The sequence below is a fragment of the Curvibacter sp. APW13 genome (assembly GCF_032337135.1).
GTDB lineage: Bacteria > Pseudomonadota > Gammaproteobacteria > Burkholderiales > Burkholderiaceae_C > Allorhodoferax.
The window spans coordinates 171527-227972 of the sequence record NZ_JAVXZZ010000001.1; the positions used below are offsets into that span (position 1 = coordinate 171527).

A 56446-nucleotide genomic window follows, 5' to 3' on the forward strand; every position below is an offset into this window, starting at 1 on the left:
TCGCTACCGAAAGCAGCGAAGCCCTAGATTATTGCACAACCTAGGGTTTTTACCTAATTTTTTCTATTCAGCCGTTTCAGGCCAGGTTCAGGAAGTGGGTGCGGTAGTGCGCCAGTTCGTCGATGGACTCGTGCACATCCGCCAGCGCCGTGTGCCGTTGCTGCTTCTTGAAGCCCGACTTCACCGCAGGCTTCCAGCGCGCTGCCAACTCCTTGAGCGTGCTGACATCGAGATTGCGATAGTGCAGAAATGCCTCCAGCTTGGGCATGTACTTCACCAGAAAGCGTCGATCCTGCGAAATGGTGTTGCCACACAGCGGCGATGCGTTGGCGGGCACGTACTGGGCCAGAAACGCCAGCAGGGCCTCCTCGGCCTGTGCCTCGGTCACGGTCGAGGCCTTCACCTTGTCGATGAGCCCACTCTTGCCATGGGTCCCCTTGTTCCAGGCATCCATGCCATCGAGCAATGCGTCACTCTGGTGGATGGCAAACACCGGCCCTTCCACCCGGGGCTCCAGGTGCGGCCCGGTCACGACCACCGCGATCTCGAGGATCCGGTCATGCTCGGGATTCAAGCCAGTCATCTCGCAGTCGAGCCATACCAGGTTCTGGTCGGATTTGGCCAAGGGGGGAGTTGTAGCGGTCATGGGGATATTGTGACCGATGCCCTACACTCGGCGCCGATGACCGACGCCGACCTCTCCCCTTCCAATCTGCTCTCCATTGCATTCGCCATGCTGCTCATGGCCAGTGTGCTCCTGAAGCTGTGGCTCGCCACGCGCCAAATGCGCCATGTGGCAGCCCATCGGGATACCGTGCCCGCGGCGTTCGCGCCGCAGATCCCCCTGGCTGACCATCAGAAGGCGGCGGACTACACCATTGCCCAAGGACAGTTCGGGCTGCTGGAACTGGCATGGGGCACGGCCCTGTTGCTGGCGTGGACCTTGCTGGGAGGCCTCTCCGCACTCAATGGATGGATCACCGGATGGATTGCGCCGGGGCTGTGGCAGCAGGTCGCACTGGTGGTCGCCTTCGGGGTCATTGGCGGCCTGCTGGACCTGCCTTGGGCAGCCTGGCGAACCTTTGTGCTGGAGCAGCGCTTCGGCTTCAACCGCACTACGCTTCAATTGTGGGTGCAGGATCTGGTGAAGTCGGCCGTCGTTGGCGCGATCATCGGAATTCCCATGGTGACCTTGGTGCTTTGGCTCATGGGGGCCACTGGCCCCCTGTGGTGGCTGTGGACCTGGGGCGTCTGGATGGGGTTCAACCTGCTGATGCTGGTGGTCTACCCCACCTGGATCGCCCCCTTGTTCAACAAGTTCCAACCCCTGGAAGACGCTGCGCTGAAAGAACGTGTCACGGCCCTCATGCAGCGCTGTGGCTTCACGAGCAAGGGCTTCTACGTGATGGACGGCAGCCGCCGCAGTGCCCATGCCAACGCCTACTTTACCGGTTTCGGCAGTGCCAAGCGTGTGGTGTTCTACGACACGCTGCTGGCCCAGCTGACACCCGCGGAAGTGGATGCGGTGCTGGCCCATGAACTGGGGCATTTCAAGCACAGGCACATCACCAAGCGCATCGTCTCCACCTTTGCCTTGAGCCTGTCTGCCTTGGCGCTACTGGGCTGGCTGAGCCAACAGGTCTGGTTCTACACCGGGCTGGGCGTCGTTCCCAACCTGTCGGGGGGCAATGATGCCCTGGCACTGCTGCTGTTCATGATGACGCTACCGGTAGCCACCAGTTTCGTGAGCCCGGTCTTCGCCCAGCTGTCGCGCAAGCACGAGTTCGAGGCGGATGCCTTCGCAGCGCAGAACGCCGGTGCTCAGGACCTGGCCAACGCCCTGCTCAAGCTCTACAAGGACAATGCCTCCACCCTGACCCCAGATCCGGTTTACGTGAAGTTCTACTACTCACACCCTCCCGCGTCGGAACGCATCGCCCGCATGGTGGCCCATGGCTGAAGCCGGCCTGCAGCGCGGACTCGTCGTAGCGGGGCACGGCCGCCACGTGTGGGTGGAGACGCCCGATGGCCAGCGCCGCATCTGCCACCCCCGCGGCAAGAAAAGCGCCACGGTCGTTGGGGACGAGGTGCTATGGAAACCCTCGCAGGACGAAGGCACGATCGAAAAGGTGGAACCTCGGCGCAATCTGCTCTACCGCCAGGACGAGATCCGCACCAAGATGTTCGCGGCCAACCTGGACCTCGTGGTCATCCTGATTGCCGCGGAGCCGGAGTTCTCGGAGCAGCAACTGGCCCGTGCCTTGATCGCCTGCGAAGCCGAGCGCATACCGGTCTTGATCGGCCTCAACAAGGAAGACCTGTCCGAGCCATTCGCCCGCGCGTGGGAAAAGCTCGCTCCCTACCGGGCCATGGGCTACACGGTCCTGCCACTGGCGCTAAACCCGGGCTCACCCGAAGTTGCTGCGCAAAAGGGATTGGCTGAACTGCTGGGCCACATGCAGGGCAAGAAGAGCCTGGTGCTGGGGCCCTCCGGCTCGGGAAAGAGTACCCTCATCAACTGCCTGATTCCGAACGCAGGTGTGTTGACCAACAGCATCTCGACTGCGCTCAATTCCGGCAAGCACACCACCACCAGCACGACCCTGTATTGGCTCGATGCCGAACGGACCACCGGCGTGATGGATTCACCAGGCTTTCAGGAGTTCGGGCTGGCCCATATCGCGCCCCAGGACCTCGCCTCCTGGATGCCAGACATCCGAGCCCACGCCCAGAACTGCAAGTTCTACAACTGCACCCACTTGCACGAACCCGGCTGCGGCGTGATTTCCGCCACCAAATCAGGCGCTAGTCCAGGTGAAATAAGCACTAGCCGCTATTCAATTTATAGCGTTCTGCACGAGGAACTATCGCAGAAGCGTTTTTGATCCCGACAGCTCCAGCTAGCGTCAGCCCAGAACGCGTGCCACCGAGATCAGGGCCAGGAACACCATCCACATCACGACAGTTCGCCATACCAGTCCCACCACCGCACGAAGATGCGAAACCTGCGGCTCGGCACCAGCCCCCGCCGGTTCCAGGCGAACGTTGACAGCACCTGCAGTAGCGGCCAGCACCACGCCATCGTTGTCGTGCGGCCGGCTCTGGGCATGCTGACGCCAAGCGTCCACCGCTTCCTCGAAACTTCCGACGAAGGCGAAGAACAAGGCAGTAAGACGTACCGGCACCCAATCGACGGCATACCACGCATGCCGACTGCGTTCGATGAAGGCTGCGCTCACCGGTTGGCTCGACGGTTTGAGCGGGCGCGAGGCAAACTCCTGGGTGTAGGCCGCCATGCGGTAGAAGACCGCGCCGGCGGGCCCGAACCCGAAGGCCGCGAGCACGGTATACCAAGCCAACACCCCGAACACATGGCGGTGTGCCGACAGCACGGAGTGTGCAATGACCTCGCGCACGATTTCGGTCTTGGGCAGCTCGCTGGCATCTCGGCGCATCCAGCGCGCCAGCGCTGCCCGTGCCTGCTCGACATCCCCGGCATCCAGCGCGTCACGCACCTCCGTGAAATGGAAGCTGAACTGACGGAACCCCAGAGTGGCATAGAGCACCACGACGCTCCACACCACGGCCACCGCCCAACCGAAGGTCCAGAGCAATGCCCAGTGCACAGCCAACGCCACCAGCGCAGGGAACAGTGCGGACAGGCCCCAGGCCAATGCGGTATGCCGGTTAGCGCCGGTATCGAAATTGCGCCCCACCCAGCGCAGCCAATCACGGGCCGCACCGTGTACCGGATTGCCAGGAGAAAGCGGTCGGGCCTGCTCCAGAAGCAGCGCCAGCAAAATGGAGACGAAACTCATGGGGCGATGATAGCGACTCCGCTACGGCGGTCTAAACACCCGCGCGCAGGTATGCGTAAAGATTGCGCAGCATGGCAGCCGTGGCGCCCCAGATGAAGCGCTCCTGAGCACCCTGCTGGTAGGGCATGGACATCCAGTGCCGTGTGCGTCCGGCCCATTCGACGGCATGGTGGCGGTGGTTGGCAGGATTCATCAGGAACGACAGCGGGACTTCAAACACGTCGGCCACCTCCTCCGGGTTCGGCACCAGGGCCGCCTCGGCCGACACAAACGCCAGCACCGGCGTGACGACGAAACCACTACCTGTCGCATATTCGGGCAAGGTGCCAATGACTTCTACATGGGCACTGTCCAAGCCGACTTCCTCCTGCGCCTCTCGCAAGGCCGTGTGGGCGACATCCCTGTCCTGCGGGTCCACCTTGCCACCGGGAAACGCTATTTGCCCCGAGTGGCTGTTGAGATGGGCAGTGCGCTGCGTCAGCAGCACAGTCAGCGAATCGCGCAACACCAGGGGCACCAGTACGGACGCCTGGGTCGGTGGCCGGTCGGAAAAGCGCTCCTCCTTGCGAAACTCGGGCGTCCATGCCAGTTCACGGGAACAACGCTGCCGTATTGCCTCGGCACGCAAATCCTGCTCGCCCAATGGCGGGAGGTGGGTGTCCACACCGGTAATGGGGACCAGGCGAGGATCAAAGGCGGGCAAGGCAGGCAAGACGGTCTTATCCATTCATAACAGGGGGATAGCACATTATCGGGGCGCCGGCGGCGGGCAAAAAAAAACCGCCACGATCGGTGGCGGTTTTCAGTCCAGGAAGACGCTTATTCAGCGGCCTTCTTGGCGGGCAGCTTTTCCTTGATGCGGGCAGACTTGCCGCTGCGGTCACGCAGGTAGTACAGCTTGGCGCGGCGAACGTCACCACGGCGCTTGACTTCGATACCGGCGATCAGGGGGCTGTACAGCTGGAACGTACGTTCCACGCCTTCGCCGCTGGAGATCTTGCGCACGATGAAGCCGCTGTTCAGACCACGGTTGCGCTTGGCAATGACCACGCCTTCGTAGGCCTGGACGCGCTTGCGGTTACCTTCCACCACGTTCACGCTCACGATGACGGTGTCACCGGGGGCGAACTCAGGGATGTTCTTGCCCAGGCGGGCGATTTCTTCTGCCTCGAGGGCTTGGATGATTTTGCTCATGGTTTCCTCAGTGATCATGTACACGACGACACCGGAATTGGTATCAATCCATCACGCCGAATGCGGACGAACCTGCCTGTACAGAGGATCGGTTAGCCTTTCATTATAACCCGAGCCCCAAGCCTGGGGCAAACTGGGCCACTGACACGGTGGGCAGCTCAGTCCTTGAGCAAGTCAGGACGCAGCTTTTTGGTCAGTTCTCGACGCTGCTGCATGCGCCAAGCCTCGATCTTTTCATGGTGCCCGCTCAGCAGCACCTCCGGGACACGTTGGCCTTCCCACTCTTCGGGGCGCGTGTAGTGCGGGCAATCCAGCAGGCCCTGAACCGCCGGGTTGAAACTGTCTTGCACATGGCTGTCCTGGTCACCCAGTACGCCCGGCAGCAGGCGCGCGACGGCATCCAACAGAACCATCGCGGGCAATTCGCCACCCGACAAGACGAAATCGCCCAGACTGATCTGCATGTCCACATAGCGGTCGATGAAACGCTGGTCCAGTCCCTCGTAACGACCGCAAATCAGGATGGCGCCTTGACTTTGCGCCCAGGTTTCGACCCGCGCATGGTTCAGCGAATCTCCGATCGGTGAAAACAGTACAACGGGAGCCCGATCCTGCCGCTGCGCCCGGATATGCTGTACGGCTTGCGCCAGCGGCTCCGCCATCATCACCATGCCTGGGCCTCCACCGAATGGACGGTCGTCGACACGGCGGTAGTTGCCGGGCGCGAAGTCACGCGGGTTGGTCAGATGCAGTTCCAGTGCACCGGACTCAAAGGCCCGCCGATTGATGCCCACCGTGGTCAGTGGCGCAAACATCTCCGGAAACAGGGTGATGACGTCAAAGCGCACGCGACACCATCAGTAATCGGCCTGCCAGTCGACCAGGATCTTCTTCGCCGCCAGGTCCACCTTGTCGACATAGGCCGACACAAAGGGGATCATGCGCTCGGCAGCTTTGCCATCCAGCTCGTATTCAAGCACCAGCACGGTCTGCGGACCGGTTTCCAGCAGGTCGCGCACCACCCCCATGGACTGGCCTTCGCGGTTGTCAACCTGCAGACCGATCAGGTCGACCCAATAGAACTCGCCTTCCTGCGACGGCGGAAAGTCCGTCCGGGACAGGAAGATGCGTGCGCCGCGCAGGGCCTCAGCGCCCGTCCGGTCGGCAATACCCTTGGGACCAGCCACAATGGAATCGGAGTGGTATTTCACCTGGGCCAGCTGCAGGCACCCGACCCCGGAGAATGTCTTGGCACCCTTCTCCGCTGGCAGCAGGAACCATTGCTTGGCAGCAAAAAGGGCCTCGGTGCTGCTGTTGTGTGGCAGCACCCGAAACCATCCCTTGATGCCCCAGGCATCGCCGATGCGCCCCACTTCGACGGCGTCATCAGGCAAGGTGGTTGGTTCAAGGCCGGTCAGCATACGGATTGAGACTCCAGAAACGCAAAAAGCGGGCGCACCCCAAAAGGGTACACCCGCCTTCAGGCAGGAAAATTAGGCAGCCTTCTTGGCGGCTTGGGCGATCAGGCGCTCCACGGTGGGAGAAGCCTGGGCACCGACGCTCTTCCAGTAGGTCAGGCGGTCCTGGGCAATGCGCAGGCCTTCTTCGTTGGCGGCGGCGATGGGGTTGTAGAAACCGATGCGCTCGATGAAACGGCCATCGCGGCGGTTACGCTTGTCGGCAACAACGATGTTGAAAAAGGGGCGGGCTTTGGCTCCACCGCGAGCAAGTCGAATGACGACCATGATTTATCCTTCGGGGGTGTAACAGTTTTCACATGTTTCTCGGAGTTTGAGACACGCAACTACCCACCCGGGAAGTGACACTCCGAAAAGCCGACGATTATAACCCTGCATTTCCCAAATGACCACCCTGCGCCCAGCACACGACAGCGATCTGCCCGCCATCACCGCCATTTATGCCCACCATGTCCTGCATGGAACCGGCACTTTTGAAACCACGCCCCCCACCGAAACCGAGATGGCCGCACGACGCGCCGACGTGCTGGGCAAAGGCCTTCCATACCTGGTGCTGGAAAACAACGGTACGGTGCAAGGATTCGCCTACTGCAACTGGTTCAAGCCGCGCCCCGCCTATCGGTTTTCCGCAGAAGATTCGATCTACCTCGCACCACAGGCTGCTGGCAAAGGCTATGGAAAACTGCTGCTCTCGGAGCTGATGGCACAAGCGGAGCGGGCCGGTGTACGAAAGCTGATCGCCGTGATCGGGGACTCGGCGAACGCCGGCTCGGTCGGCGTACACCGCAGCTGCGGATTCGAACACGCAGGCACCCTCGATGCCTGCGGCTGGAAATTCGGCCGCTGGCTTGACGTAGTCTTGATGCAACGTTTCATCGGCCAGGGCAACACCACGAACCCGGAATGAAAAAGGGAGCCTTGAGGCTCCCTTCCGGTGCATCAGATCATCGTCAGAAAAGCATCAGACTGATCCAATAGGCGATGGCCGCCATGAATGCGGACGCCGGGATCGTGAAGATCCACGCCCAGACAATATTGCCCGCCACACCCCAGCGTACGGCGCTTGCCCGCTGCGTGGAGCCGACACCGACAATTGCACCGGTGATGGTATGTGTGGTCGAGACAGGGATACCCAAGCCGGTAGCGAGGAACAAGGTGATGGCGCCACCGGTCTCTGCGCAGAAGCCCCCTACTGGCTTGAGTTTGGTGATCTTTTGCCCCATGGTCTTGACGATGCGCCAACCGCCGAACATGGTTCCCAGACCGATCGCTGCATAACAGGAAATGATCACCCAATTCGGGGGGTTCTTGTCTTCCGCAGCGCTGTATCCTGTGGCAATCAGGAGCATCCAGATGATTCCCATGGTCTTCTGCGCGTCATTGCCGCCGTGACCGAGGCTGTAGGCACCAGCGGAAAGCAGCTGCAAACGCCTGAACCAGGTATCCACCTTGCTTGGGCGCGTTCGGCGGAATATCCAGGCCACGATCACCATGATGAGGGAACCCAGCACGAAACCAAGGAACGGCGCAACGAAAATGAACGCGACCGTGGTCAGGATCTTTCCAGGAATCAGCGCACCTGCGCCAGCCTTGACGATGACCGCGCCGACAATCCCGCCCAACAGCGCATGCGAAGATGAACTGGGAATGCCGTAGTACCAGGTGATCACGTTCCAGGCAATCGCTCCCGACAGGGCGCCAAAGACCACATGGATATCGATCACTCCCGGCTGGACAATGCCCTTGCCCACCGTGGCCGCAACACTGAGCTTGAAGATCAGGATGGCGATGAAGTTGAAGAACGCCGCGAACAGAATGGCCTGTCCGGGGCGCAAGACGCCTGTTGACACCACTGTCGCGATGGAGTTGGCGGCGTCGTGAAAGCCATTCATGAAGTCGAATGCCAGCGCCAACAGCACCAGCATCACGACCACCCACAATCCGGTTTGTGCGGTATCCATAAGTCAGGTTCTCCGCCCGGAATCAGGAGTTCTCAAGGATGATGCCCTCGATGACGTTGGCAACGTCTTCGCACTTGTCGGTGATGGTTTCCAGCAACTCGTAGATCGCCTTCAGCTTGATCACTTCCCGCACATCGGGCTCCTCGCGGAACAACTTGCTCATCGCGGTGCGCATCACGCGGTCTGCGTCGGACTCGAGGCGGTCAATCTCTTCGCAGGTCTTGAGCGCCGCTTCGGCGGTGGCCTGATCGGCAATGTTTCCCAGAAGCTTCACGGCATCGCGCAGTCGCTCGCAGCACTTCAGACTCAAATCGGTCAGACGCACGATTTCGTCGGTCATGTGCCGTACGTCGTACAGCGCCATGGTCTCCGCAGAATCCTGGATCAGGTCCGCCACATCGTCCATGGTGTTGATCAGCGAGTGGATCTGCTCGCGGTCAATGGGCGTGATGAAAGTCATGTGAATGGCCTTGTTGCAGTCGTGCGTCACGCGATCTGCCGCACGCTCCGCGTCATCCACTGCCTGGTTGTACTTGGCGCGCAAGTCCAAGTCACCATAGTTCGCCACCAACTGGGAGAACGCCTTTGCCGCTTCCACCACACGATCCGCATGCTGGTTGAACATCTCAAAGAAATTGCCTTCGCGGGGCAGCAGCTTTCCGAACATAGGAGGGTCTCCAGGAAAAATTCTGGCAAGAAAATTAGGGTTAAACGAAGGCGGGAGTGTAACCGCTGCCCCCGAAATGCCCCTCAGGCACCCCGAAATACAAAATAGACCGCACCCACCAGGCACAGCCCAGCCCACAGGTAGTCAAGCTTGATGGGCTGATCCAAATACAGCACCGAGAACGGTACAAAGATAGCCAGTGTGATGACCTCCTGAAGGATCTTCAACTGGGCTACAGAGAAACCTGCCTGCTGAAAGCCAATTCGGTTCGCCGGTACCTGAAGCAGGTATTCGAACAGTGCCACACCCCAACTCAGCAACGCAGCAACATACCAGGGGGCCGTGGCCATGTTCTTCAGATGTCCATACCATGCCACTGTCATGAACACATTGCTGGCCACCAACAACAGCACGGTCTGGGCAGGCAACGGAATCGACGTCATGAAACTCATGCCGCCATTATCCAAGCAGTGCAGCCACCACTGCCTGGAACAAGCGCCTCGCCTTTCCCCCCGGACAATCACCCGCAGCTGACTGCGTGTGCCTCGATTACCCAACCAAAGAACTGGCCCGTGCCACCTTTGCCCCCCGGCTTACGCACCACTCTTGGGGGGATACGGCAGCTACCACCGACTATTTGGCAAATATCTTGGCGTATCCGCCCGATGCCTTCAGCTTGGCCAAGCCTGAATCAAACTTGTCCGCATACATCTTCGCCTTGGGATTCTTCTTCGAGAAGAAAATGTAGTATTCCATCTGCTCGGACGCCTTGGGGTGGTGCGTAATGAGCTTTGCCTCTTCGGGCGTCAAGTGCTTGGCAATGAGCGCATATCCCACCTCCTTTGAGGTTTCGTACACATCCAGGCGCCCCGCGGCCAATTTCTTGAAATTCAACTCTTCCTGGGGAACGGACTCGGCGGCAATTCCCTTGTTCTTGTAGACCGTTTCGTTCTTGTACCCAATGGTGACCCCGACCTTGTACTTCTTCAGATCATCGATGGTCTTCCAGTCAAAAGGCACACTTTTCGGGAAGAAATACACCGACTCATCGGTCATGACAGGCGACTTGGCAAACACGAACGTGGCCTCACGCTCGGGAATCTTGCCCCAGGGAAAACTGCCGTCTGACTGGCCCTCCTCGACCATGGTCGAACTGCGCTTCCACGGATAGTAGCTGTACTTCACCTCAATGCCCTCCAGCTTGAAGGCTTCTGTCACGACCGTTTCCAGCAGTTTCCCTTTGGGGTCCTTCTCGGAGGTGAAGGGAGCCCATTCACCGATCGCCAAATTGATTACCTCGGCCGCATGCGCGCCACCCAGGCCAGCAGCAGCCAGCAAGAGAGACAAGAAGAATTTCCTCATGACGCTACTCCTCGAAAAAATGGTCGTTGAATGCCAGGAAAACCTTAGCCCTGACTGTTGCACCTTACGTCTAGCCCACTGTCCTTGTCAATCAACAAAAACAGCGGTCTCCACCAGAGCGAAGCGGTTAGCGAAGCGCAGGCAGGTGCGCCTCATTTCCGAGTTTGAAAACGCTCACCGCCTGGGCGAGGTGTGACGCCTGGGTCTGCATCGACCCGGCGGCAGCAGCAGCCTCCTCCACAAGCGCGGCATTTTGCTGCGTGTTGGTGTCCATATGACGCACTGCTTCGTTGACCTGGCTGATGCCGAGGGTTTGTGCTTCGCTGGCCGACTGGATCTCCGCCATGATGCTGGTGACCTTGCTGACGCTGTCCACAATCTCAGTCATGGTGGTACCGGCCTCATCGACCAGCTTGGTGCCAATCTCAACGTTACCCACCGATTCGTCGATCAGTGATTTGATTTCCTTGGCGGCAGAAGCAGATCGCCCTGCAAGACTGCGGACTTCGCTGGCGACCACCGCGAATCCCCGCCCCTGCTCACCCGCACGCGCTGCCTCCACTGCGGCGTTCAGGGCAAGGATATTGGTTTGGAATGCAATACCATCAATCACGCTGATGATGTCCACGATCTTGCGCGACGACTGATTGATGGCCCCCATGGTCTGCACCACCTGAGCCACCACGGCTCCCCCCTTGGAAGCGACATCGGCTGCAGTACCCACCATGCGGTTGGCGATTTGCGCGTTCTCGGCGTTCTGCTTCACAGTTTGGGTAATCTCCTGCATCGAAGCAGCCGTTTCCTCCAATGCGCTGGCCTGTGACTCGGTGCGATTCGAGAGGTCCATATTGCCGCTGGCAATCTCATTGGCTGCATGCGTGATGGTCACGATGCCGCCACTGACCTGGGAAATGATCTGCTGCAGCCGGTCGATGAAGACGTTGAAGCTGTCAGCAACCCGGTTGAACTCATCGGTCTGAGCGCGAGGAATGCGCTTCGTCAGATCTGCCTCGCCTTCCGCAATGTCATGCAAGGCTGCACCAATCTGCGCCAACGGGTTGAGCACCATGGTGCTGAGAATGCCGGACAGGGCAACCACGATGATGATGTCCAACACCAGTATCTGGACCACGGTCCAAACCAGTTCATCACGCAAGGCCTTGTTGATCTCGGCATAGGAAACGTACACGGTCACCTTGCCCACAGAGTTGGCCTTGCCACCATCCATGTACTCCATGTCAGTGGCCTTGGAGTAATCAAAGGCCGGTGTTTGTGTTCCAGGCTGAGGCTTGCCATCGCTACCCCGAACCGTCCCTCCAACGATTTTTTCACCGTTCTTGATGACTATGCCCGAAATGAAACTGGCCCCCATTTCGGAATTCAGACCCTGGTCGATCTGCGCCTTGTCGAAATTCCAGATCGCCCCCGGCAGGCCGGACGCCAAGCGCCCCAAGGTCGCGTCGACCTGATGCTGCATGGACGCCTCAAGGCTTGCCTTGGCCCGAAAGTAGTTGACCGCTCCGAACACCAACAGCAAGACGGAAACGATTACCACGAACAAGAGATTCAATCGAAACTTGATGCTGGATGTGCTCATCATTCACCTCTTTTAGGAATTGACCAACGTCCTCCAACATCCTAGCCTGATTCGCCGTGAAGCGCTGCAGGTTTCGTCTTGGCGCAACCACGTAGTTACCCTAGCCCCCAGCCGCCCCCTCACGGGATGGACAAACAGCCCCAAGCAGCACGTTCGATAGAGGTTTGGCGACAGGGACTGGGGAATACAAGGGGAAGATTCGGTGCCTCCAGACGTCGCCACACGCCAGCGGCACTCCAGGCGCTCAAGGATTTCCTGGCGAGCGACGCCGTGGCCACTGCGTTTGCGAAGCTGTCGTACCGTCGGTACCGCGTTGACCGGAAAGCAGCCCCGGAAATGAAAACGGCCCCGAAGGGCCGTTTCTCATGCATCGACGGTCGAACGCTCAGGCGACGGTCTTGGCGGTCTCTGCGTACTCTTCGATCTGGTCGAAGTTCATGTACTTGTAGATCTGGTCCGCCTTGGCAGTGATGACGCCGGTGGCCGCCAGGTACTCTTCCTTGGTCGGCAGCTTGCCCAGCTTGGACGCCACGGCAGCCAGTTCGGCCGAGCCCAGGTACACGTTGGTGTTCTTGCCCAGACGGTTGGGAAAGTTGCGGGTCGAGGTGGAGATGACGGTCGCGCCTTCGCGCACCTGGGCCTGGTTGCCCATGCACAACGAGCAGCCGGGCATTTCGGTGCGCGCACCGGCAGCACCGAAGTTGGCGTAATGGCCTTCCTTCATCAGCTCAGACGCATCCATCTTGGTGGGCGGTGCCACCCACAGCTTGACCGGGATGTCACGGGCACCGCCCAACACGGTGGCTGCCGCGCGGAAGTGGCCGATGTTGGTCATGCACGAGCCGATGAAGGCCTCGTCGATCTTGGCACCGGCCACTTCGGACAGGGTCTTGGCATCGTCCGGATCGTTGGGGCAGCAGACGATGGGCTCGACGATCTCGTTCATGTCGATCTCGATCACGGCAGCGTACTCGGCATCCTTGTCGGCCTTAAGCAGGCTGGGGTTGGCCAGCCATTGCTCGACCTTCTCGATACGGCGGGCCAGGGTCTTGGCGTCCTGGTAACCATCGGCAATCATGTTCTTCATCAGAACGATGTTGGAGCGCAGGTACTCGGCGATCGGCTCGGGGTTGAGCTGCACCGTGCAGGCGGCAGCGGAACGCTCGGCGGCGGCGTCGGACAGTTCGAACGCCTGCTCCACCTTCAGGTCGGGCAGACCTTCGATTTCCAGCACGCGGCCGGAGAACACGTTCTTCTTGCCCTGCTTGGCCACGGTCAGCAAACCGGCCTTGATGGCGTACAGGGGGATGGCATGCACCAGGTCACGCAGGGTGACGCCGGGCTGCATCTTGCCCTTGAAGCGCACCAGCACCGACTCGGGCATGTCCAGCGGCATCACGCCGGTGGCGGCGCCGAAGGCCACCAGGCCGGAGCCTGCGGGGAAGGAAATGCCGATGGGGAAGCGGGTGTGGCTGTCGCCACCGGTACCGACGGTATCGGGCAGCAGCAGGCGGTTGAGCCAGCTGTGGATCACGCCGTCACCGGGACGCAGGGCCACGCCACCGCGGTTGGAGATGAAGGCGGGCAGCTCGCGGTGCATCTTGGCATCGACCGGCTTCGGATAGGCAGCGGTGTGGCAGAAGGACTGCATCACCAAGTCGGCGGAGAAGCCCAGGCATGCCAGGTCCTTCAGCTCGTCGCGGGTCATCGGGCCGGTGGTGTCCTGGGAACCCACGGTGGTCATCTTGGGTTCGCAGTAGGTTCCGGGGCGAATGCCCTGGCCTTCGGGCAGACCGCAGGCGCGGCCGACCATCTTCTGCGCCAGGGTGAAGCCCTTGCCGGTGTCCTTGGGCGCCTGGGGCAGGCGGAAGGCCGTGGAAGCGGCCAGACCCAGGAATTCACGGGCCTTGGCCGTCAGGCTGCGGCCGATGATCAGGTTGATGCGGCCGCCGGCACGCACTTCGTCGAGCAGCACCTGGCTCTTGAGCTGGAACTCGGCCACGGTTTCGCCGTTCTTCAGGATCTTGCCATCGTAGGGCAGCACGTCGATCACGTCGCCCATTTCGAGCTTGGTCACGTCCACTTCGATCGGCAACGAGCCGGAGTCTTCCTGAGTGTTGAAGAAGATGGGGGCGATCTTGCCGCCCAGGGTCACGCCGCCAAAACGCTTGTTCGGCACGAAGGGGATGTCCTGACCGGTGGCCCAAACCACGGAGTTGGTGGCCGACTTGCGGGAAGAACCGGTACCGACCACGTCACCCACATAAGCGACCAGGTGACCCTTCTTCTTCAGGTCTTCGATGAACTGCATCGGACCACGCTTGCCGTCTTCCTCGGGCTTGAAGGCCGCGTCGGGACGGGTGTTCTTGAGCATCGCCAGGTAGTGCAAGGGGATGTCGGGGCGGCTCCAGGCGTCGGGCGCGGGCGACAGGTCGTCGGTGTTGGTTTCACCGGGCACCTTGAACACGGTGACGGTGATCTTCTTCTCGACTTCGGGACGGCTGGTGAACCACTCGGCGTCGGCCCAGCTCTGCATCACTTCCTTGGCCTTGGCATTGCCAGCCTTGGCCTTGGCCGCCACATCGTTGAAGAAGTCAAACATCAACAAGGTCTTTTTGAGCGCGTTGGCAGCCACACCGGCCACTTCGGCGTCGTCCAGCAGCTCGATCAGGGGATGCACGTTGTAGCCACCGACCATGGTGCCCAGCAACTCGGTGGCCTTGGCCTTGGAGATCAGGCCAACCTTGATGTCACCGTGCGCGACCGCGGCCAGGAAGCTGGCCTTGACCTTGGCAGCGTCGTCCACACCCGGGGGTACGCGGTGGGTCAGCAAGTCCATCAGGAACGCTTCTTCGCCGGCGGGCGGGTTCTTGATCAGCTCGATCAGCGCTTCGACCTGTTTGGCATCCAACGCCAGTGGCGGGATACCCAGGGCAGCGCGTTCGGCAACGTGGGCGCGGTAGGCTTGCAACATCTCTCTACTCCTCAAAAAAACCATCAAAACCATCAGTTGCCCGCGCAGAATGTGCGCAGACAGCTTCCAAATTCATAGCAACTCGTTCGACGTCCGGTCAAAATACGGCTGCATCTGTGTCGGCATCTCCATGCCAGCCTGGTGGGCGCGCTCCAGCACCTGCCAGAAATAGCGGAAACTGGCGCGGTCGTGCAGCTTGCCATCGACGGACACCGGCCCCCATTCCTTGTCGCGCGCTGCCACCATGATGGCACCAGCCTGCACCACCTCGTCTGCAGTGGGCGACAAAGCAGCAACGATGACAGGGATTTGATCCGGGTGGATGCTCCACATGCGGGTGTAACCGAAAGCCTGGTAGGCCATGCGGGCAGCACGGCCCAGCAAGGCCGTGTCCTTGAACTCGGTGACCACACAATGCGAGGGCACCTTGCCGAAGGCGTGGCAGGCACTCGCAATGGCGAGCTTGGCCCGTACCACCAGCGGGTGGTGAAACTGGTCCAACGCGGCATCTTCCCCCCGTCCGACCGTCATGGCCTGGGAAGGAATGGCTCCACCATGGGCCGAGACGAAGTCCATCAGACCGAAACTCACCGACTGCACCCGCGGATGGGACGCAATGGCAAACGCCTGCTCCACCGCCCCCGGGGACTCGATGAGTACGTGCAGCGGCAATGCATGGCCACCAGCCTGGTTCACGGCCGCCACGGCGATGTCGACATCGTCGCGCGACTCCACCTTCGGGATCATGAGGTAGCGCAACGCACCGCCTGCCTGTCCCACGATGGTCTGCACATCGGCCGCAAACGAGGGGTGATCCACCGGATGCACACGGGCACCGACGCGCCGCACAGATGCTAGCAATTTGCTAGCGGACTGCGCTTGATTGGCGAGGGCTACCACCAGATTGGCATGCTCGACTTCGGCCCCAACCGGGGCGCCGTCCTCGCAGTCCAGGGTGACGTCGAATGCGCACACCCCGTGCTGCTCAATGGAACTGGCCTGCAGCTGCAGGCTCTTGACCATCCGCGCCTCGACACCGCAATAGTGGTCGCACACGGGCAGCATGCCCGTGGCGCCCTGGGCGCCGAGAAGTATGTCGCGCGGATGGGTCACTGCAGTGGCTTACAGCAGGTGCTTGACGCCGTCTTTTTCGCCTTCCAGTTCAGCCAGGGTCTTGTTGATGCACTCTTGGCTGAAGGCGTCGATCGGCAGGCCTTCGACAATCTTGTACTCGCCGCCCTCGCAGGTGACGGGGTAGCCGAACATGACTTCCTTGGGAATGCCGTACTCGCCGTTGGAAGGAATACCCATGGTGACCCACTTGCCGTTGGTGCCCAGGGCCCAGTCGCGCATGTGGTCGATGGCTGCGTTGGCGGCGGAAGCAGCAGACGACAGGCCACGGGCGGCGATGATGGCGGCACCACGCTTGCCCACGGTGGGCAGGAAGGTGTTCGCATTCCAATCGTGGTCATTGATGGTGTCCTTGACGGACTTGCCATTCACCGTGGCGAAGCGGTAGTCGGCGTACATGGTGGGCGAGTGGTTGCCCCACACGGCCAGCTTCTCGATGTCGCCCACGGCGCAACCGATCTTGGTGGCGATTTGCGACGCAGCGCGGTTGTGGTCCAGGCGCAGCATGGCTGTGAAGTTCTTGGCCGGCAGGTCAGGAGCCGACTTCATGGCAATGTAGGCGTTGGTGTTGGCGGGGTTGCCGACCACCAGCACGCGCACGTTGCGCGAAGCCACGGCATTCAGGGCCTTGCCCTGGGCGGTGAAGATCTGGGCGTTGGCGGCCAGCAGGTCGGCGCGCTCCATGCCGGGACCGCGGGGACGGGCACCCACGAGCAAGGCGTAGTCGGTGTCCTTGAAGGCGGTCATGGGGTCGCTGTGGGCTTCGATGCCGGCCAGCAGGGGGAATGCGCAGTCTTCGAGTTCCATGATCACGCCCTTGAGCGCGTTCTGGGCTTTTTCATCCGGAATTTCGAGCAATTGCAGGATGACGGGCTGGTCCTTGCCCAGCATTTCGCCAGAGGCGATGCGGAACAGCAGGGCGTAACCGATTTGGCCAGCAGCGCCGGTAACGGCAACACGTACGGGTTTTTTGCTCATGGTGAGACTCCAGAAAGGTAAAGGAAACTTGGAGGGTGCTCGGTTTGACCTAGCGCAAACCAGCCCCAAGTGCCATGGAGTTTACCCCCGAAAATGCGCGACGGTCAACTTGTCTTATGTCTTATATAAGATATGATTGTGAGAAATTCGCAAGTCTGACTTCGCCCTGACAAAACGACCGTATGAACACCCCCAACACCCCTGCCAACGATGCAGCGGCAGCCAGCGGCGCAGATGCTTTGCCGTCTTCGGGCGGTGTTCCCACGCCATCGTTCAGCCCCCTGTACCAGCAAATCAAGGCACTCATCCTGCAAAGCCTGCAGGCCGGCGAGTGGAAACCCAGCAGCGCCATTCCCAGTGAACTGGAACTGGCGGCACGCTACAAGGTGAGCCAGGGCACGGTGCGCAAAGCCATCGACGAACTGGCCTCGGAAAACCTGCTGGTGCGCAAGCAGGGCAAGGGCACCTTCGTGGCCACCCACGCCGAGCGCCAGGTGCAGTACCGCTTCCTCAAGCTCATGCCCGACTCGGGGGACTTGAACAGCGAAGGCCCGGCACAGCGGCGCATCATCGACTGCAAGCGCGTGCGCGCCTCCACCGAAGTGGCCAAGGCACTCGGACTGAAAGTGGGCGAGCCCGTGCTGCAGGTCCGCCGGGTACTGGCATTTGCCGGCATTCCCACCATTCTTGAAGACCTGTGGCTGCCAGGCACCCCGTTCAAGGGGCTGACCGCGGAGCGGCTGGACGACTACAACGGCCCCATGTACGGCCTGTTCGAAGCCGAGTTCGGCGTACGCATGGTGCGGGCGGACGAAAAGATCCGCGCCGTGCTGCCGACCGAAGACCAGTGTGAATTGCTGCAGATCAAGGCACAAACCCCCTTGCTGCGGGTAGAACGCATCGCCTACACCTACAACGATGTCCCGATGGAGTTGCGCCAGGGCCTGTACCTGACGGACACCCACTACTACCACAATGCGCTGAGTTGAGAATTGATGTTCCCGCAAGTCCCCCGTCAGCCTAGTGCAGTGCAATAAAATCCGGCCTCTCGCTGCAATAATTACATTTCAGTTACCTCCACGAAAGACGTCTATGGCTGAGTCCTCTCCGGCAACGCGCTCCCCCCGCCCTGAATTCCGCAACATCAACGCCTTGAGCGACCTCCCCAGCTACCGCTTGCCGGCAGCGGGTATCGTGTCCATCCTGCACCGTATCAGTGGTGTACTGATGTTCCTGCTGATGCCACTCATCATCTGGATGTTCGACACCTCGGTTTCTTCCGAAATCTCGTTTGCCAAGTTCAGCGCCGCGTTCAATGTCGGCCTGGGTTTTGTTCCCGGTTGGTTCATGAAGCTCGTGGCCCTGGCTCTGATCTGGGCTTACCTGCACCACTTCATTGCCGGCGTTCGCCATATCTACATGGACCTGACCCACTCCGTGACCAAGGAGTTCGGCAAGTCGTCGGCCGTCGTTACCCTGGCCCTGAGCGTGGGCCTGACGCTGATCCTGGGCGCCAAGCTCTTCGGCCTGTACTAAAACAAGAAGGAACCACAAAATGGCAGTTAACTACGGATCCAAGCGCCTGACCGTCGGTGCAGGCTACGGCCTGCGTGACTGGATGGCTCAGCGTGTCACCGGTTTGCTCATGGCCCTGTTCACCCTGGCCGTGCTCGCTCAGGTGCTGTTCACCAAGGGCCCGATTGGCTACGACAAGTGGGCCGGCATCTTCTCCGCCCAATGGATGAAGTTCCTGACCTTCGCCGTCATCATTGCCCTGCTCTACCACGTGTGGGTCGGCGTGCGTGACATCTGGATGGACTACGTCAAGCCCGTCGGTGTGCGTCTGGCCCTGCACGTGTTCTCCATTGTCTGGCTGGTCGGCTGCGCCGGCTGGGCCATCCAGGTCCTGTGGCGTCTGTAATCGCCCCCTGCTGAAAGCGAATTTCCATGTCTTACAAAGTATCCAAGCGCAAATTTGACGTCGTCATCGTGGGTGCAGGCGGCTCCGGCATGCGTGCCTCCCTGCAGCTGGCCCGCGCTGGCCTGAATGTTGCCGTTCTCTCCAAAGTCTTCCCCACCCGTTCCCATACCGTGGCTGCCCAGGGTGGCGTGTCCGCATCGCTGGGCAACATGAGCGAAGACAACTGGGAGTTCCATTTCTACGACACCGTCAAGGGATCCGACTGGCTCGGCGACCAGGACGCCATCGAATTCATGTGCCGCGAAGCCCCCAATGTGGTCTACGAACTCGAACACATGGGCATGCCGTTTGACCGCAATGCCGACGGCACCATCTACCAGCGCCCCTTCGGCGGCCACACCGCCAACTACGGTGAAAAGCCGGTGCAGCGCGCCTGTGCCGCGGCCGACCGTACCGGCCACGCCATGCTGCACACCCTCTACCAGGCCAACGTGGCATCGCGCACCACCTTCTTCGTGGAATGGATGGCTCTGGACCTGATCCGCGACGCCGACGGCGACGTGGTCGGTGTCAACGCCCTGGAAATGGAGACCGGTGAGGTCTACACCCTGCACGCCAAAACCGTGCTGCTGGCCACCGGTGGCGCCGGTCGCATCTTCCAGGCATCCACCAACGCCTTCATCAACACCGGCGACGGGCTGGGTATGGCGGCCCGCGCCGGCATCGCCCTGCAGGACATGGAGTTCTGGCAGTTCCACCCCACCGGCGTGGCCGGTGCCGGTGTGCTGCTGACCGAAGGCTGCCGCGGCGAAGGCGCCATCCTGCTCAACAGCAACGGCGAGCGCTTCATGGAACGCTATGCCCCCACGCTGAAGGACTTGGCACCACGTGACTTCGTGTCCCGCTGCATGGGCCAGGAAATCCTCGAAGGCCGCGGCTGCGGTCCGAACAAGGACTACATCCACATGAAGCTGGACCACCTGGGCGCCGAAACCATCCGCAAGCGCCTGCCCTCCGTGGAAGAGATTGGCCACAACTTCGCCAACGTGGACATCACCCGCGAGCCGATTCCCGTGGTGCCCACCATTCACTACCAGATGGGCGGTATCCCGACCAACATCAACGGCCAGGTGGTCGAGCGTGTGGGCGGTGAAGATCGCGCCATCAACGGCCTCTACGCCGTGGGCGAATGCTCCTGCGTTTCGGTGCACGGCGCCAACCGCCTGGGCACCAACTCCCTGCTGGACCTGCTGGTGTTCGGCAAGGCAGCGGGCAACCACATCATCGCCAACGTCAAGCCCTCGCAGGCCCATAAGGACTTGCCGGCCAACGCTGCCGACCGGTCACTGGCACGCCTGAACCGCCTGGACAACTGCAAGAACGGCGAGTACTCGCAAGACGTGGCCAACGACATGCGCGCCGCCATGCAGACCCACGCCGGTGTGTTCCGCAGCCAGGAGTCCATGGACGAAGGCGTCAAGAAGATCAACGCCCTGCGTGAGCGAGTGGCCAACATTGGCCTCAAGGACAACTCCAAGGTGTTCAACACCGCCCGCATCGAAGCGCTGGAAGTGGAAAACCTCATGGAAGCCGCCCAGGCCACCATGACCAGTGCCGCGGCCCGCCACGAATGCCGTGGCGCCCACCTCGTGCGTGACTACGAGCACGGTGCCGACCACCCGACCGCTCCCCTGGGTCGCGACGACGCGAACTGGATGAAGCACACCCTGTGGTACACCGAAGGCAACCGCCTCGACTACAAGCCCGTACGCATGAAGCCCCTGACGGCCGAAACCGTGCCGCCCAAGGTCCGCACTTTCTGATTGGTCCGCTCGTACCGCATAGGAATTTTCCAAAATGGCAAAACGCACTTTCAAAATCTACCGCTACGACCCGGACAAGAACGACAAGCCGTACATGCAGACCATCGAGCTCGACCTCGACGGCTCCGAGCGCATGCTGCTCGACGCCCTGGTCAAGCTCAAGGCCATCGACCCCACCCTGTCCTTCCGGCGCTCCTGCCGCGAAGGCGTGTGCGGCTCGGACGCCATGAACATCAACGGCAAGAACGGTCTGGCCTGCCTGACCAACCTGAAGACGCTGTCGGGCGACATCGTCCTCAAGCCCCTGCCGGGCCTGCCCGTGGTGCGCGACCTGATCGTGGACATGACCATGTTCTTCAAGCAGTACCACTCGATCAAGCCCTACCTGATCAGCAACACGCCCGCGCCGGAGCGCGAGCGCCTGCAGAGCCCCGAAGAGCGCGAAGAGCTCAACGGCCTGTACGAGTGCATCCTGTGCGCCAGCTGCTCCACGTCCTGCCCGAGCTTCTGGTGGAACCCCGACAAGTTCGTGGGTCCTGCCGGTCTGCTGCAGGCCTACCGCTTCATCGCCGACAGCCGCGACGACGCCACCAATGAGCGACTGGACAACCTGGAAGACCCCTACCGCCTGTTCCGCTGCCACACCATCATGAACTGTGTGGACGTCTGCCCCAAGAGCCTGAACCCGACCAAGGCAATCGGCAAGATCAAGGAACTGATGGTTCGTCGCGCGGTGTAAACCACTGAAGGCATGGACCCAGAACGCTTGATTACCGAGGCCGAACTGAGCAAACTGCGCTGGCGGTGCCGGCGCGGCTTGCTGGAGAACGACCTCTTCATCGAGCGTTTCTTCCAGCGCCATGCCCAGGGAATGACAGCGCGCACGGCTGATGGCATGTCGCGCCTGATGGACTTGAGCGACAACGACCTGCTAGACCTGCATCTGGCACGCAAGTCGCTAGCGGAAGTGGATGCGTCGTTGGACACCGCCGACGTGCGTGAAGTTTTGAGTATGTTGATAGAACCGATCTGAAAGGTGAAAAAATGAAACTGTCTGACAACAAAGCGACCATGTCGTTCGCCAACGGTGCCCCCAGCATCGAATTGCCGATCTACCACGGCAACATCGGCCCGGATGTGATCGACATCCGCAAGCTGTATGCCCAGACCGGCATGTTCACCTACGATCCGGGCTTCCTGTCCACGGCGTCCTGCCAGTCCGCCATCACCTACATCGACGGCGACAAGGGTGAACTGCTGCACCGCGGCTACCCCATCGAGCAGCTCGCCACCCAGTGCGACTACCTCGACACCTGCTACCTGCTGCTCAACGGCGACCTGCCCAACGCAACCGAACGCAACGACTTCCACAAGCTCGTGATCAACCACACCATGGTCAACGAGCAGATGCAGTTCTTCCTGCGTGGCTTCCGCCGCGACGCACACCCCATGGCCGTGCTGACCGGTCTGGTGGGCGCCCTGTCGGCCTTCTACCATGACAGCACCGACATCAACAACCCCGAGCACCGCCGCATCGCCGCGATCCGCCTGATCGCCAAGATGCCCACGCTCGTGGCCATGGCCTACAAGTACGGCATGGGCCAACCCTACATGTACCCCCGCAATGAACTGTCCTACGCAGGCAACTTCCTGCGCATGATGTTCGGCACCCCCTGCGAGGACTACAAGGTCAACCCCGTGATCGAAAAGGCGATGGACCGCATCTTCATCCTGCACGCTGACCACGAGCAGAATGCCTCCACCTCCACCGTGCGTCTGTGCGGTTCTTCTGGCACCAATCCGTTTGCCGCCATCGCCGCGGGTGTGGCCTGCCTGTGGGGCCCTGCCCACGGTGGTGCCAACGAAGCATGCCTGAACATGCTCGAAGAGATCCAGGCCAACGGTGGCGTGGCCAAGGTTGGCCAGTTCATGGAACAGGTGAAGGACAAGAACTCCGGCGTCAAGCTCATGGGCTTCGGTCACCGCGTGTACAAGAACTACGACCCCCGCGCCAAGCTCATGCAGGAAACCTGCAACGAAGTGCTTGCTGCCCTGGGCCTGGAAAACGACCCGCTGTTCAAGCTGGCCAAGCAGCTCGAAAAGATCGCCCTGGAAGACGACTACTTCGTGCAGCGCAAGCTCTACCCCAACGTGGACTTCTACTCTGGCATCGTGCAGCGCGCCATCGGTATTCCGGTCAGCCTGTTCACCGGTATCTTCGCCCTGGCCCGTACCGTGGGCTGGATTGCCCAGCTCAACGAAATGCTGGCCGACCCCGAGTACAAGATCGGCCGTCCCCGCCAGCTGTTCAGCGGCAACGTCAAGCGCGACATCAAGCCCATCGACCAGCGCTGATCCTGTCCGCAGCGGACACCCGAAAAACCGGCTTTGGCCGGTTTTTTCATGCCTGCCCGGATTCGTCACCAGCCATCGTGCAATACGATGGCTAGGCAATTTTCTGACGGATAATCCGAACAATCATCGCCAAAGTCGATTACCCGCCGCCATGCTGACCCCCGCAAGCACGCCCACACGCCGCCTGGACCTCACGTCCATGCAACTGTTCGTGGCCGTGTGCGAGGAAGGCTCGATCGCCCGTGCGGCACAGCGCGAACACCTGGCAGCTTCCGCCGTGAGCAAGCGCTTGTCGGACCTGGAAAGCAGCGTCGACACCGCGCTGCTGTACCGCCATGCGCGCGGGGTGGACCTCACCCCAGCCGGGGAAACCTTTCTGCACCACGCCCGCACCGTGCTCTTCAACATGGACCGGCTGCAGGTCGACCTGGATGAATACGCTGCGGGCATCAAGGGCCATGTGCGCGTGCACGCCAACATCTCGGCCATCGTACAGTTCCTGCCCGAAGACCTGGCTTCCTTCAGCCGCGCCCATGGGCAAATCAAGATCGACCTGCAGGAACACGTCAGCACCGACATCGCCCGCGCCGTGGCCGAGGGACAGGCCGACCTTGGCATCGCGCATGTCGCCCAGCCGCTGCGTGACCTCGTCACGCAGCCCTACCGCAAGGACCGACTGGTCGTCGTGGTGCCTGCACAGCACCCACTGGCCGAGAACGACGCAGTGGACTTTGCCCAGACGCTCGACTACGACCACGTGGGCCTGCACAGCAACAGCGCCCTGTACCTGGCCATGCGCCGCGCTGCCACGCAGGCCAACAAGCCATTGCGGCTGCGCATCCAGGTCACGGGGCTGGACGCCATGTGCCGCATGGTGCAGGCAGGCTTGGGCATTGGGCTGCTGCCCGACCGGGCCTTTGCCCTACTGGGCTCCGGCATGGGCGCCCTGCGGGCCGTGGCACTCACCGACCCTTGGGCCGAGCGCACCCTGCAGCTCGTGGCCCGCAACTTCGGCACCTTGCCACTCACCGCCCGCATGCTGGTGGAGCACCTGCAGCAATCCAGCCGCTCCCATTTCGATAGCTGATTGCGCAATATCCACGGGGGCCACTCACCAATTTCATCCACTTTTCTCACGTAGCACACAGGAAACGCACCATGGGACGCACCCTTTACGACAAGATCTGGGACGAGCACGTCGTCCACACCGAAGAGGACGGCACCTCCGTCCTCTACATCGACCGCCATCTGGTGCATGAAGTGACCAGCCCGCAGGCCTTCGAAGGACTGCGCGAAGCCGGGCGCAAGCTCTGGCGCGTGAGCTCGGTGGTGGCCACGGCCGACCACAACACCCCCACCACCGGCTGGGAGCTGGGCTACGACGGCATTTCCGACCCGATCAGCAAGGAACAGATCACCACGCTGGACAGCAACATCCAGGAATTCGGTGCCGCCGCGTTCTTCCCCTTCATGCACAAGCGCCAGGGCATCGTCCACGTCATGGGCCCGGAAAACGGTGCCACGCTGCCAGGCATGACCGTGGTGTGCGGCGACAGCCACACCTCCACCCATGGCGCCTTCGGTGCGCTGGCGCATGGCATCGGCACCAGTGAGGTCGAGCACGTCATGGCCACGCAGACCCTGCTGGCCAAGAAGGCCAAGAACATGCTCGTCAAGGTGGAAGGCACCTTGGCACCGGGCGTGACCCCGAAGGACGTGGTGCTGGCAATCATCGGCAAGATCGGTACCGCGGGCGGCACCGGCTACACCATCGAGTTCGCGGGCTCGGTGTTCCGTGCCATGAGCATGGAAGGCCGCATGACGGTGTGCAACATGGCCATCGAAGGCGGCGCCCGCGCCGGCCTGGTGGCGGTGGACGACAAGACCATCGAGTACGTGAAGGGCCGCCCGCTGGCGCCCACCGGTGTGGAGTGGGACCAGGCCGTGGCCTACTGGCGCACCCTGCATTCCGACCCCGACGCCCATTTCGACGCGGTAGTCGAACTCGACGGCAGCCAGATCCTGCCGCAAGTCACCTGGGGCACCTCGCCCGAGATGGTGCTGGGTGTGGACGCGTCCGTGCCCGACCCCGACAAGGAGAAGGACGCCAACAAGCGCGGTGCCATGGAGCGGGCACTCACCTACATGAATCTGCAGCCAGGCAAGGCCCTGACCGACATCACCGTGGACAAGGTGTTCATCGGCTCCTGCACCAACAGCCGCATCGAGGACATGCGCGAAGCCGCCGCCGTGGTGAAGAAGCTGGGCCAGAAAGTGGCCAAGAACGTCAAGTTGGCCATGGTGGTTCCCGGCTCGGGTCTGGTCAAGGCCCAGGCAGAAGCCGAAGGACTGCACGAGATCTTCAAGGCCGCCGGTTTCGAGTGGCGCGAACCGGGCTGCTCCATGTGCCTGGCCATGAACGCCGACCGCCTGGAGCCGGGCGAGCGCTGCGCTTCCACCAGCAACCGCAACTTCGAAGGCCGCCAGGGCGCCGGTGGGCGCACCCACCTGGTGAGCCCCGCCATGGCCGCCGCTGCCGCCATCCACGGCCACTTCGTGGACGTACGTCGTTTCGCCTGAATTCCTTGAGGAGACCGTCATGAAAACCCTCGTTACTGCCACCGTGCTGACCGCCCTGTTCGCCCTGGGCGGCTGCAACACCGTCAAGGGCATCGGCCAGGACCTGCAGAAGGCCGGCGAGAAGATCGAAGACGTCGCCAAGAAAAAGTGAGAACCCCATGAAAGCCTTCACCATTCACTCCGGGCTCGTCGCCCCCATGGACCGTGAGAACGTCGACACCGACGCCATCATCCCCAAGCAATTCCTCAAGTCGATCCGCAAGACCGGCTTCGGCCCCAACCTGTTCGACGAATGGCGCTACCTGGACCAGCCCGGCCAGCCCGGCGTGCCCGAGAGCGCGCGCCAGCCCAACCCCGACTTCGTGCTGAACCAGCCACGCTACAAGGGGGCCAGCATCCTGATCGCGCGCAAGAACTTCGGCTGCGGGTCGAGCCGCGAACACGCCCCCTGGGCGCTGGAGCAGTATGGTTTCCGCGCCATCATTGCGCCCAGCTTTGCCGACATCTTCTTCAGCAACTGCTTCAAGAACGGCCTGCTGCCCATCGTGCTGCCCGAGGCCACCGTGGCCCAGCTGTTCGACGAAGTGCACGCCTTCCCCGGCTACCAGCTCACCATCGACCTGGAGCGCCAGCGCATCGTGCGCGCACAGGGCGAGGAGATTGCGTTCGACGTGCTGCCCTTCCGCAAGTACTGCCTGCTCAACGGCTTTGACGACATCGGCCTGACCCTGCGCCACGCCGACAAGATCAAGGCCTTCGAAGCCGAGCGCCTGGCCACCAAGCCCTGGCTGGCGCACCAGATGATCGGCTGACCTTTCACCCTGTTTTTTGCATCCAGCCCGCATAAATACTGCGTAAGCAGCTCACCTTTTTATAGCATCATGAAAATTGCAGTTCTTCCCGGTGATGGCATCGGTACCGAAATCGTGGCCGAAGCGGTCAAGGTCCTCAACGTATTGGGCCTCCCGTTTGAGATGGAACAGGCCCTCGTAGGCGGTGCCGCCTACGAGGCCCATGGCCACCCCCTGCCCGAGTCCACCCTGAAGCTGGCCATGGACTCCGACGCCGTGCTGTTCGGCGCGGTGGGCGACTGGAAATACGACAAGCTCGACCGCCCGCTGCGCCCCGAGCAAGCCATCCTGGGCCTGCGCAAACACATGGGCCTGTTCGCCAACTTCCGCCCCGCCATCTGCTACGAACAGCTGGTCGGTGCCTCCAGCCTCAAGCCCGAGCTCATCGCCGGGCTGGACATCCTGATCATCCGCGAGCTCACCGGCGACATCTACTTCGGCCAGCCCCGTGGCCGCCGTACCGCCGTGGACGGCCACTTCCCCGGCGCCGAGGAAGCGTTCGACACCATGCGCTACTCCAAGCCCGAGATCGAGCGCATCGCCCACGTCGCCTTCCAGGCCGCTCGCAAGCGCAACAAGAAGGTCACCAGCGTGGACAAGGCCAACGTGCTGGAGACCTTCCAGTTCTGGAAAGACGTGGTCACCGACGTGGGCCAGCAGTACCCCGACGTCGAACTCGACCACATGTACGTGGACAACGCCGCCATGCAGCTGGTCAAGGCCCCCAAGCGCTTTGACGTGGTGGTCACCGGCAACATGTTCGGCGACATCCTCTCGGACGAAGCCTCCATGCTGACCGGCTCCATCGGCATGCTGCCGTCGGCCTCGCTCAACGCACAAGGCCAGGGCCTGTACGAGCCCAGCCACGGCAGCGCGCCGGACATCGCGGGCAAGGGCATTGCCAACCCGCTGGCCACGATCCTGTCGGCCGCCATGATGCTGCGCTTCAGCCTGAACCAGGAAGCGGCCGCCCAACGCATCGAAGCCGCCGTGCAGAAGGTGCTGGAGCAAGGCTTGCGCACGCCCGACATCTACAGCCAAGGCACCACCAAGGTCAGCACCCGCGAGATGGGCGACGCGGTGGTCAAGGCGCTGGCGTAGGCCTACCTGTGCAGGTCCCGTTGGCACCCGTCGCCACGGGATCTGCACCCCCTTGCCGCCATTTCTAGAGGCAGTTGGCCGCAACCCACGGGGAAACGAGACCAAACTGCTTCCATTTTTATAGCAATCCGACACCTCCCACACCCACTGGACGAATCCTAGCGAGGCCTTCTATACTGCCCCGTCCCAACGGATAGAGGAGGCTGTCGTGGACCCAGACGCGCCAGAAGCTGCCCATGCCTAGGCTGCGCATGTCCCTGTGGGTGGCCATCGGCGCGCCCTTCTTTGCGCTGCTGTTCCTGACCGCCACGCTGCAGGTCCAACACCAAGCCGACGAGACAAGGCGCGAACTCGACCTTGCCAGCCAGCACGTACTGGATGCCTTGGGTACCAACACCCGCAACAGCCTGCAGGAGTTCCTGGGCGAACCCTTTCGGATCCAACGCAGCATTGGAGACGCCATTGGCCGCCACGGCTTGTATACCCGATCCAACATAGGCACCGTCACTGAGTACATACTGGGCCAGTACCAGGATCTCTATCGGGAGCAGCGACACATCAGCGTGATGAGCTTCGGCAGTGAGTCGGGCGACTATGGCGGCATCCGCCGCGAGGACACTGCGCCCGGAACACCCGACCGCTTTAACCTGATGCGCAAGGACCGCACCACGGGCAACGTCCTGCGCATCTTTGACGGCCCGTCACTGCGTACCCCCTTGCGCGCTCGCTTCGACGCCTACGATCCCCGGCATCGCCCGTGGTACCGTCCCGCGGCCGACAGCGGTCGTGCTTTGTGGTCTGCGATCTATGCCAACTACGACGAGCAGGCAGAGATCACCATCTCGGCTACGTCGCCGGTACGTAGGAATGGCCACCTGATCGGCGTCGTCGAGGCTGATGTCAAACTCGATGGCATCAACCGATTTCTGCGCGAAGAGCCCTTGCTACGTAACGGCGTTGTCGCCATCGTTGACCCGGAAGGCCGCCTCGTTGCCCACTCGCTGCCGGGGTCGGTGGTTGCCGATGGGAGCGGGCGCAGTGCGCGTGCACAGCGTATGCTGATCGATGAAAGCCCGAGCGCCGTATTGCGTGCGACCGCACCGTGGGTCATGGGTGAGCAAGCGCTACGTGAAGTCAGCTTTTCCGTGCGCCAGGACGGCTCGCGATATTTTGGGCGCGTCACACCGTATGACGACCCCGCCGGCATCCACTGGCGCATTGTGAGCCTGATGCCCGAATCGGATCTATTGGGCGATGCCCCAACCGGCCGTGGTTTCAATGCAGTGTCCTTGCTGTTGGCGACTCTGGGCGCGGTCTGCGGCGTGCTCCTGGTGCGCATCATCTCGCGCCCCCTCGAAGGCGTTGCGAAGGCCGCCAATGCCCTGTCGCTGGGGGATGTGCAAGCGGTCTTGCCTGAAGACGGCCTGCTGGAAGAAACCAATGATCTGGCCCGCGCCTTCAACAGCATGGCGCGGCGCTTGCAAGACTCCTTCACCGAACTCAGGGATCAGAAGCGTCGACTCGACCGCAGCGTACAGGAAAACCGCGCCTTGTTGCTCGCAGTGCCAGAGTACATGACCATTTCGCTGCTTGAAACCGGTGAACTCCTGGAAGTCAATCCCGGGTTTGAGGAATTGACCGGCTGGTCGCGGGAAGAGGCGATCGGGCGCACGACACCTGAGCTGGGCATTCTTTCCGTGGCGGAACGGGCACGGATCACCTCCGCCTTGCGTGCCCAAGGTGGTCAGGTCCGTGGCCTTTCAACCCAACTGTGCCATCGCGATGGGCACACATTCGACGTCTTGGCCTCGCTGGCCATCTACGAAGTCGGCTGGCGCCAGTACCTGGTCGCAATTGCCAGGGACATGACTGAAGCCAACCAGCGCGAAGCCGCGTTGCGGGCCACGGACCAGCGGCTCTCCGACCTGATCCAGACCGTGCAGGGAATTGTCTGGGAAGCCGACGCCACCACCTTCACCTTCACTTTCATCAGCCAGCAAGCCGAGCGCATGTTGGGATTTGCCACCTCGGACTGGCTGACGCCGGGCTTCTGGGTTGAGCACCTGCACCCGGACGACCGCTCCTGGGCCCCCTCTTTCTGTGCCTCCTGCACGGGGCGGTTGGAGGCGCACGATTTCGAATACCGCTTCATCGCCAAAGATGGGCGCACGGTCTGGCTGCACGACATCGTCACGGTAGTGAGTGAAAACGGGCAACCGCGCTGGTTGCGTGGCTTGATGGTGGACATAACCACCCAGAAGGTCCAACAGCAGGCACTGAGTGACTCGCAAGCCCGATGGGCCCAGATGTTCGCCGCCTTGCCCGACTATGCCTGCATCACCCGTGTAACCGATGGGGAGATCATCGACGTCAACCCCAGCTTTGAACGCATCACCGGCTGGCAGCGTGACGAAGCCATCGGCCGCACCACGTTGGCCCTGGGGATATGGACAAACCTGCAAGACCGTGAGCGCTACCTGGACCAGTTGCAGCGGCAATCGGTGCTGCATGACTTCGAAGGCCTGCTGACTACCCGCTCAGGTGAAAAACGCATCATGATCATCTCGGCCGCCATCGTGCATTCTGGTGATGGCGATCTCCTGATCTCAATCGCACGCGATGCAACGCAACAGCGCCAGCAAGAAATCGCCATACGCCATTCCAATGCGATGCACCAGGCCTTGTTTCACGCCATGCCAGAGTATGTTGCGATCTCGGAGCTCGCCACGGGAAAGCTGCTGGAAGTCAGCCGGGGCTTCGAAGTTATGTCTGGCTGGACACGCCGCGCAGCGTTGGGTCGCACATCCATAGAACTGGGCATCATCAGCGCAGAGTTCCGAGAAACCATCAAGCGCGAGCTGCGCGCCGCGAACGGCCAAGTACAGCGTTTGGAAGGTCACATTCGGCGCAAGGACGGAGTCGTGCTGGATGCGGTTGCGTCATTTGCGGCCTATGAGGTGGACGGTCAGCAATACCTCGCGACCATCGCGTCCGACGTCACCGACGAACGCCGGCGTGAAGCTGAATTACGCGACTCCCAGTCGCGCTGGGCGCAGATGTTCACGGCCCTCCCCTATTACGCCTGCATCACCCGCATGGTGGATGCCACGATCATCGACATCAACCCCAGCTTCGAGCGCATTACGGGCTGGAGCCGCGATCAGGTAATTGGGAAGACGGCAGTGGGCCTGGGGATCTGGGCGGAACCGGGAGACCAGAAGCGCTTCCTGACACTGCTGCACCAGCACACGGTGCTCAATGATTTTGAAGCCACGCTGACGACTCGATCTGGCGAAAAACGTACCATGATCATATTCGCCGCCATCGCTCGCGCCAGTGGCGGCGACATCCTGTTGTCGGTGGCACGCGATGCCACGGACGAACGCCGACGCGAAACCGAATTGCGCGACACCCAGGCGGCAAAGCAGGCCGCCGAAGTGGCCAACCAGCTCAAGAGTGATTTCCTGGCCATGATCAGCCACGAGGTGCGCACTCCCTTGGGTGGCGTCATCGGCATGCTGCGCTTTGCACTCAAGGATGCCACCTTATCGACTGGCACCCAAGAGAAACTGTCCATCGGCCTGTCCAACGCGGAGACCTTGCTGCAGATCATCAACGACATTCTGGACTTTTCCAAGCTGCAAGCGGGAAAGATGCCACTCGAAGAGGTGGATTTTCGCCTTGCCACGGTGGTGCGCGACGCCGTCACGATTCTGCAAGAGCGCGCCGAATCCAAGGGCTTGTCCCTGGTAGCCGAAGTTGCCGCGGATCTGCCAATCTGGTGCTTGGGTGATCCAACGCGGTTGCGTCAGGTGCTCATCAATCTGATGGGCAACGCAATCAAGTTCACACAGCACGGCGAGGTGCGTCTATCTGTGCGCGTACATCACAGCGGCGGATTGGAGTTCGCAGTGCGAGACACCGGCATTGGCATCGCCCCGGATGCGCAGCAACGCCTGTTCCGCAAGTTCGAACAAGCGGACGCCAGCACAGCACGTCGCTTCGGTGGAACCGGATTGGGGCTGGCTATTTGCAAAAGCATTGTGGAGTCCATGGGTGGCGACATCACCGTCACCAGCACGCCGGGCCAAGGCTCAACGTTCAGCGTATACCTGCCCCTGCCCGAAGGCCAGCCTGTAAGAGAGACGGCACCCGACAGCGCACAGGCGCATGGGCGCAGCTTGCGTGTGTTGTGCGCCGAAGATGGCGTCACCAATCAGGTGATCCTGCGCGAACTGGTCACCAGCATGGGACACAGTTTTACCTTGGCGGAAGACGGCGAGGCTGCGCTGGAAGCATTGGCCGCAAACGACTTCGACCTCTTGATCCTCGATAGCCGCATGCCCCGAATGGACGGCATCGATGTGTTGCGCAGCCTACGGGCGGGCGAACGCGGTGTCCGCAACCCGCTCCTTCCTGTAATTGCCTGCACCGCCAATGCGGGTGCAGACGAACGCGCACGCTTCCTGGCCGCAGGCGCGCAGGGGTTTGTCTCCAAACCGATAGACGAAAGCGCCTTGCACGCCGCCATTGCCGAAACCCTGGGTGAGTCACCGCCCCTCCCCGCGGTTCCCATACCCGCCCGCCCAGCCATGGCGACCGCGATGACGGCAACCCCCGCGATGTGTCTGGCCTTCACCACCGAAGGTCCGCGATTGGTCAGTGCGCTGCGCCAAGCGCTCCAGGACGCAGATATCGCCACTGCCGCGCGCGCCGCCCATGGGCTCAAGGGCAGTGCAGGCTATTTCGGCGCTACGCAACTTCAAGTTCTGGCACAGACGGCAGAGCGTCACGCCAATGCCGAGCAGCTTTCGGCGGTCGCCGCACTCATGGAGCGCATCGACGCTGCCATGGAGCAACTGGTAGCGCAGCTGCGCAAACGCACGGCCCCCGTTGTAACGACATCGCCCGCCGAGCCTTCGGGCCACGACGCCGCGACAGTATTCGATCGCTCCCTCTGCCTCGCTTCGCTGGACCACTTGAAGGGCCTTCTCGATGCCCAGAGCCTGGAAGCCGAACCTGCACTTGCGCATTTGCTTACCCTGCTCCCCACAGGGGACGCACGTGACGCAGCATTGCAGTTGGGCCGATACCTTGCCGATTTCGATTTCAGCTTGGCGCAGGAACACTTGCGCATCCTCTGTGACCTTGTGGAGAACCTGCCCCATGCTCCCTCACACTGACACCGACCGAAAGACCCGCATCCTTCTCGTCGATGATGAGCGCATCAACCTGATGGCCTTGACCGCCTTGTTGCGAGACGAGTTCGAGCTTCTGATCGCGACAAACGGAGCCCAGGGTTTGCGCTTGGCGGCTGAACAGCAGCCAGACCTGATCCTGCTCGATGTGGTTATGCCCGACATGGACGGTCACGAGGTATGCCGTCGCCTCAAGCTCGCTCCTGCCACCCAAGGGATTCCCGTCATCTTCATTACTGCGCGCAGCGAGGTACACGACGAAGCTCAAGGCTTTGTGCTGGGTGCGGTTGACTACATCACAAAGCCCTTCAACGAACTCATCGTTACCGCACGGGTGCGCACGCATGCCCGCATGCGGCGACAAAGTCAACTGCTCGAAAGCATGGCCATGCTGGACAGCCTAACCGGTATTCCCAACCGCCGTGCCTTTGACCAGGTCTGCGAGCGCGAATGGTCGCGCTGTCGGCGCGCGCAGACGCCGATGGCTCTGCTGATGCTGGATGTCGACATGTTCAAGCAATACAACGACCACTACGGCCATGGTCCGGGCGACAGCTGTCTGGTGCGTGTAGGGCGAGCCCTTGCTGGCTGCGCGCGCAGACCGGGTGACTTTGTCGGGCGCTATGGTGGAGAAGAGTTTGTTGCATTACTTTCAGACGCTGACGCGCAGGCAGCAGCCAAGCAGGCGAGTCGGTTTCTGTCCGCGGTGGCCGCGTTGCAGATACCACATGCGCTCTCGCGCGCAGCGCCAGTGGTCACCGTGAGCATTGGCGCCGCCACCACCACGCCCAGGAGCGACAGCGGTATTGAAACCTTAAAACAAGCAGCTGATCAGATGCTTTACGCAGCCAAAGATGAAGGCCGCAACCGTTTCAAGCTAAGCACTGTGGTAGGCGAACCATAAATGAAGAAAATTCAGTCCGCGCGGAGCAAAAAATCGGCGACTTGAACTACAATCGCCTCCATGTTTGCCGCCCGCCCCGTCACCTTGACCATTGTTTCTGCCGCCCTGGCAGACAAGGCCGTGCGCGCATTCACCACCAAAACCACGACCATTAAGGGCTGATCCAGCTCCGGCATCGTCGTGCGCCCACCCCGGCCAGACGAGCCGGGCCAGAGAAGCCTGAAATGCGTGAACGGCATTTTTGTTTTTTTGAAAGGGCGTTGATATGAGCAAGTTGGTAGGTCTGGTCGGCTGGCGCGGCATGGTCGGCTCGGTATTGATGGATCGCATGGTGCAGGAAAAGGACTTCGACCTGATCGAACCCATGTTCTTCTCCACCAGCAACTCCGGCGGCAAGGCCCCCGCGCAGGCCAAGAACGAAACCACGCTGCAGGACGCCTACAACGTCGATGCCCTCAAGCGCTGCGAGATCATCATCTCCTGCCAGGGCGGCGACTACACCACCGAGGTGTTCCCCAAACTGCGCGCTGCCGGCTGGAACGGCCACTGGATCGATGCCGCCTCCACCCTGCGCATGAAGGACGACGCGGTCATCATCCTCGACCCCGTCAACATGCCGGTCATCAAGAATGCCCTGTCCAAGGGCGGCAACAACTGGATCGGCGGCAACTGCACCGTGAGCTGCATGCTCATGGGCGTGGGCGCCCTGTACAAGGCCGGTTTGGTTGAATGGATGAGCACCCAGACCTACCAGGCAGCCAGCGGTGGCGGTGCGCAACACATGCGCGAGCTGCTTACCCAGTACGGTACCCTGAACGCTGAAGTGAAGGCCCTGCTCGACGACCCCAAGAGCGCCATCCTGGAAATCGACCGCAAGGTCATCGCCAAGCAGCGTGCGCTCACCGGCGCAGAAACCGCCAATTTCGGCGTCCCCCTGGGCGGTTCGCTGATCCCCTGGATCGACAAGGACCTGGGCAACGGCCAGTCCAAAGAAGAGTGGAAGGGCATGGCAGAGACCAACAAGATCCTGGGCATGGGCGAGGGCTTCGGCACCAGCGCCATCCCCGTGGACGGCTTCTGCGTGCGCGTGGGTGCCATGCGCTGCCACAGCCAGGCCCTGACCTTCAAGCTCAAGAAGGACGTGCCCGTGGCCGACATCGAAGCCATGATTGCCGCCGACAACCAGTGGGTGAAGGTCGTGCCCAACACCCGTGAAGCCACCATCCAGGACCTGACCCCGGTGGCCGTGACCGGCACCATGACCATCCCCGTGGGACGTATCCGCAAGCTGGCCATGGGCCCCGAGTACGTGGGTGCCTTCACCATCGGTGACCAGCTGCTGTGGGGCGCTGCCGAGCCGCTGCGCCGCATGCTGCGCATCCTGCTCGACGCCTGATCCTCCTGCGCGCTTCGTTGTCGCGAGGCAACAAACCATGGCATCAATGCTGCGCTGTTTGTAAGGCTTTGAAAGTTAAGCGCTTTCTCAGCTTGTCAGCGTAAGACATTGATGTTATGGTACTTTTTCGTTTTTGCCGCCTGCAATGCGACAGGCTGCGGCTGCAGCCGCATTTGCTGCTCGAATTAGCGCCGGAGACACATAAATTGAGATCTAAGTCACAACATTGGCAGCGCACCGCCATGGCCGCTGCGGCCGCCGCCCTGCTGGGGATGGCCGCCACCGACGCCATGGCCTTGTCGCTGGGGCGGCTCACGGTGCAATCGGCGCTCGGTGAACCCCTTCGGGCAGAAATCGACATCCTCGACATCAATGCAGACGAAGCCGCTTCGCTGCGCACCACCATCGCCCCACCCGCAGCCTTCTCGGCGGCCGGCCTGGAATACAACGCCGCCATCGGTGGCATGCGCACCAGCCTGCAGAAACGTGCTGACGGTCGCTCCTACATCCGCCTGAGCACCGACCGCACGATCAACGATCCCTTCGTTGACCTCATCCTGGAAGTCAACTGGGCCTCTGGACGCATCGTGCGCGACTACACGATGCTGTTTGACCCCCCGGCACTGCGCACCCCCGCTCCTGCACCCTCGCTGGCACAGACCCCAGCAGCAGCCAGTGCACAGCCGGCCCAAGCCGCCAACGCTGCGCCGGCAAGCGCGGCAGCACCGGCCGCTGCCGCCCAGCCGGCACCGGTGGCAGCGGCCAAGCCTTCCACCAAGGCTGCATCCAAGGCCAAGGCCGAATCCGCAGAAAAGCCAGCAAGCACCCCGGACGCGCGCCAAGTTACGGTGAAAGCAGGAGATACGGCCGGAAAGATTGCCGCCAACAACAAGCCCGCGGGCGTTTCGCTCGACCAGATGCTTGTTGCCTTGCTGGCCACGAACCCGGATGCCTTTGTCGAAGACAACATCAACCGCTTGCGCAAGGGTGCCGTGCTCACACTGCCCAGCAGCGAGCAGGCGCAGGCCGTGCCGGCAGAGAAAGCCCGGCAGATCGTGGTGGCCCAGAGCAAGGACTTCAACAGCTTCCGCAAGAATCTGGCCACTGCGGCTCCATTGCAGAACGTTGACACCAAGACCCAGCAAGCCAGCGGCAAGATCGAGTCCAAGGTAGAGGACAAGAAGCCGGCCACGGCAGCGCCCGACAAGCTGACCCTGAACAAGGGCAGCGTGCAGGCCAAAGCCGACGACAAGATTGCCAAGGAGCGCGCTGAAAAGGAAGCCAAGGCCCGCGCCGCGGAGCTGGAAAAGAACCTCGCAGACCTGAACAAGCTCAAGGCCGGAGCTGCACCGGCTGCACCGGCTGCGACTGCAGCGGCACCTGCTTCAGCACCTGCACCCAAGCCCGCTCCAGGCCTGACGGTCGCGGCCAACACCACGCCTGCGCCCCCCGCCGCAGCGCCTGTTGCGCCAGCCTCTGCTCCGGCACCGGTGGCAGCTGCGCCTGCGGCTGCCGCGTCGGCGCCGGCTGCCACCGCTTCTGCGCCGGCAGCGCCCGCCAGTGCACCCGCCAAGAAGCCGGTGGTCGACACACCCGTGCCTGCCTCGGTGCCGATTGAAGAACCGAGCCTGGTGGACGAGCTCATCGACAACCCCATGACACCATTGGCTGCCGGTGGCCTGCTCGCCCTGATCGGCGGCTTTGCATTCTGGCGCGTTCGCCAGCGCAAGAAGAATGCTGCCCAGGTCGACAGCTCCTTCCTCGAAAGCAGACTGCAACCCGACTCGTTCTTTGGTGCCAGCGGTGGGCAGCGCATCGACACTGCGAACGAAAACGGCGCCCCCACGGGCTCGTCCATGGTCTACTCCCCAAGCCAGCTGGACGCTGCCGATGATGTGGACCCCGTCGCAGAAGCCGATGTCTACCTGGCCTATGGCCGTGATCTGCAGGCCGAAGAGATCCTGAAGGAAGCCGCCAAGACCACACCCGGCCGTCTGGCGGTGCACACCAAGCTGCTGGAGATCTTTGCCAAGCGCAAGGATGCCCGTAGCTTCGAGGCAAGCGCGACGCAGGCCTACAAGATCACCGGCCCGAACAGCCAGGACTGGACCCGCATCTGCGAAATGGGCCAGGCCATCGACCCACAGAACCCCCTGTACCAACCAGGTGGGGCACCCACGGGAGCCGATGCCGCCAACATCTCGCCTTCGTCGTTCGAAGGCACGGTGCAGTTCAAGGCAGCGCCAGCGGCGCCGGAGCCCGTGGCACCGGCGGCCGGGATAGATCTGGACCTGGATCTGGATTTCTCGCTCGACGATGCCCCTGCCAGTGCCGCCATCAGCGACGTGACCGGCAGCAGCGCGCATGCCGTGTCCTATGACCAGACCGTCAAGATGGAGCAGTCGGCAGAGCCCGCTGCGCCTGCTGACGATGGTGGCTTGGACTTTGACCTGCCCGACGTGCCGGTGGCTGCCCCTGCCCCCGCCATGGAACCTGTGGCACACGCCCTGCCCGAGATTTCCCTCGACCTGGATGCCCCCAGCGCCAGCTCGGCACCGGACTTCGGTGCGACCAGCCCCCTGCCAGTGGACGTGCCCGCGGCCGCATCCGCACCCGGCAAGGATGGCATGCTGGAATTCGACCTGGGTTCCCTGTCCATGGACCTGGATACCCCGGCTCCCGAACAGCCAATGGAGGCGCCCAGCACCGAAAACGAGGATCCGCTGGAAACCAAGTTGGCCCTCGCCGAAGAATTCGTGTCCATCGGCGACGAGGACGGTGCCCGTGCGCTGATTGAGGAAGTGCTGGCAGAAGCCACCGGCGCCACCCGCGAGAAGGCCCAACGTGCCCTGTCGCAATTGAGCTAAGCCCTTTCACAGGGGCTGAATCGGCTGTTTTGTAGCAGACCCATTGACGTGGTGCGCATCGCTTTAGGGGTCAGCTACAACGGACAGGCCTACCGCGGCTGGCAGAGCCAGCCCGGAGGCCAGACCGTGCAGGACAAGCTCGAAAAAGCCCTTTCCACCTTTGCAAACCAACGCATCGGCACCCTGTGTGCCGGGCGCACCGATGCCGGGGTGCACGCGCTGATGCAGGTGGTGCATTTCGACACCGAGATCGAACGCACCGACTACTCCTGGGTGCGCGGCACCAACGCCAACTTGCCCAAGGACATTTCCGTGCACTGGGCCGTCAAGACCACGCCCCAGTTCCACTGCCGCGCCAGCGCGAAATCGCGCCGCTACGCCTACGTGCTGCTGGAGTCGCCCATCCGCCCCAGCATCGAGGCCGGGCGCGTGGGCTGGACCTTCCAGACGCTCGACCATGACGCCATGCGTACTGCAGCCGACCTGTTGCTGGGCGAGCACGACTTCACCTCGTTTCGCGCCGCCGAGTGCCAGGCCATCAGCCCGGTCAAGACCATGATGGACATTGCGCTGCACCAGCGCGGCGCCTACTGGCGCATCGAATTCGAGGCCAATGCCTTCCTGCACCACATGATCCGCAACATCATGGGCTGCCTGGTCACCATCGGCCAGGGCAAACGGCCGCCGCAATGGATGGCCGAGGTGCTGGCGGCACGCGACCGCCGTGCCGCGGCGCCTACCTTTTCCCCTGACGGGCTCTACTTTTTGGGCCCCCGCTATGACGCCTCCTGGGACATGCCCGATCGTACGCCTGCGTATGATTGGCTCCCATGAAAGAAATAGCCCCCACGCTTGCGACTTCGTCTGCTGCGCTGCCCCCCGAGGGGGCGCAATCCGCCTCGGGGCGGCCCAGCGGCGGATTCTTCCGCACACGCATCAAGATTTGTGGCCTCACCCGTGAGGCTGACGTGGACGCCGCCGTGCAAGCCGGTGCCGATGCCATTGGCTTCGTGCTGTACAGCAAGAGCCCACGCTACGTGACGCCGGAGCGCGCCGCCATGCTGGCGCGCCGGCTGCCGTCCTTCGTCACGCCGGTGCTGCTGTTCGTCAATGCAGAACCGGCCCTGGTGCGCAGGGCCTGCGAGCTGCTGCCCAATGCCACGCTGCAGTTTCATGGGGATGAAACACCCGCACTCTGCCTGGCGTTGGCCAAGGCGTCGAACGACCGCCCGTACCCACGCTCCTACCTGCGCGCCGCCCGCATTCCCTTGAGCGAGGACGCCGCACACTTCGACCTCGTACAATTCGCCCAAGACTATTCAACCGCCCAAGCCATCCTGCTCGACGCCCATGTGGACGGGTACGGTGGCGCTGGCAAGACATTCAATTGGTCACTGCTTCCTCCAAACGTCAACGCTCACCTCGTCTTGAGTGGTGGACTCGACTCAGCAAACGTGGGCGATGGCATCGCTGCGTTGCGGTCGCGCGGTAAGTCGCTGGCCGTCGACGTGAGTTCGGGCGTGGAAGCGCTCGACGCCGCAGGAACGCCCCAAAAGGGCATCAAGGATCCCCAACGCATCCGTGCCTTCGTGGCCGCCGTCCGCGCTGCAGACGCCGCCTATTCCGAAGCACTGGGTGCCTGATCAAACAAGGAAAAGACACCATGGCTGATTACCAGCAACCCGACGCCAGCGGGCACTTTGGCAAATACGGCGGCAGCTTCGTTTCTGAGACCCTGACCCACGCCATCAACCAGCTCAAGGCTGCTTACGCGCAGTACCAGCACGACCCGGCCTTCCTGGCGGAATTCAAGAAGGAACTGGCGCACTTTGTAGGCCGGCCCTCGCCCGTGTACCACGCCGAGCGCATGAGCCGCGAAGTGGGCGGGGCGCAGATCTTCCTCAAGCGCGAAGACTTGAACCACACTGGCGCGCACAAGATCAACAATGTGATCGGCCAAGCCATGCTCGCCAAGCGCATGGGCAAGCCGCGCGTGATTGCAGAGACCGGTGCGGGCCAGCACGGCGTGGCCACCGCCACCATCTGCGCCCGCTACGGGCTGGAATGCGTGGTCTACATGGGCAGTGAGGACGTCAAGCGCCAAAGCCCCAACGTCTACCGCATGAAGCTGCTGGGTGCCACCGTGGTACCGGTGGAGAGCGGCAGCAAGACCCTCAAGGACGCGCTCAATGAGGCCATGCGCGACTGGGTCGCCAATGTGGACAACACCTTCTACATCATCGGCACCGTGGCCGGCCCACACCCCTACCCCATGATGGTGCGCGACTTCCAGAGCGTGATCGGCAACGAGTGCCTGGTGCAGATGCCGCAGATGCTCAAGGAGGCCGGTTGCAAGACCGAGCAGCCCGACGCCGTGGTCGCCTGCGTGGGCGGCGGCTCGAACGCCATGGGCATCTTCTACCCCTACATCAACCATGCTGGCACGCGCCTCATCGGCGTGGAAGCCGCCGGTGAAGGCCTGGACAGCGGCAAGCACTCGGCCTCCATCCAGCGCGGCAGCGCCGGCGTGCTGCACGGCAACCGCACCTACGTGCTGCAGGACGACAACGGCCAGGTGACCGAAACGCACAGCGTGAGTGCCGGGCTGGACTACCCGGGTGTGGGCCCTGAGCACGCATTCCTGGCCGACATCGGCCGCGCCGAGTATGTGGGCATCACCGACCAGGAAGCACTGGATGCCTTCCACTACCTGTGCCGCACCGAGGGAATCATTCCCGCGCTGGAGTCCAGCCACGCCGTAGCCTACGGCATGAAGCTGGCCAAGACCATGCGCCCAGACCAGTCCGTGCTCGTGAACCTCTCCGGCCGTGGCGACAAGGACATCGGTACCGTGGCCGACCTGTCGGGCGGCGACTTCTACTGCCGCCCCAGCTGCCAAGGCCAGTCCGTCAAGGGAAATGTGGTCGTAGCCCCCATGAAACGTGCGTAAGCAGCTACGAAAGTCATAGCATGAAACGAATCGAAACGACATTCAAGGCGCTGGCGGAACAGAACCGCAAGGCCCTCATCCCCTTTGTCACGGCCGGCTATCCCTACGCCGACATCACCCCCGCGCTGATGCACGCCATGGTCGAGGGCGGTGCCGACGTGATCGAGCTGGGCGTGCCCTTTTCCGATCCCAGCGCCGACGGCCCCGTGATCCAGAAGGCGGGCGACCGGGCGCTGGCGCTGGGCATTGGCCTGGTGCAGGTGCTGGCCATGGTGCGCGAGTTCCGCCAGACCAATACCACCACCCCGGTGGTGCTGATGGGCTACGCCAACCCGGTGGAGCGCTACGAGCAGAAGCATGCCCGCGCGGGTGTGAAGAGCGCCTTCGTGGCCGATGCTTCCGCGGCCGGTGTGGACGGCGTGCTGGTGGTGGACTACCCGCCCGAGGAGTGCGAGGCGTTTGCCGCCGACCTGCGTGCCCACGGCATGGACCTGATCTTCCTGCTGGCACCCACCAGCACCGAAGAGCGCATGCAGCAGGTGGCGCGCGTGGCCAGCGGCTACGTGTATTACGTCTCGCTCAAGGGCGTGACCGGCTCGGGTGCGCTGGACACCGATGCCGTGGCCGCCATGCTGCCCATCATCCGCAAGCACATTTCCACCCCGGTGGGCGTGGGCTTTGGTATCCGCGACGGGGCCACGGCCCGCACCATCAGCGAGGTGTCGGACGCCGTGGTCATCGGCAGCAAGATCATCCAGTTGCTGGACGGCCAGCCCCACGAACGCGTGGCCGGCATCGCACGCGACTTCCTGCGCGGCGTGCGCCAGGCCATGGATGCCTGATCAACCCTGACCGCCCTAAAAAAGGGCGGTCAGCGGTTTTGGGGATAATCGCGGCTGTTTGGAAGACAACCGGGCAGCCGCTACCCGCCGCTGCCACTGACACAAGGAACAAACGATGAGTTGGTTGGAAAAACTGCTTCCCCCGAAGATTCAGCAGACGGACCCGGCAGACCGCCGCAGCGTACCCGAGGGCCTGTGGATCAAGTGCCCCAGCTGCGAATCGGTGCTCTACAAGACCGATCTGGAGCAGAACCAGGGCGTTTGCCCCACCTGCAGCCACCACCACCGCATTGGCGCGCGTGCGCGCCTGAACGCCTTCCTGGACAACGAAGGCCGCTACGAAGTGGCCCAGGAAGTGCTGCCCGTGGACGCACTGAAGTTCAAGGACAGTCGCAAGTACCCCGAGCGCCTGAAAGAAGCCCTGGAAGCCACCGGTGAGACCGACGCCCTGGTGGTCATGGGCGGTGCCGTGCACGGCATCAACCTGGTGGCGGCCTGCTTCGAGTTCGAGTTCATGGGCGGCTCCATGGGCTCCGTGGTGGGTGAACGCTTTGTACGCGGTGTCGAAACCGCCATCGAACAGAAGGTGCCCTTCGTGTGCTTTACCGCCACCGGCGGCGCGCGCATGCAGGAAGGCCTGCTGAGCCTGATGCAGATGGCCAAGACCAACGCTGCGCTTACCCGTCTGGCCAAGAAAGGCCTGCCCTACATCAGCGTACTCACCGACCCCACCATGGGGGGCGTGAGCGCCGGTTTCGCGTTCGTGGGTGACGTGGTCATCGCCGAGCCCAAGGCCCTGATCGGCTTTGCCGGCCCGCGCGTGATCGAGAACACGGTGCGCGTGACCCTGCCCGAAGGCTTCCAGCGCGCCGAGTTCCTGCAGGAAAAAGGCGCTGTGGACTTCATCTGCGACCGCCGCGAGCTGCGCAAGACCATTGCCGACACCCTGGCCATGCTGCTGCGCCAGCCGGCCGACGCGGTGATCTGATCCGTTCCAAGAGGTCTCTACGCCCACGACTGATGGGCGGAAAGACCCACAGCGCCGATGCCAGCACCCCAGCAGTACGCGGCCCATGGGGCCTACGATTTCGAATGGAAGGGCGAGGTCCTGTGCATTCGCTTCTTTGGCGTGTTCAACATTGAGGCGGTGGAAGTCTTCTGCACCGACCTGCGCCAAACCGTAGCACAGCGGGGCCTGACGCGGTGGGGCCGTCTGGCCGATCTGCGCCAGTGGCAGGGAATCACCCCCGAGGGCAAGGAAGCCTATGCCGCCCTCTCCGATTGGTACCCTGGCGCCGGCGCGGTGGCCCACGTGCAGCTGTACCCATCCGCCTTCACGCAGTCGATGGCCGATACCGTGAATCAGAGTGTCGCCCGGGTCGGCCCCGTCAAGCAGTGCGACAGCGTGGAAGAGGGTTTGGCCTGGCTGCAGGGTTTCGGGCTTGCAATAACCGACTGAGCCTCATCCGCCCCACAGGCGCGGATGTCTTGTCAGACCAAGACCATCCGCAACAGTGAGGCTTGCACCGAGCCCAGCACAATGGCAGCAATCTGCAGCAGCACCAGCAGCGCCAACGGCGACAGATCCACCCCACCCACCAGCGGCAGGAAGCGGCGGATGGGGGCCAGCACGGGGGTGACCAGTCGCTCGATGATGTCAGCAAACGGCGACTGGCCCGGGCCGGGCACCCAGGACAGCACGGCGTAGGCAATGACCAGCGCGGTCAGCGCCGAAATGCTCAGCCGCACCAAGCCGATCAGTGCCAGCACCGGCAAGGTGGCCGCCGGGGCGGCCATTCCCTGTAGCAGCCACAACAGCGAGAACTCCACCAGCTGCAGCAGGAAGGCACCGACCAGGCTGGCCGTGTCCAGGCTACCCACGGGCGGGATGGCCTTGCGCAGCGGCAGCACCAGCCAGTCGGTCAGGGTGAAGATGAAGCGCGACAGTGGGTTGCCCGAACGCAGCGACATGGGGATGCGCTGCCACTGCATGTACAGGCGCAGCAGGCAGGCGCCGGCCAGCAGACCGACCACGACTTCGAGCAGCAGGGAGACGATTTGGTAGAGCATGGTGACCAAAGAAAAGAGTGCAGCGCATCATAGCGGCAGCGCCCCCGGTAAAATCAACCCTTTTCCCTGCCTGCGGCAAGGCTGTCGCAGGCGCCACCCACCTCCCCGCCATGTCTGACCACACTACTGCTGCCGCTGCTGCCCCCCAGGACGAAAACCAACTCATGCAGGAGCGCCGCGAGAAACTCAAGGCCCTGCGTGCCGTGCAGGCCAATGGCGGTGGCGTGGCCTTCCCCAACGATTTCAAGCCCACCCACAAGGCCGAGCAGATCTTCGACCACTACCAGCACAAGAGCACCGAAGAACTGGCGACCATCAACCAGCATGCCCGCGTGGCCGGACGCATGATGCTCAAGCGCGTGATGGGCAAGGCCAGCTTCTGCACCCTGCAGGATGCCTCCTTCGGCCCCAGCGCCGGTCGCATCCAGATCTACGTGAAGGGTGAGGACGTGGGCGCCGAGCTGTACGATGCCTTCAAGCACTGGGACCTGGGTGACATCGTGGCCGCCGAAGGTGTGGTGTTCAAGACCAAGACCGGTGAGCTCTCCATCCACGCGACACGCATCCGGTTGCTGACCAAGAGCCTGCGCCCCATGCCGGACAAGTTCCACGGCGTGGCCGACCAGGAAATCAAGTACCGCCAGCGTTACATCGACCTGATGACCGACGAGGCCGCCCGCAAGCGCTTCGTGGCACGCAGCCGCGCCGTCAGCGGCATCCGCGAGTTCATGGTGCAGCACGGCTTCCTGGAAGTCGAAACACCCATGCTGCACCCCATTCCCGGCGGTGCCAACGCCAAACCCTTCATCACCCACCACAATGCGCTGGACCAGGAAATGTACCTGCGCATTGCGCCCGAGCTCTACCTCAAGCGTCTGGTGGTGGGCGGCTTTGACCGCGTGTTCGAGATCAACCGCAACTTCCGCAACGAAGGCATCTCGGTGCGCCACAACCCCGAGTTCACCATGATGGAGTTCTACGCGGCCTACTGGAACTACCAGGACCTGATGAGCTTCACCGAAGATCTGGTGCGCGACGCGGCCCAGAAGGCTGGTGACAGCCTTCTGCTGACCTACCAGGGCAAGGAAGTTGACCTGTCGCAGCCGTTCCAGCGCCTGACCATCGTGCAGGCGATCCAGAAATACACCGAAGCCGGCGAGAACGTGCACAGCGCCGAATGGCTGCTGGGCGCTCTCAAGAAACTGGGCATGACCGAGGCCAAGCACGGCTTGAGCAAGCGCTCGCTGGCGAGCCTGCAGGTGCTGTACTTCGAGGAAACGGTGGAAGAGAAGCTGTGGCAGCCCACCTTCATCATGGAGCACCCGACCGAGATCTCGCCGCTGGCCCGTGCCAACGACCAGCGCCCCGAAGTGACCGAGCGTTTCGAGCTCTACATCACCGGGCGCGAGTTCGGCAACGGCTTCTCCGAGCTCAATGACGCCGAAGACCAGGCCGCCCGCTTCCACGCCCAGGTGGCCGCCAAGGACAGCGGTGATGACGAAGCCATGTTCTACGACCACGACTTCGTGCGCGCCCTGGAATACGGCATGCCCCCCACCGGCGGCTGCGGCATCGGCATCGACCGCCTGATGATGCTGCTGACCGACAGCCCCTCGATCCGCGACGTCATCCTGTTCCCCGCGCTGCGCCGCGAGGCTTGATGCCTTTTCGGGCCCTGGCCCGCAAGGAATCTGCGTAGACAGCTATGAAAAACGTAGCGACTGGTACCCTGCCTTACCTGCAGGGTTACCCTGCAGATGCCGTAGCCCAGGTGCAGCAGCTGCTGGCGGGCAACCGCGTGGGCGCTTGGTTGCTGCAGCGCCACCCGCAGGCCCACGGCCTGCGCACCGACCGGGCGTTGTACGACTATGTACAGGCACTCAAGAGCGAATACCTGCGCGGCAGCGAGCCGGTGACCAAGGTCGCCTATGACAGCAAGCTGCAGGTGGTGGCCCAGGCACTGGGCATGCACACCACCGTGGCGCGCGTGCAGGGCGCCAAGCTCAAGGCCAAGCGCGAGATCCGCATCGGCACCCTGTTCCGCGACGCGCCCGAGCCCTTCCTGAAGATGATCGCCGTGCACGAGCTGGCGCACCTGCGGGAACGCGAGCACAACAAAGCCTTCTACCAGCTGTGCCGCCACATGCAGCCGGACTATTTCCAGCTCGAATTCGAGGTGCGTGTGTACCTGACGCACCTCGATGGGGGTGGGGCCAGGCTGTGGCAAGCAGCCGATTCCAACGCATAAAGCACTGAGTGGCAGAGCGTTCTGCGTAGGTAAAGGGGGAGCCCGCGCAGCAGGCGGAGGACACGAAGCAGAACGCTCTGGCGCTCAGCGTTTCAACTAGCGTCACGCTACACTGGTGCCACCATGCTCAAGCGCATCAGTGTCCAACAGCTCCAGGTGGGGATGCACCTGAAGGAGTTCTGCGGCTCCTGGATGGACCACCCGTTCTGGCGCAACAGCTTTGTCATTACCGACCCGCAGGACATCGTGCGCATCCGCGCCAGCGCCATCCGCGAAGTCTGGATCGACGCCTCCAAGGGCCTGGACGTGGCGCCGGATGTGCAGGCGGTGTCGCAGGCGGAGTCCGACGCGGAGGTGGATGCCGAACTGCACCGGGTAGCGCAGGCCCAGCGCCAGGTGCAGGCCGCCCCCATGGCCGAGGAACTGGAGCGCGCCAAGAAGATCTGTGCCAAGTCGAAGGAAGCCGTCACCAGCATGTTCCACGAGGCACGCATGGGCAAGTCGGTGGACACCGAAGCCGCACAGCAACTGGTGGAAGAAATTTCCGATTCGATCACCCGCAACCCCGGTGCTTTCATCAGCCTGGCGCGCCTGAAGACGGCCGACGACTACACCTACATGCACTCGGTAGCGGTGTGCGCCCTCATGGTGGCGCTGGCCAAGCAGCTCGGCCTGGACGCCGAGCAGACGCGCCAGGCCGGCATTGCCGGGCTGCTGCACGACCTGGGCAAGGCGCTCATGCCCATGGAGGTGCTGAACAAGCCGGGAAAGCTCACCGACGAAGAATTTGCCATCATCAAGAGGCACCCCGAGGAAGGACACCGCATGCTGCAGGGCGGCAGCAACGTGGACCCGGTGGCACTGGACGTGTGCCTGCACCACCACGAGAAGGTCGATGGCTCGGGCTACCCCGAAGGCCTTGCCGGTGAGCAGATCAGCCTCTTTGCCCGCATGGGCGCGGTGTGCGATGTGTACGACGCCATCACCTCCAACCGCCCCTACAAGGCTGGCTGGGACCCGGCCGAGTCGCTGCGCAAGATGGCCGAGTGGAGCAAGGGCCACTTCGACCCCACCATCTTCCAGGCCTTCGTCAAGAGCCTGGGCATCTATCCCACAGGTTCGCTGGTGCGCCTCAGTTCAGGCCGCCTGGGCGTGGTGGTGGAGCAGTCGGACCGATCGCTGCTGGTACCCAAGGTGAAGGTGTTCTTCTCCACCCAGTCCAACCTGCGCATCACGCCCGTGCTGGTGGACCTGTCGGCGCCGGACTGCAAGGAAAAAATCGCCAGCCGGGAAGATCCGGACAAGTGGAAATTTCCGGACCTCAACGCCCTGTGGATCGGCTGATCCTGCATCAGCACTTGGAAATCGGCCTCCCGCCCTCGCCGATAGTGCGTATACAGCTACTAATTGCATAGCAATGAAGCAGCCATTCCCCTACTGGCGGCATGTTCTTTTTGGCTCGGCAGGCACAGCCAAGGCCAAAAATCCCCAGACTGCGCCCATGCACACCCAGCCCACACCCGCACTGCTGCCCACCCGACGCACCGCCCTGCTCGCCTTCGGGATCGGCGTGACCGCCCTCGTAGCCCACCGCCCGGCCCGGGCCCAGGCCACTGCAGCGGCGCCTCTATTGGAAGCGCCACCCGAACTCAGTGCCTATGCCCCAGCCTGGAATGCGCGTGGCAGCGGTGCCCTGCGCTTCTTCGGCTTCAAGGCCTACGACGCCACGCTGTGGCTGCCTGCCGGTCAGACCAGCTATGCCCCCAACCGCAGCTTCGCGCTCGACATCCGCTACAACACCACCGTCAAGGCCAGTGACATCGTGAACACCTCGCTGATCGAGATGAGCCGCCTGGCCAGTGCCACGCCGGAGCAGATCAAGGCCTGGACCACCTTCATGACCCAGCTGTTCGTGGACGTGAAGTCCGGCGACCGCCTGGTGGGTGTGCGCGTGCCCGACAAGGGAGCACGCTTCTTCCTCAATGCCAAGCTGCTGGGGGAAAGCCCCGACGAGGCCTTCACCGACGCCTTCTTCCGCATCTGGCTCGACCCGAAGACGCGCCGGCCGGAACTGCGCGATGCGCTGTTGGGCACGGCCACCGCTGCTGCGCCCACAGTGCGCAGCCCCTGACACACGCAAGCCAGGTGCTGGTGGGCTCAACGGCCCGCACGGGCCTGTTGCAGCAAGTCTGCCAGCGCGCCATAGCCGCGCGCTCTCGCCAGCGCCAGCGGCGTGTTGCCCTGTCGGTCGGTCAGCTGCGTATTCGCGCCCGCCGCCAGCAGGTCGCGCACCACGCGCTGGTGGCGCGGCCCGCCGTCCCCCAGTACCACGGCCTCGATCAGGGCCGTCCAGTGCAGGTTGTTCACATGGTCCAGGGGCGCCCCGGCGGCAATCAGCTGGCGCACCACGCCATCGTGCCCCAGGTGCGCCGCGGCAATGAGCGCGGTGCCGTCGTAGCGGCTGGTGGTCAGCTTGGCGCTCGCCCCCAGTGAAAGCAGCACACGCAGGGTGTCCTCGTCGTCGGCCACGGCGGCGATGGTCACGGCGTCGTAGCGGTCGTTCTCCAGCAGCTCCAGCCGGGCGCCGCCCTGGTGCAGCGCCCGCACGGCCTCGCGCTGGCGCGCAAACGTAGCCACGTGCACGGCGGTGCGGCCGTAGCCGTCCCGCGCATCCACTGCAGCCCCGGCGGCGAGCAGCTTGCGGATCTGGGCCACATCGCCGCGGTGGGCGGCGGCGTGCAGACCGCTGTACTGCGCCAGTTCAGCCGCACTGGGCCCTACCTGGGCGCGTGCGATGCCGAGGCAGGCCAGTGCAGCCAATACGGCAGCAATGCAACGCCCCCACATACCGTGCGCCTTACTTCAGCAAGTCCTGCACGCTGGCAATGCCGGCCAGGGCGCATTTCTCGTCCAGGTGGCCGCCAGGTGCACCGCCCACGCCCACGGCGCCAATCACTTCGTCACCCACCTTCACGGGCAGACCCCCGCCGAGCAGCAGGTAGCCGGGAATCATGGCGACATTGGCAGACGCCGGATTCTTCTGCACCCCTTCCCACATGGCTGCAGTGGTGTTCTTGCCCGAAGCCGACGTGAAGGCCTTGGCCTGCGAGGCGGCCACGGTGTGCGGGCCGGCATTGTCGGCACGCATCACGGCGCGAACCGTACCCGCACGGTCCACCACGGTGGCGGTCACGTTGTACTTGTCGGCGCTGCAGGCCGCCACGGTGGCGGCAGCAATCTTGGTCGCCAGTTCCAGCGACATGTTCTTCTCGACGCGCACGGCCTGGGCGCTGGCGCCCAGCGCGCACAGGGAAGCGGCAACGAGGGTAAGGAGGGACTTGGTTTGCATGGTGGTTTCTCCAGTGGATCGGTTGCTCAGACACCAACGTCTGCGCTGGGATGAACTGTAGGCACCAGGCGGCGCTCTGCCCATTCGTACGGCTACGCGCGGCCCTCCGTAGAACTACGGAGTGCCAGCCGCCACCAGCGCGGCGTAGTGCCGCACCAGCTGGGCCAGCGAGTCGGTCTGCAGCTTGGCAAAGAGGTTGGCGCGGTGCGTCTCCACCGTGCGCGGCGACAGGTCGAGCGCGCGACCGATCTCCTTGTTGGTGAGCCCTTCGACGATCAGCCCCAGCACCTCGCGCTCGCGCTCCGAGAGCTGGGTGTAGAGGCTTCGTGCCTGGCGGTCGGCCTGGTGCTGGACCCGCGTGCGTACATGCTGGCGCACGGCGTTCTGCAGGGTTTCGAGCAGCAGTTCGTCGTCCACCGGTTTTTCCAGAAATTCCGCCGCCCCGGCCTTGAAGGCGCGCCGGCACATCTCCACCGTGCCGTGCCCCGTGAGCATGACCACGGGCTGGTCCACACCTTGAGCTACCAGGGTGTCGAGCACCGTGAGGCCGCTGATGCCGGGCATGCGCACGTCGAGCACGATGGCGCCGATGCCCTCGCGGTCAAACTGCTGCAGGAAGGTTTGGGGGTCGGCCCAGGTCTGGGTGCGCAGGCCCACGGTGCCGATGAGCAGGGCCAGTGCCTCGCGCACCGCAGCGTCGTCGTCGATGAGGTGGATCAGCGGGGACTGGGGTGCGTTCATGGTGGGCTGGTGTGTGGCAGGCGCAGCTGGAATTCGGTGCCGCGGGGCGCATGCGGGTGCACGGTGAGTGTGCCTTCCATGCCCTGGGCCAGGGTTTCGCACAGGCTCAGCCCCAGCCCCAGCCCCAGGCCGCCCTCGCGGGTGCTGAAGAACGGGGTGAACAGCTTGGGCAAGGCCTCGGGAGCGATGCCGGGGCCGGTATCGATGACGCGCAGCACGCCCTGGTGGCCTTGCAACTCCACCGCCACGCTCAGTTGACGCTCACCGCTCGGCACCTGGGCCAGGGCCTGCACGGCGTTGGTGACGAGGTTGTGCACGATCTGCTCCACGGCCACGCGCTCGGCCTGCACCATGACCGGTGTGTCGGTCAGTACCTGTAAGGCAACGTCGGCGGCGCGGCATTGCGGCTCCAACAGGTGCATGGCGGTGCCCACGGTCTGGGCCAGGTCCAGCGCCTGCACCGCGCCGGCTTCCTTGGACTGTTCCACCGTGCGCCGAAGGCGCGCCACGACGTCCGCCGCGCGGCGTGCCTGGGCCACCGCCTGCTCCATGGCCTGGCGCGCAGCGGGCGCATCGGCCGGGTCGTCATCAAGCAGGCGCCGGGCGGCCTGGGTGTTGGCCACGATGGCGGTCAGCGGCTGGTTGAGTTCATGGGCCATGCCCGCGGCGAGCTCGCCCAGGGCATTGAGGCGCGCCACCTGGCCTACGCGCAACAGGCCTTCGGCCCGCAAGCGCGCGCTACGCTGGCGCTGCCACGCCGCCCAGGCCAGCAAGGCCGCAGACACCAGGGCTGCCCACAGCAGCAGCGCCCCCCAGGGCAGCTCCGGCCAGCCGACCTGGCGCTGGGCCACCACGTCAAAGGGCTGGCTCTCACTGGCCAGGTGCTTGCGGAATTCAAAGCGCGCCGGGCCGCTGCGCTCCTGGCCGGGCTGCACCACGAAGGTCTGTCCGCTCTGTTCGAGCGTGACGCGCACCGGACTGGTCTGCACCGGCATCGACCAGTCGGCCCAAGGCACGCTGGTGCGCACGTCGAACCGCAGCGCATAGCTGGCGGGTTGGCCGGCCAGCACCAGGGTGTAGCGGCCGCTGTCCGCCGAGAACGCCAATTCGGCCAGGGCCGGCTGCCCCGACTGGCGCGAACGCGCCTCGGCAGAGCGCAAGGACTCGCTGCTCCAGGGGGTGAGCGCATCGCTGCGCAACACGTCCAGCACCTGTGGGTACAGCGCCGTGAGGCGCCGCACCGGGGCGTCGCTGGCGTCGGCCTGAATGACAGGCTGCAGCAGTGCCAGCGTGGCCAACACCGCTTCGTGCTGCACCGCGCGCTGGCTCAATACCCGGTGGCTGATGCGCGCGTCCACCTCGAAGGCATCGCGCAACTGCGCCAGCTCCCAGCGCACCAGTGCCCAGCCTCCCGCCAGGATCAGGACAAGTCCGATCAGCAACAGGCGGTAGTGGCGGCGCAGCAGTGCAAGCATGGCGCATTCTGGCATGGAGCCGCGCACACAGCGAAATCGGTGACGATTTCGCCCCCTAGCCCGCACAGAAATTGGGCATGCAGCTACCAATTGAATAGCAACGCTAGCGCCGCAAGGGATGCAACAGGGAACGCAGGCCGTTGTGGTCGATCTCGAACATGAGCTGCAGCAGGCGCCCCAGTTCCCCTTTGGGAAAACCCTCGCGCGCGAACCACTGCAGGTAGTTGCCGGGCAGGTCGGCCAGCACGCGCCCCTGGTACTTTCCGTAGGGCATGGTGCGCTGCACCAGCAACTCCAGGTCTTCGGGTTTCATCCGCCAGTGCGCTTCGGCTTGTAGCCCTGCGCCGTGAGCCAGGCCAGCACGCGCTCCACATGGTCGCCCTGCACTTCCACCACACCGTCCTTAACCGTGCCGCCGCTGCCGCAGGCGGTGCGCAGCTGCTTGCCGAGCGTGGCCAAGGCGCCATCGTCCAGCGGCAGGCCGCGCACCAGCGTGACGGCCTTGCCGCCGCGGCCCTTGGTTTCGCGCCCCACGCGCACCACGCCATCGCCCGCCGGGCGCGCCGGGGCCTTGCTGCACTGGCATTGCGCCAGCGGCTGGCGACATTGCGGGCACATGCGCCCGCCGTCGGTCGAATACACCAGGCCACCACTGGCCGATTTGCTCTTCATGGACTCTCCCCCATCGGCCCCGATTGTCGCGCAGGCGCGCAACGCAGGGCGCGCCTGCATCGGAGGATGCCCACACCGCAGAGCACCGGGCCAGCCACCCTGGCGCGCCCAGTGCAATGCGCCGCCGAGGCGCTACTAGGCACTACTTGATGTGCTTGGCCATGTACTCCTTGATGATCTTGTCCGGATCGATCTTGGAGATGCCGCGCTTGACGATTTCCGCCGCCTTCTTGTTGGCGAATTTCTCGTTGATGCCCAACACCAAGTCCTTGGTGTCAATGACCTTGGAGTTGGCCTGCACGCTTGCCGCAACGTCCTTGGCATCGTTCTTCAGGAAATAGTCCAGGTTGGCGAGGTCGATGAATGCACCGTCAATGCGGCCACCCGCCACCTTCTTGATGTTGGTCAGGTCGTCCACCACCACCTGGGTCTTGATGGTTCCGTTCTTGATCAAGGCCATGAACTCCGGGGTATTGCCATAGTCCTGCACCGTGCCGATGGTCTTGCCCTTGAGGTCTTCCAGCTTGTTCCACACCAGGGGTTTGGCCTTGGGCTCGACGAAACCGACCGGAGACTTGAACAGCACCGGCGACTTGATGAAGCCATCACCCACGTCTTCCGGCCACGACGGGTACACACCCGCATAGGCCGGATCCTTGGCAGTGTCGATGGCGCGGGTCCAAGGGTAGAACTCGACCACCAGGTCAATGCCTTCGGCCTTGAGTGCTGCCCGCAGCACCGCAATGCCCGCGCCCCCCTCCGGCAGCGCCTTTCCCGAGAACGGCTGCCAGTCCAGCGACGTGACCTTCCATGTTTCGGCCCATACCCAAGGCAGGGTGCACAGACACACCAAGCCGACAATCCAACGTTTCAGCGAAGTCATGGTTGCTCCTTTTGTGTAGTTCAGGTGTGCGCGGGTACTGAAGTGCCGCGCAGTTGCAGCGTAGCGGATTTGGGCCTGCTTGAATAGCCGACACGAGGACTGGGGCTGCGCACCGGACACCCTGCGCAGGCGGCAGGGTCGTTTGCCGGAATGCCCAACTTTCCTGCGTACCTTTCGGCGCTATAGCCTTGGGGTGGAGCGCTCTGGCCCTACCATGGAGACTTCACGTCCCAAGGAAACCATGTCCAACTCTCTTACCCACCAGCTTCGCGTCTTCGGCTCCGTCGCCAGTTCCACCCTGGAAGCCTGGCGCGGCACCAACGTCGTGCACCAGGCGCGCCAGCCCGAAAAGTACCTGCAGCTCTACGACATGGAAGGCAGCCCCTACTGCCGCTTCGTGCGCGAAGCCTTCACCGCACTGGGGCTGGACGTGCAGATCCTGCCTTGCCCCGCCGGGGGCAAGCGCTTTCGCCCGCAGGCCAAGAAGCTCGGCGGCAAGCAGCAGTTCCCCTTGCTGGTGGACCCGAATACCGGCACCACGATGTACGAGTCTGCCGACATCGTGAACTACCTGTTTGCCACCTATGGCCCGGGCAGCACGCCGCTGGTGTACCGGCGCGGGCCCATCCGTCCCGCGTTCAGCGCACTGGCCACGGCCGCGCGCGGCTTGCGTGGCATCAAGTCCCGCCCCGCCAAGGCGCCGGAAAAGGAGTTGCACCTGTGGAGCTTCGAAAGCAGCCCGTATTCGCGCCTGGTGCGCGAGCGCCTGACCGAACTGGAGCTGCCCTATGTGCTGCACAACATCGGCAAGGAGCAGTGGGCCGACATGGGCCCGGCGACCATGCGGGTCAAACCCGGCCCCTATGTGCCCAAGGCCGGCGGCAAGCGCGAAGCCCTGCTGGCACGCCTGGGCCGCGTGCAGGTGCCCTACCTGGAAGACCCGAACACCGGGGTCAAGATGTTCGAGTCACGTGCCATCGTCGAGTACCTGGAACAGACCTACGCGGTGGAGCCCCAACCCTGAACGTAAGTTTGGCAGAGCGCTGAACCTGTATGCTTGCGCCATCGCTGTTCGATGGAGAAGACGATGAAAGCTTGGTTGCGGTGGGTCTTGGTGGCGGCAAGTGCAGTGCTGTTGAGCGGATGTGGCTACAACGATTTCCAACGGCTGGACGAGCAGACCAAGGCGGCCTGGAGCGAGGTGCTGAACCAGTACCAACGCCGCGCCGAGCTGGTGCCCAACATCGTGGCCACCGTCAAGGGCGAAGCCAACTTCGAGCAGGAAACCCTGACCAAGGTGATCGAGGCACGCGCCAAGGCCACGTCGATCCAGATCACGCCCGAAACACTGAGCAACCCGCAAGCCTTCCAGCAGTTCCAGGCGGCCCAAGGGGGCTTGACCCAGGCCCTAAGCCGCCTCATGGTGGTCAGTGAGCAGTACCCCAACCTCAAGGCCAACCAGGCCTTTGCCGACCTGCGCGTGCAGCTCGAAGGCACCGAAAACCGCATTGCGGTGGCCCGTGGACGCTACATCCAGGCAGTGCAGGAGTACAACGTGCTGGCCCGCAGCTTCCCCACCAACCTGACGGCCATGGCCTTCAGCTACGACGTCAAGCCCAGCTTCACGGTGGAAAACGAGGCGGCCGTAAAGCAGGCCCCGGTGGTGGACTTCAACAAGAAGTAAATCGTGTCTGCGGGCCTGTCAGCCCTGTTGCGCGCCTTCGTGCTGGCGTTGCTGAGCGCCCATGCCTGGGCGCAGGTCAACGTGCAGAGCGTGCCTGCCTTGAGCAGCCACGTCATCGACCAAACCGGCACGCTCAACGCAGCGCAACGCCAGGCACTGGACAACCGACTCGCGGCGTTCGAACAGGAAAAGGGCACCCAGCTGGTGGTGCTCATCGTTGCCAGCACCGCGCCCGAAGACATTGCCAGCTATGCCAACCGTGTCGGCAACACCTGGAAGATCGGCCGCAAGGACGTGGGCGACGGCTTGCTGCTGATCGTGGCCAAGAACGACCGCAAGCTGCGCATCGAAGTCGCCAAGGCCCTCGAAGGTGCGATCCCCGACCTGGCCGCCAAGCGCGTTATCGACCAAGCCATCACGCCCCACTTCAAACAAGGTGACTACGCAGGAGGCGTGCAGTCCGGTGTGGAGCAATTGATGCAACTGGTGGCCCGGGAAGGCTTGCCGACGCCCAGCGCCAGCACGCAGGACGATGCGGAAATCGACACCGGTCTCATCATCTTCCTGGTCGTCGCCATCCTCATGCTGGCGCTCTCGCGCCGACGCGCACGCCATGGTCACTCGGTGGTTTCGCGCGGCATGCACACCGGCGCCTGGGGCGCTGGCAGCAGCGGTGGCTGGTCCAGTGGCGGCTCGGGTGGGGGCTCGTTCGGTTCGGGTGGCGGCGGCGATTTTGGCGGCGGTGGCGCCTCGGGAGACTGGTGATGTGGGAACAAGCGAAACGCCTGGTCAAGCATGCGCTGGCGCCGCGCTGGCAGCACTACCTGTCCGAAGAGGCCATGCAGCGCATCACAGCCGCCACCAGTGCGGCCGAGGTCGGGCACAGCGGTGAAATCCGGGTCTGCATCGAGGCGCGCCTGCCGCGCAGCTACCTGCTGCGCCGCGCCCCGCTGCCCGCCATCACCCGCCAGCGTGCGATTTCGCAGTTTTCCAAACTGCGGGTCTGGGACACCGAGCACAACAACGGCGTGCTGATCTACCTGCTGCTGAGCGAGCGACGCATCGAACTGGTGGCCGACCGCGGCATCGACGCCCGCGTGGCAGCGGGCACCTGGCAGCGCATCGTGCAGTCACTGGGCCAAGCGCTGCGCCAGGACGATTACGAGCAGGGACTGCTGCAGGCCGTGGCGGCAGTATCGACCCAGCTGCAGACGCACTTCGCGACCGCCGACAGCCAGCCCAACCCGGATGAGCTGCCCAACCGGCCAGACGCCCGATAAGGAGCGCGCGCAGATGCCCACATCGCGGTTCTGGATCATCCTGGGGGCACTCAATGCGGCCCTGGCCGTGGCCATGGCAGCCGCCAGCGCCCATGC

At 63.1% G+C, this 56446-nt stretch carries 57 protein-coding genes (1 of these 57 only partly in view); 34 read left to right on the forward strand and 23 right to left on the reverse strand.

Annotated elements, in window-relative coordinates:
* Positions 1-76: 76 nt before the first annotated feature.
* Complete coding sequence (gene orn, locus RQP54_RS00730) at positions 77-646, reverse strand: oligoribonuclease (RefSeq protein ID WP_315676183.1); 570 nt, start codon at positions 644-646, stop codon at positions 77-79.
* A 36-nt stretch (positions 647-682) separates the two neighbouring features.
* Between orn and RQP54_RS00735 the strand changes: the two genes are divergently transcribed.
* Both RQP54_RS00735 and rsgA read left to right on the forward strand, forming a co-directional pair.
* On the forward strand, positions 683-1960 hold the full coding sequence (locus tag RQP54_RS00735; RefSeq protein ID WP_315676185.1) for a M48 family metallopeptidase: 1278 nt from the start codon (positions 683-685) through the stop codon (positions 1958-1960).
* Complete coding sequence (gene rsgA / locus RQP54_RS00740; protein ID WP_315676187.1) at positions 1953-2885, forward strand: ribosome small subunit-dependent GTPase A; 933 nt, start codon at positions 1953-1955, stop codon at positions 2883-2885. The genes RQP54_RS00735 and rsgA overlap by 8 nt, the downstream gene beginning before the upstream one ends.
* A 21-nt stretch (positions 2886-2906) precedes the next feature.
* On the opposite strand, the gene ampE is transcribed toward rsgA, so the two are convergent.
* From ampE to rpsP, 6 genes are all read right to left on the reverse strand, one after another.
* Complete coding sequence (gene ampE, locus RQP54_RS00745) at positions 2907-3818, reverse strand: regulatory signaling modulator protein AmpE (protein ID WP_315676189.1); 912 nt, start codon at positions 3816-3818, stop codon at positions 2907-2909.
* A gap of 31 nt (positions 3819-3849) precedes the next feature.
* Positions 3850-4545 carry a CoA pyrophosphatase gene (locus tag RQP54_RS00750; RefSeq protein WP_315676192.1) on the reverse strand — a complete coding sequence of 232 codons (696 nt, stop codon included), beginning with the start codon at positions 4543-4545 and terminating at the stop codon, positions 3850-3852.
* 92 nt (positions 4546-4637) lie between these two features.
* Complete coding sequence (gene rplS, locus RQP54_RS00755; protein WP_315676194.1) at positions 4638-5012, reverse strand: 50S ribosomal protein L19; 375 nt, start codon at positions 5010-5012, stop codon at positions 4638-4640.
* Between the two features lie 158 nt (positions 5013-5170).
* On the reverse strand, positions 5171-5860 hold the full coding sequence (gene trmD, locus RQP54_RS00760) for a tRNA (guanosine(37)-N1)-methyltransferase TrmD (protein ID WP_315676196.1): 690 nt from the start codon (positions 5858-5860) through the stop codon (positions 5171-5173).
* Positions 5861-5869: 9 nt separating this feature from the next.
* Positions 5870-6433, reverse strand: coding sequence for a ribosome maturation factor RimM (gene rimM / locus RQP54_RS00765; protein ID WP_315676197.1), 564 nt, complete (start codon positions 6431-6433; stop codon positions 5870-5872).
* A gap of 72 nt (positions 6434-6505) precedes the next feature.
* A complete protein-coding gene (gene rpsP, locus RQP54_RS00770; RefSeq protein WP_315676198.1) occupies positions 6506-6757 on the reverse strand; it encodes a 30S ribosomal protein S16 in 252 nt (83 codons plus the stop codon).
* Between the two features lie 118 nt (positions 6758-6875).
* Here rpsP and RQP54_RS00775 point away from each other — a divergent pair, with 118 nt between their 5' ends.
* Positions 6876-7397, forward strand: coding sequence for a GNAT family N-acetyltransferase (locus RQP54_RS00775; RefSeq protein WP_315676199.1), 522 nt, complete (start codon positions 6876-6878; stop codon positions 7395-7397).
* A gap of 43 nt (positions 7398-7440) precedes the next feature.
* On the opposite strand, the gene RQP54_RS00780 is transcribed toward RQP54_RS00775, so the two are convergent.
* From RQP54_RS00780 to RQP54_RS00815, 8 genes are all read right to left on the reverse strand, one after another.
* Positions 7441-8451 carry an inorganic phosphate transporter gene (locus tag RQP54_RS00780; RefSeq protein WP_315676200.1) on the reverse strand — a complete coding sequence of 337 codons (1011 nt, stop codon included), beginning with the start codon at positions 8449-8451 and terminating at the stop codon, positions 7441-7443.
* Between the two features lie 22 nt (positions 8452-8473).
* On the reverse strand, positions 8474-9118 hold the full coding sequence (locus RQP54_RS00785) for a DUF47 domain-containing protein (protein WP_315676202.1): 645 nt from the start codon (positions 9116-9118) through the stop codon (positions 8474-8476).
* Positions 9119-9201: 83 nt separating this feature from the next.
* A complete protein-coding gene (locus RQP54_RS00790; protein ID WP_315676204.1) occupies positions 9202-9570 on the reverse strand; it encodes a DMT family protein in 369 nt (122 codons plus the stop codon).
* Positions 9571-9751: 181 nt separating this feature from the next.
* A complete protein-coding gene (locus RQP54_RS00795; RefSeq protein ID WP_315676206.1) occupies positions 9752-10480 on the reverse strand; it encodes a substrate-binding periplasmic protein in 729 nt (242 codons plus the stop codon).
* Positions 10481-10607: 127 nt separating this feature from the next.
* Positions 10608-12077 (reverse strand): methyl-accepting chemotaxis protein, encoded by a 1470-nt coding sequence (locus RQP54_RS00800; protein ID WP_315676208.1) that lies wholly within the window; start codon positions 12075-12077, stop codon positions 10608-10610.
* 385 nt (positions 12078-12462) lie between these two features.
* The gene (acnB, locus tag RQP54_RS00805; RefSeq protein WP_315676210.1) at positions 12463-15051 is read right to left on the reverse strand and encodes a bifunctional aconitate hydratase 2/2-methylisocitrate dehydratase; all 2589 of its coding nucleotides are present in this window, start codon (positions 15049-15051) and stop codon (positions 12463-12465) included.
* Between the two features lie 72 nt (positions 15052-15123).
* Positions 15124-16116, reverse strand: a complete 993-nt coding sequence (locus RQP54_RS00810; protein ID WP_315677728.1) for an HpcH/HpaI aldolase/citrate lyase family protein — start codon at positions 16114-16116, stop codon at positions 15124-15126.
* Positions 16117-16173: 57 nt separating this feature from the next.
* The gene (locus tag RQP54_RS00815; RefSeq protein WP_315676212.1) at positions 16174-17160 is read right to left on the reverse strand and encodes a malate dehydrogenase; all 987 of its coding nucleotides are present in this window, start codon (positions 17158-17160) and stop codon (positions 16174-16176) included.
* Between the two features lie 182 nt (positions 17161-17342).
* On the opposite strand from RQP54_RS00815, the gene RQP54_RS00820 reads away from it, so the two are divergent.
* The 22 genes from RQP54_RS00820 to RQP54_RS00925 all read left to right on the forward strand — a co-directional run bounded on the left by RQP54_RS00820 (position 17343) and on the right by RQP54_RS00925 (position 43407).
* Positions 17343-18149, forward strand: coding sequence for a GntR family transcriptional regulator (locus RQP54_RS00820; RefSeq protein WP_315676214.1), 807 nt, complete (start codon positions 17343-17345; stop codon positions 18147-18149).
* A 103-nt stretch (positions 18150-18252) separates the two neighbouring features.
* Positions 18253-18696, forward strand: coding sequence for a succinate dehydrogenase, cytochrome b556 subunit (gene sdhC, locus RQP54_RS00825; RefSeq protein ID WP_315676216.1), 444 nt, complete (start codon positions 18253-18255; stop codon positions 18694-18696).
* Positions 18697-18715: 19 nt separating this feature from the next.
* Complete coding sequence (sdhD, locus tag RQP54_RS00830; RefSeq protein WP_315676218.1) at positions 18716-19081, forward strand: succinate dehydrogenase, hydrophobic membrane anchor protein; 366 nt, start codon at positions 18716-18718, stop codon at positions 19079-19081.
* Positions 19082-19107: 26 nt separating this feature from the next.
* On the forward strand, positions 19108-20904 hold the full coding sequence (gene sdhA, locus RQP54_RS00835; protein WP_315676220.1) for a succinate dehydrogenase flavoprotein subunit: 1797 nt from the start codon (positions 19108-19110) through the stop codon (positions 20902-20904).
* Between the two features lie 34 nt (positions 20905-20938).
* Positions 20939-21643: a succinate dehydrogenase iron-sulfur subunit gene (locus RQP54_RS00840; RefSeq protein WP_315676222.1), complete on the forward strand. Its 705-nt coding sequence runs from the start codon at positions 20939-20941 to the stop codon at positions 21641-21643.
* Between the two features lie 12 nt (positions 21644-21655).
* Positions 21656-21937, forward strand: a complete 282-nt coding sequence (locus tag RQP54_RS00845; RefSeq protein WP_315676224.1) for a succinate dehydrogenase assembly factor 2 — start codon at positions 21656-21658, stop codon at positions 21935-21937.
* Between the two features lie 11 nt (positions 21938-21948).
* Positions 21949-23259: a citrate synthase gene (locus RQP54_RS00850; RefSeq protein WP_315676226.1), complete on the forward strand. Its 1311-nt coding sequence runs from the start codon at positions 21949-21951 to the stop codon at positions 23257-23259.
* Between the two features lie 151 nt (positions 23260-23410).
* Positions 23411-24346, forward strand: coding sequence for a LysR family transcriptional regulator (locus tag RQP54_RS00855; protein WP_315676228.1), 936 nt, complete (start codon positions 23411-23413; stop codon positions 24344-24346).
* A 71-nt stretch (positions 24347-24417) separates the two neighbouring features.
* Entirely contained in the window at positions 24418-25839 is a 1422-nt protein-coding gene (gene leuC / locus RQP54_RS00860; RefSeq protein WP_315676230.1) for a 3-isopropylmalate dehydratase large subunit, read from the forward strand.
* A gap of 19 nt (positions 25840-25858) precedes the next feature.
* Positions 25859-25990: an entericidin A/B family lipoprotein gene (locus RQP54_RS00865; protein ID WP_315676233.1), complete on the forward strand. Its 132-nt coding sequence runs from the start codon at positions 25859-25861 to the stop codon at positions 25988-25990.
* A 7-nt stretch (positions 25991-25997) separates the two neighbouring features.
* Positions 25998-26651, forward strand: a complete 654-nt coding sequence (leuD, locus tag RQP54_RS00870; RefSeq protein ID WP_315676234.1) for a 3-isopropylmalate dehydratase small subunit — start codon at positions 25998-26000, stop codon at positions 26649-26651.
* A 69-nt stretch (positions 26652-26720) separates the two neighbouring features.
* A complete protein-coding gene (leuB, locus tag RQP54_RS00875; RefSeq protein ID WP_315676235.1) occupies positions 26721-27791 on the forward strand; it encodes a 3-isopropylmalate dehydrogenase in 1071 nt (356 codons plus the stop codon).
* 236 nt (positions 27792-28027) lie between these two features.
* Positions 28028-32974 carry a PAS domain S-box protein gene (locus tag RQP54_RS00880; RefSeq protein WP_315676236.1) on the forward strand — a complete coding sequence of 1649 codons (4947 nt, stop codon included), beginning with the start codon at positions 28028-28030 and terminating at the stop codon, positions 32972-32974.
* Positions 32958-33893, forward strand: a complete 936-nt coding sequence (locus tag RQP54_RS00885; RefSeq protein ID WP_315676238.1) for a diguanylate cyclase domain-containing protein — start codon at positions 32958-32960, stop codon at positions 33891-33893. The genes RQP54_RS00880 and RQP54_RS00885 overlap by 17 nt, the downstream gene beginning before the upstream one ends.
* Positions 33894-34158: 265 nt before the next feature.
* Positions 34159-35289, forward strand: a complete 1131-nt coding sequence (gene asd / locus RQP54_RS00890) for an aspartate-semialdehyde dehydrogenase (RefSeq protein WP_315676240.1) — start codon at positions 34159-34161, stop codon at positions 35287-35289.
* Positions 35290-35495: 206 nt separating this feature from the next.
* Complete coding sequence (locus RQP54_RS00895) at positions 35496-38156, forward strand: FimV/HubP family polar landmark protein (RefSeq protein WP_315676242.1); 2661 nt, start codon at positions 35496-35498, stop codon at positions 38154-38156.
* Positions 38157-38207: 51 nt separating this feature from the next.
* Positions 38208-38990: a tRNA pseudouridine(38-40) synthase TruA gene (truA, locus tag RQP54_RS00900; protein ID WP_315676244.1), complete on the forward strand. Its 783-nt coding sequence runs from the start codon at positions 38208-38210 to the stop codon at positions 38988-38990.
* On the forward strand, positions 38987-39799 hold the full coding sequence (locus tag RQP54_RS00905) for a phosphoribosylanthranilate isomerase (RefSeq protein ID WP_315676246.1): 813 nt from the start codon (positions 38987-38989) through the stop codon (positions 39797-39799). The genes truA and RQP54_RS00905 overlap by 4 nt, the downstream gene beginning before the upstream one ends.
* Before the next feature lie 20 nt (positions 39800-39819).
* Positions 39820-41106 carry a tryptophan synthase subunit beta gene (gene trpB, locus RQP54_RS00910; RefSeq protein WP_315676248.1) on the forward strand — a complete coding sequence of 429 codons (1287 nt, stop codon included), beginning with the start codon at positions 39820-39822 and terminating at the stop codon, positions 41104-41106.
* 20 nt (positions 41107-41126) lie between these two features.
* Positions 41127-41948 carry a tryptophan synthase subunit alpha gene (trpA, locus tag RQP54_RS00915; RefSeq protein WP_315676249.1) on the forward strand — a complete coding sequence of 274 codons (822 nt, stop codon included), beginning with the start codon at positions 41127-41129 and terminating at the stop codon, positions 41946-41948.
* Between the two features lie 115 nt (positions 41949-42063).
* Positions 42064-42936, forward strand: coding sequence for an acetyl-CoA carboxylase, carboxyltransferase subunit beta (gene accD / locus RQP54_RS00920; RefSeq protein ID WP_315676252.1), 873 nt, complete (start codon positions 42064-42066; stop codon positions 42934-42936).
* Between the two features lie 57 nt (positions 42937-42993).
* Positions 42994-43407, forward strand: coding sequence for a hypothetical protein (locus RQP54_RS00925; RefSeq protein WP_315676254.1), 414 nt, complete (start codon positions 42994-42996; stop codon positions 43405-43407).
* 32 nt (positions 43408-43439) lie between these two features.
* Here the strand turns inward: RQP54_RS00925 and RQP54_RS00930 are convergent, their stop codons facing one another.
* On the reverse strand, positions 43440-44018 hold the full coding sequence (locus tag RQP54_RS00930; RefSeq protein WP_315676255.1) for a YggT family protein: 579 nt from the start codon (positions 44016-44018) through the stop codon (positions 43440-43442).
* Positions 44019-44128: 110 nt separating this feature from the next.
* On the opposite strand from RQP54_RS00930, the gene lysS reads away from it, so the two are divergent.
* From lysS to RQP54_RS00950, 4 genes are all read left to right on the forward strand, one after another.
* Complete coding sequence (gene lysS, locus RQP54_RS00935) at positions 44129-45679, forward strand: lysine--tRNA ligase (RefSeq protein ID WP_315676257.1); 1551 nt, start codon at positions 44129-44131, stop codon at positions 45677-45679.
* A 44-nt stretch (positions 45680-45723) separates the two neighbouring features.
* On the forward strand, positions 45724-46266 hold the full coding sequence (locus RQP54_RS00940; RefSeq protein ID WP_315676259.1) for a M48 family metallopeptidase: 543 nt from the start codon (positions 45724-45726) through the stop codon (positions 46264-46266).
* Positions 46267-46389: 123 nt separating this feature from the next.
* Positions 46390-47610, forward strand: coding sequence for an HD-GYP domain-containing protein (locus RQP54_RS00945; RefSeq protein ID WP_315676261.1), 1221 nt, complete (start codon positions 46390-46392; stop codon positions 47608-47610).
* A gap of 157 nt (positions 47611-47767) precedes the next feature.
* A complete protein-coding gene (locus tag RQP54_RS00950; protein ID WP_315676263.1) occupies positions 47768-48397 on the forward strand; it encodes a chalcone isomerase family protein in 630 nt (209 codons plus the stop codon).
* 26 nt (positions 48398-48423) lie between these two features.
* Here RQP54_RS00950 and RQP54_RS00955 read toward each other — a convergent pair whose 3' ends face one another.
* The 7 genes from RQP54_RS00955 to RQP54_RS00985 all read right to left on the reverse strand — a co-directional run bounded on the left by RQP54_RS00955 (position 48424) and on the right by RQP54_RS00985 (position 53386).
* The gene (locus RQP54_RS00955; protein WP_315676265.1) at positions 48424-49113 is read right to left on the reverse strand and encodes an ankyrin repeat domain-containing protein; all 690 of its coding nucleotides are present in this window, start codon (positions 49111-49113) and stop codon (positions 48424-48426) included.
* Between the two features lie 10 nt (positions 49114-49123).
* A complete protein-coding gene (locus RQP54_RS00960; protein ID WP_315676267.1) occupies positions 49124-49615 on the reverse strand; it encodes a GlcG/HbpS family heme-binding protein in 492 nt (163 codons plus the stop codon).
* A gap of 114 nt (positions 49616-49729) precedes the next feature.
* Complete coding sequence (locus RQP54_RS00965; protein ID WP_315676268.1) at positions 49730-50356, reverse strand: response regulator transcription factor; 627 nt, start codon at positions 50354-50356, stop codon at positions 49730-49732.
* The gene (locus tag RQP54_RS00970; RefSeq protein ID WP_315676269.1) at positions 50353-51831 is read right to left on the reverse strand and encodes an ATP-binding protein; all 1479 of its coding nucleotides are present in this window, start codon (positions 51829-51831) and stop codon (positions 50353-50355) included. Before RQP54_RS00970 ends, RQP54_RS00965 begins: the two co-directional genes overlap by 4 nt.
* A gap of 103 nt (positions 51832-51934) precedes the next feature.
* On the reverse strand, positions 51935-52144 hold the full coding sequence (locus tag RQP54_RS00975) for a DUF3820 family protein (protein ID WP_315676271.1): 210 nt from the start codon (positions 52142-52144) through the stop codon (positions 51935-51937).
* Positions 52141-52503, reverse strand: coding sequence for a translation initiation factor Sui1 (locus tag RQP54_RS00980; protein ID WP_315676272.1), 363 nt, complete (start codon positions 52501-52503; stop codon positions 52141-52143). The genes RQP54_RS00975 and RQP54_RS00980 overlap by 4 nt, the downstream gene beginning before the upstream one ends.
* Before the next feature lie 142 nt (positions 52504-52645).
* Positions 52646-53386: a substrate-binding periplasmic protein gene (locus RQP54_RS00985; protein ID WP_315676274.1), complete on the reverse strand. Its 741-nt coding sequence runs from the start codon at positions 53384-53386 to the stop codon at positions 52646-52648.
* A gap of 241 nt (positions 53387-53627) precedes the next feature.
* On the opposite strand from RQP54_RS00985, the gene RQP54_RS00990 reads away from it, so the two are divergent.
* From RQP54_RS00990 to RQP54_RS01010, 5 genes are all read left to right on the forward strand, one after another.
* Positions 53628-54410, forward strand: coding sequence for a glutathione S-transferase N-terminal domain-containing protein (locus RQP54_RS00990; RefSeq protein ID WP_315676276.1), 783 nt, complete (start codon positions 53628-53630; stop codon positions 54408-54410).
* A gap of 63 nt (positions 54411-54473) precedes the next feature.
* Positions 54474-55070 (forward strand): LemA family protein, encoded by a 597-nt coding sequence (locus RQP54_RS00995; RefSeq protein WP_315676278.1) that lies wholly within the window; start codon positions 54474-54476, stop codon positions 55068-55070.
* A 3-nt stretch (positions 55071-55073) separates the two neighbouring features.
* On the forward strand, positions 55074-55835 hold the full coding sequence (locus tag RQP54_RS01000; RefSeq protein ID WP_315676279.1) for a TPM domain-containing protein: 762 nt from the start codon (positions 55074-55076) through the stop codon (positions 55833-55835).
* Positions 55835-56350, forward strand: coding sequence for a TPM domain-containing protein (locus RQP54_RS01005; RefSeq protein WP_315676281.1), 516 nt, complete (start codon positions 55835-55837; stop codon positions 56348-56350). The genes RQP54_RS01000 and RQP54_RS01005 overlap by 1 nt, the downstream gene beginning before the upstream one ends.
* A gap of 13 nt (positions 56351-56363) precedes the next feature.
* Positions 56364-56446, forward strand: partial view of a DUF423 domain-containing protein gene (locus RQP54_RS01010; protein WP_315676283.1) — the start only. It continues 289 nt past the right edge of the window; 83 of the gene's 372 nt are visible here — the first part of the coding sequence; the start codon lies at positions 56364-56366; the stop codon falls past the right edge of the window.

Bases quoted from the DNA above. Each gene is read 5' to 3' on its own strand.
- RQP54_RS00955 (WP_315676265.1), bottom strand. From the start codon at position 49,113: ATGTGGGGGCGTTGCATTGCTGCCGTATTGGCTGCACTGGCCTGCCTC.
- RQP54_RS00790 (WP_315676204.1), bottom strand. From the start codon at position 9,570: ATGAGTTTCATGACGTCGATTCCGTTGCCTGCCCAGACCGTGCTGTTG.
- RQP54_RS00865 (WP_315676233.1), top strand. From the start codon at position 25,859: ATGAAAACCCTCGTTACTGCCACCGTGCTGACCGCCCTGTTCGCCCTG.
- trpB (WP_315676248.1), top strand. From the start codon at position 39,820: ATGGCTGATTACCAGCAACCCGACGCCAGCGGGCACTTTGGCAAATAC.
- RQP54_RS00905 (WP_315676246.1), top strand. From the start codon at position 38,987: ATGAAAGAAATAGCCCCCACGCTTGCGACTTCGTCTGCTGCGCTGCCC.
- RQP54_RS00795 (WP_315676206.1), bottom strand. From the start codon at position 10,480: ATGAGGAAATTCTTCTTGTCTCTCTTGCTGGCTGCTGCTGGCCTGGGT.
- rpsP (WP_315676198.1), bottom strand. From the start codon at position 6,757: ATGGTCGTCATTCGACTTGCTCGCGGTGGAGCCAAAGCCCGCCCCTTT.
- RQP54_RS00735 (WP_315676185.1), top strand. From the start codon at position 683: ATGACCGACGCCGACCTCTCCCCTTCCAATCTGCTCTCCATTGCATTC.
- trpA (WP_315676249.1), top strand. From the start codon at position 41,127: ATGAAACGAATCGAAACGACATTCAAGGCGCTGGCGGAACAGAACCGC.
- RQP54_RS00885 (WP_315676238.1), top strand. From the start codon at position 32,958: ATGCTCCCTCACACTGACACCGACCGAAAGACCCGCATCCTTCTCGTC.
- lysS (WP_315676257.1), top strand. From the start codon at position 44,129: ATGTCTGACCACACTACTGCTGCCGCTGCTGCCCCCCAGGACGAAAAC.
- RQP54_RS00930 (WP_315676255.1), bottom strand. From the start codon at position 44,018: ATGCTCTACCAAATCGTCTCCCTGCTGCTCGAAGTCGTGGTCGGTCTG.
- acnB (WP_315676210.1), bottom strand. From the start codon at position 15,051: ATGTTGCAAGCCTACCGCGCCCACGTTGCCGAACGCGCTGCCCTGGGT.
- RQP54_RS00820 (WP_315676214.1), top strand. From the start codon at position 17,343: ATGAACACCCCCAACACCCCTGCCAACGATGCAGCGGCAGCCAGCGGC.
- ampE (WP_315676189.1), bottom strand. From the start codon at position 3,818: ATGAGTTTCGTCTCCATTTTGCTGGCGCTGCTTCTGGAGCAGGCCCGA.
- RQP54_RS00800 (WP_315676208.1), bottom strand. From the start codon at position 12,077: ATGAGCACATCCAGCATCAAGTTTCGATTGAATCTCTTGTTCGTGGTA.
- RQP54_RS00965 (WP_315676268.1), bottom strand. From the start codon at position 50,356: ATGAACGCACCCCAGTCCCCGCTGATCCACCTCATCGACGACGACGCT.
- RQP54_RS00925 (WP_315676254.1), top strand. From the start codon at position 42,994: ATGCCAGCACCCCAGCAGTACGCGGCCCATGGGGCCTACGATTTCGAA.
- RQP54_RS00995 (WP_315676278.1), top strand. From the start codon at position 54,474: ATGAAAGCTTGGTTGCGGTGGGTCTTGGTGGCGGCAAGTGCAGTGCTG.
- asd (WP_315676240.1), top strand. From the start codon at position 34,159: ATGAGCAAGTTGGTAGGTCTGGTCGGCTGGCGCGGCATGGTCGGCTCG.
- RQP54_RS00985 (WP_315676274.1), bottom strand. From the start codon at position 53,386: ATGACTTCGCTGAAACGTTGGATTGTCGGCTTGGTGTGTCTGTGCACC.
- RQP54_RS00940 (WP_315676259.1), top strand. From the start codon at position 45,724: ATGAAAAACGTAGCGACTGGTACCCTGCCTTACCTGCAGGGTTACCCT.
- RQP54_RS00775 (WP_315676199.1), top strand. From the start codon at position 6,876: ATGACCACCCTGCGCCCAGCACACGACAGCGATCTGCCCGCCATCACC.
- RQP54_RS00850 (WP_315676226.1), top strand. From the start codon at position 21,949: ATGAAACTGTCTGACAACAAAGCGACCATGTCGTTCGCCAACGGTGCC.
- leuC (WP_315676230.1), top strand. From the start codon at position 24,418: ATGGGACGCACCCTTTACGACAAGATCTGGGACGAGCACGTCGTCCAC.
- RQP54_RS00785 (WP_315676202.1), bottom strand. From the start codon at position 9,118: ATGTTCGGAAAGCTGCTGCCCCGCGAAGGCAATTTCTTTGAGATGTTC.
- RQP54_RS00990 (WP_315676276.1), top strand. From the start codon at position 53,628: ATGTCCAACTCTCTTACCCACCAGCTTCGCGTCTTCGGCTCCGTCGCC.
- RQP54_RS00880 (WP_315676236.1), top strand. From the start codon at position 28,028: ATGCCTAGGCTGCGCATGTCCCTGTGGGTGGCCATCGGCGCGCCCTTC.
- sdhA (WP_315676220.1), top strand. From the start codon at position 19,108: ATGTCTTACAAAGTATCCAAGCGCAAATTTGACGTCGTCATCGTGGGT.
- RQP54_RS01005 (WP_315676281.1), top strand. From the start codon at position 55,835: ATGTGGGAACAAGCGAAACGCCTGGTCAAGCATGCGCTGGCGCCGCGC.
- sdhD (WP_315676218.1), top strand. From the start codon at position 18,716: ATGGCAGTTAACTACGGATCCAAGCGCCTGACCGTCGGTGCAGGCTAC.
- RQP54_RS00975 (WP_315676271.1), bottom strand. From the start codon at position 52,144: ATGAAACCCGAAGACCTGGAGTTGCTGGTGCAGCGCACCATGCCCTAC.
- RQP54_RS00945 (WP_315676261.1), top strand. From the start codon at position 46,390: ATGCTCAAGCGCATCAGTGTCCAACAGCTCCAGGTGGGGATGCACCTG.
- RQP54_RS00960 (WP_315676267.1), bottom strand. From the start codon at position 49,615: ATGCAAACCAAGTCCCTCCTTACCCTCGTTGCCGCTTCCCTGTGCGCG.
- RQP54_RS00970 (WP_315676269.1), bottom strand. From the start codon at position 51,831: ATGCTTGCACTGCTGCGCCGCCACTACCGCCTGTTGCTGATCGGACTT.
- RQP54_RS00750 (WP_315676192.1), bottom strand. From the start codon at position 4,545: ATGGATAAGACCGTCTTGCCTGCCTTGCCCGCCTTTGATCCTCGCCTG.
- orn (WP_315676183.1), bottom strand. From the start codon at position 646: ATGACCGCTACAACTCCCCCCTTGGCCAAATCCGACCAGAACCTGGTA.
- RQP54_RS00950 (WP_315676263.1), top strand. From the start codon at position 47,768: ATGCACACCCAGCCCACACCCGCACTGCTGCCCACCCGACGCACCGCC.
- leuD (WP_315676234.1), top strand. From the start codon at position 25,998: ATGAAAGCCTTCACCATTCACTCCGGGCTCGTCGCCCCCATGGACCGT.
- RQP54_RS00810 (WP_315677728.1), bottom strand. From the start codon at position 16,116: ATGCTGCCCGTGTGCGACCACTATTGCGGTGTCGAGGCGCGGATGGTC.
- accD (WP_315676252.1), top strand. From the start codon at position 42,064: ATGAGTTGGTTGGAAAAACTGCTTCCCCCGAAGATTCAGCAGACGGAC.
- rsgA (WP_315676187.1), top strand. From the start codon at position 1,953: ATGGCTGAAGCCGGCCTGCAGCGCGGACTCGTCGTAGCGGGGCACGGC.
- RQP54_RS00815 (WP_315676212.1), bottom strand. From the start codon at position 17,160: ATGAGCAAAAAACCCGTACGTGTTGCCGTTACCGGCGCTGCTGGCCAA.
- RQP54_RS00845 (WP_315676224.1), top strand. From the start codon at position 21,656: ATGGACCCAGAACGCTTGATTACCGAGGCCGAACTGAGCAAACTGCGC.
- rplS (WP_315676194.1), bottom strand. From the start codon at position 5,012: ATGAGCAAAATCATCCAAGCCCTCGAGGCAGAAGAAATCGCCCGCCTG.
- RQP54_RS00840 (WP_315676222.1), top strand. From the start codon at position 20,939: ATGGCAAAACGCACTTTCAAAATCTACCGCTACGACCCGGACAAGAAC.
- leuB (WP_315676235.1), top strand. From the start codon at position 26,721: ATGAAAATTGCAGTTCTTCCCGGTGATGGCATCGGTACCGAAATCGTG.
- sdhC (WP_315676216.1), top strand. From the start codon at position 18,253: ATGGCTGAGTCCTCTCCGGCAACGCGCTCCCCCCGCCCTGAATTCCGC.
- rimM (WP_315676197.1), bottom strand. From the start codon at position 6,433: ATGCTGACCGGCCTTGAACCAACCACCTTGCCTGATGACGCCGTCGAA.
- RQP54_RS00980 (WP_315676272.1), bottom strand. From the start codon at position 52,503: ATGAAGAGCAAATCGGCCAGTGGTGGCCTGGTGTATTCGACCGACGGC.
- RQP54_RS00780 (WP_315676200.1), bottom strand. From the start codon at position 8,451: ATGGATACCGCACAAACCGGATTGTGGGTGGTCGTGATGCTGGTGCTG.
- RQP54_RS00855 (WP_315676228.1), top strand. From the start codon at position 23,411: ATGCTGACCCCCGCAAGCACGCCCACACGCCGCCTGGACCTCACGTCC.